The organism is Vibrio diabolicus, assembly GCF_011801455.1.
Classification (GTDB): Bacteria; Pseudomonadota; Gammaproteobacteria; order Enterobacterales; family Vibrionaceae; genus Vibrio; species Vibrio diabolicus.
In genome coordinates this window covers 1,557,123-1,614,793 of sequence record NZ_CP042451.1, presented here as the reverse complement: position 1 = coordinate 1,614,793, position 57,671 = coordinate 1,557,123, and the positions used below count along the sequence as shown (strand labels likewise).

43 protein-coding genes and 1 pseudogene (2 of these 44 cut by a window edge) are annotated in these 57,671 nt (G+C 43.7%); 19 read left to right on the top strand and 25 right to left on the bottom strand.

Features of this window, described 5'->3' with window-relative positions; translation table 11 throughout:
* On the top strand, nucleotides 1-712 hold the end of the coding sequence (locus FR741_RS07865; protein ID WP_048626397.1) for an ATP-binding protein. 1,010 nt of this gene lie to the left of the window's left edge; the window shows 712 of its 1,722 coding nt (coding positions 1,011-1,722); the start codon falls outside the window, past its left edge; it ends in the stop codon at nucleotides 710-712.
* 174 nt (nucleotides 713-886) lie between these two features.
* Here the strand turns inward: FR741_RS07865 and FR741_RS07860 are convergent.
* From FR741_RS07860 to matP, 4 genes and pseudogenes are all read right to left on the bottom strand, one after another.
* Nucleotides 887-1,048: pseudogene (locus FR741_RS07860) on the bottom strand (DUF3693 domain-containing protein); the annotation flags it as partial.
* 130 nt (nucleotides 1,049-1,178) lie between these two features.
* On the bottom strand, nucleotides 1,179-1,502 hold the full coding sequence (locus FR741_RS07855) for a hypothetical protein (RefSeq protein ID WP_104971713.1): 324 nt from the start codon (nucleotides 1,500-1,502) through the stop codon (nucleotides 1,179-1,181).
* A 114-nt stretch (nucleotides 1,503-1,616) separates the two neighbouring features.
* Nucleotides 1,617-1,928, bottom strand: a complete 312-nt coding sequence (locus FR741_RS07850; RefSeq protein WP_005396496.1) for a DUF3634 family protein — start codon at nucleotides 1,926-1,928, stop codon at nucleotides 1,617-1,619.
* Between the two features lie 15 nt (nucleotides 1,929-1,943).
* Nucleotides 1,944-2,393, bottom strand: a complete 450-nt coding sequence (matP, locus tag FR741_RS07845) for a macrodomain Ter protein MatP (RefSeq protein WP_005396497.1) — start codon at nucleotides 2,391-2,393, stop codon at nucleotides 1,944-1,946.
* A 210-nt stretch (nucleotides 2,394-2,603) separates the two neighbouring features.
* Here matP and FR741_RS07840 point away from each other — a divergent pair, with 210 nt between their 5' ends.
* Both FR741_RS07840 and fabA read left to right on the top strand, forming a co-directional pair.
* On the top strand, nucleotides 2,604-4,244 hold the full coding sequence (locus tag FR741_RS07840; protein ID WP_167426567.1) for a S16 family serine protease: 1,641 nt from the start codon (nucleotides 2,604-2,606) through the stop codon (nucleotides 4,242-4,244).
* A gap of 70 nt (nucleotides 4,245-4,314) precedes the next feature.
* Nucleotides 4,315-4,833 (top strand): bifunctional 3-hydroxydecanoyl-ACP dehydratase/trans-2-decenoyl-ACP isomerase, encoded by a 519-nt coding sequence (gene fabA, locus FR741_RS07835; protein ID WP_005396499.1) that lies wholly within the window; start codon nucleotides 4,315-4,317, stop codon nucleotides 4,831-4,833.
* A gap of 120 nt (nucleotides 4,834-4,953) precedes the next feature.
* Here fabA and rmf read toward each other — a convergent pair whose 3' ends face one another.
* The 14 genes from rmf to FR741_RS07765 all read right to left on the bottom strand — a co-directional run bounded on the left by rmf (nucleotide 4,954) and on the right by FR741_RS07765 (nucleotide 26,100).
* Entirely contained in the window at nucleotides 4,954-5,127 is a 174-nt protein-coding gene (gene rmf / locus FR741_RS07830) for a ribosome modulation factor (RefSeq protein WP_005377453.1), read from the bottom strand.
* A gap of 181 nt (nucleotides 5,128-5,308) precedes the next feature.
* Entirely contained in the window at nucleotides 5,309-7,042 is a 1,734-nt protein-coding gene (locus tag FR741_RS07825) for a DUF3466 family protein (RefSeq protein ID WP_167426566.1), read from the bottom strand.
* Nucleotides 7,043-7,049: 7 nt separating this feature from the next.
* Nucleotides 7,050-8,969, bottom strand: a complete 1,920-nt coding sequence (locus FR741_RS07820) for an ABC transporter ATP-binding protein (protein ID WP_167426565.1) — start codon at nucleotides 8,967-8,969, stop codon at nucleotides 7,050-7,052.
* A complete protein-coding gene (locus FR741_RS07815) occupies nucleotides 8,947-9,189 on the bottom strand; it encodes a glutaredoxin family protein (RefSeq protein ID WP_074190119.1) in 243 nt (80 codons plus the stop codon). Before FR741_RS07815 ends, FR741_RS07820 begins: the two co-directional genes overlap by 23 nt.
* 21 nt (nucleotides 9,190-9,210) lie before the next feature.
* Nucleotides 9,211-11,331 (bottom strand): bifunctional 23S rRNA (guanine(2069)-N(7))-methyltransferase RlmK/23S rRNA (guanine(2445)-N(2))-methyltransferase RlmL, encoded by a 2,121-nt coding sequence (gene rlmKL / locus FR741_RS07810; RefSeq protein ID WP_167426564.1) that lies wholly within the window; start codon nucleotides 11,329-11,331, stop codon nucleotides 9,211-9,213.
* 488 nt (nucleotides 11,332-11,819) lie between these two features.
* Entirely contained in the window at nucleotides 11,820-12,362 is a 543-nt protein-coding gene (locus FR741_RS07805; RefSeq protein ID WP_005396505.1) for a cell division protein ZapC, read from the bottom strand.
* A 168-nt stretch (nucleotides 12,363-12,530) separates the two neighbouring features.
* Nucleotides 12,531-13,541 carry a quinone-dependent dihydroorotate dehydrogenase gene (pyrD, locus tag FR741_RS07800; protein WP_006743218.1) on the bottom strand — a complete coding sequence of 337 codons (1,011 nt, stop codon included), beginning with the start codon at nucleotides 13,539-13,541 and terminating at the stop codon, nucleotides 12,531-12,533.
* 314 nt (nucleotides 13,542-13,855) lie between these two features.
* Nucleotides 13,856-18,697: an NAD-glutamate dehydrogenase gene (locus tag FR741_RS07795; RefSeq protein WP_114322321.1), complete on the bottom strand. Its 4,842-nt coding sequence runs from the start codon at nucleotides 18,695-18,697 to the stop codon at nucleotides 13,856-13,858.
* A 201-nt stretch (nucleotides 18,698-18,898) separates the two neighbouring features.
* The gene (locus tag FR741_RS07790; RefSeq protein ID WP_046876238.1) at nucleotides 18,899-19,117 is read right to left on the bottom strand and encodes a DUF2835 domain-containing protein; all 219 of its coding nucleotides are present in this window, start codon (nucleotides 19,115-19,117) and stop codon (nucleotides 18,899-18,901) included.
* A 64-nt stretch (nucleotides 19,118-19,181) separates the two neighbouring features.
* Nucleotides 19,182-21,788, bottom strand: coding sequence for an aminopeptidase N (gene pepN / locus FR741_RS07785; RefSeq protein ID WP_167426563.1), 2,607 nt, complete (start codon nucleotides 21,786-21,788; stop codon nucleotides 19,182-19,184).
* A gap of 228 nt (nucleotides 21,789-22,016) precedes the next feature.
* Entirely contained in the window at nucleotides 22,017-22,682 is a 666-nt protein-coding gene (locus FR741_RS07780; protein ID WP_167426562.1) for a hypothetical protein, read from the bottom strand.
* 195 nt (nucleotides 22,683-22,877) lie between these two features.
* Nucleotides 22,878-24,884 (bottom strand): carboxy terminal-processing peptidase, encoded by a 2,007-nt coding sequence (gene prc, locus FR741_RS07775; protein WP_005396554.1) that lies wholly within the window; start codon nucleotides 24,882-24,884, stop codon nucleotides 22,878-22,880.
* A 17-nt stretch (nucleotides 24,885-24,901) separates the two neighbouring features.
* Complete coding sequence (gene proQ / locus FR741_RS07770) at nucleotides 24,902-25,528, bottom strand: RNA chaperone ProQ (RefSeq protein WP_046876216.1); 627 nt, start codon at nucleotides 25,526-25,528, stop codon at nucleotides 24,902-24,904.
* A 98-nt stretch (nucleotides 25,529-25,626) separates the two neighbouring features.
* Nucleotides 25,627-26,100, bottom strand: coding sequence for a GAF domain-containing protein (locus FR741_RS07765; RefSeq protein ID WP_167426561.1), 474 nt, complete (start codon nucleotides 26,098-26,100; stop codon nucleotides 25,627-25,629).
* A 92-nt stretch (nucleotides 26,101-26,192) separates the two neighbouring features.
* Between FR741_RS07765 and FR741_RS07760 the strand changes: the two genes are divergently transcribed.
* The 4 genes from FR741_RS07760 to rsmF all read left to right on the top strand — a co-directional run bounded on the left by FR741_RS07760 (nucleotide 26,193) and on the right by rsmF (nucleotide 33,492).
* The gene (locus FR741_RS07760) at nucleotides 26,193-27,989 is read left to right on the top strand and encodes an ABC transporter ATP-binding protein (protein ID WP_053807440.1); all 1,797 of its coding nucleotides are present in this window, start codon (nucleotides 26,193-26,195) and stop codon (nucleotides 27,987-27,989) included.
* Between the two features lie 24 nt (nucleotides 27,990-28,013).
* Nucleotides 28,014-29,264: a paraquat-inducible protein A gene (locus FR741_RS07755; RefSeq protein WP_006743266.1), complete on the top strand. Its 1,251-nt coding sequence runs from the start codon at nucleotides 28,014-28,016 to the stop codon at nucleotides 29,262-29,264.
* The gene (locus tag FR741_RS07750; protein ID WP_167426560.1) at nucleotides 29,257-31,905 is read left to right on the top strand and encodes a PqiB family protein; all 2,649 of its coding nucleotides are present in this window, start codon (nucleotides 29,257-29,259) and stop codon (nucleotides 31,903-31,905) included. The genes FR741_RS07755 and FR741_RS07750 overlap by 8 nt, the downstream gene beginning before the upstream one ends.
* A gap of 150 nt (nucleotides 31,906-32,055) precedes the next feature.
* A complete protein-coding gene (gene rsmF / locus FR741_RS07745; protein ID WP_167426559.1) occupies nucleotides 32,056-33,492 on the top strand; it encodes a 16S rRNA (cytosine(1407)-C(5))-methyltransferase RsmF in 1,437 nt (478 codons plus the stop codon).
* 282 nt (nucleotides 33,493-33,774) lie between these two features.
* Here rsmF and FR741_RS07740 read toward each other — a convergent pair whose 3' ends face one another.
* Entirely contained in the window at nucleotides 33,775-34,608 is an 834-nt protein-coding gene (locus FR741_RS07740; RefSeq protein WP_005396561.1) for a CvfB family protein, read from the bottom strand.
* A gap of 192 nt (nucleotides 34,609-34,800) precedes the next feature.
* Between FR741_RS07740 and FR741_RS07735 the strand changes: the two genes are divergently transcribed.
* Nucleotides 34,801-36,153: a hypothetical protein gene (locus FR741_RS07735; RefSeq protein ID WP_006743263.1), complete on the top strand. Its 1,353-nt coding sequence runs from the start codon at nucleotides 34,801-34,803 to the stop codon at nucleotides 36,151-36,153.
* Between the two features lie 27 nt (nucleotides 36,154-36,180).
* Here the strand turns inward: FR741_RS07735 and FR741_RS07730 are convergent, their stop codons facing one another.
* Nucleotides 36,181-36,678, bottom strand: coding sequence for a DUF4442 domain-containing protein (locus tag FR741_RS07730; protein WP_065646463.1), 498 nt, complete (start codon nucleotides 36,676-36,678; stop codon nucleotides 36,181-36,183).
* Between the two features lie 374 nt (nucleotides 36,679-37,052).
* Here FR741_RS07730 and FR741_RS07725 point away from each other — a divergent pair, with 374 nt between their 5' ends.
* Nucleotides 37,053-38,111 (top strand): 3-deoxy-7-phosphoheptulonate synthase, encoded by a 1,059-nt coding sequence (locus FR741_RS07725; RefSeq protein ID WP_167426558.1) that lies wholly within the window; start codon nucleotides 37,053-37,055, stop codon nucleotides 38,109-38,111.
* A 21-nt stretch (nucleotides 38,112-38,132) separates the two neighbouring features.
* On the top strand, nucleotides 38,133-38,615 hold the full coding sequence (locus FR741_RS07720; RefSeq protein WP_005377415.1) for a YajQ family cyclic di-GMP-binding protein: 483 nt from the start codon (nucleotides 38,133-38,135) through the stop codon (nucleotides 38,613-38,615).
* A 102-nt stretch (nucleotides 38,616-38,717) separates the two neighbouring features.
* Here the strand turns inward: FR741_RS07720 and FR741_RS07715 are convergent, their stop codons facing one another.
* A complete protein-coding gene (locus FR741_RS07715; RefSeq protein ID WP_167426557.1) occupies nucleotides 38,718-39,638 on the bottom strand; it encodes a precorrin-2 dehydrogenase/sirohydrochlorin ferrochelatase family protein in 921 nt (306 codons plus the stop codon).
* A 460-nt stretch (nucleotides 39,639-40,098) separates the two neighbouring features.
* Between FR741_RS07715 and FR741_RS07710 the strand changes: the two genes are divergently transcribed.
* Nucleotides 40,099-41,127: an amino acid ABC transporter substrate-binding protein gene (locus tag FR741_RS07710; protein WP_005396567.1), complete on the top strand. Its 1,029-nt coding sequence runs from the start codon at nucleotides 40,099-40,101 to the stop codon at nucleotides 41,125-41,127.
* Nucleotides 41,128-41,133: 6 nt separating this feature from the next.
* Here the strand turns inward: FR741_RS07710 and FR741_RS07705 are convergent, their stop codons facing one another.
* Nucleotides 41,134-41,274, bottom strand: coding sequence for a hypothetical protein (locus FR741_RS07705; protein WP_005396568.1), 141 nt, complete (start codon nucleotides 41,272-41,274; stop codon nucleotides 41,134-41,136).
* A 71-nt stretch (nucleotides 41,275-41,345) separates the two neighbouring features.
* Here FR741_RS07705 and FR741_RS07700 point away from each other — a divergent pair, with 71 nt between their 5' ends.
* The 4 genes from FR741_RS07700 (at nucleotide 41,346) to FR741_RS07685 (ending at nucleotide 45,337) form a co-directional block, all read left to right on the top strand.
* Nucleotides 41,346-42,551 carry an amino acid ABC transporter permease gene (locus tag FR741_RS07700; protein WP_167426556.1) on the top strand — a complete coding sequence of 402 codons (1,206 nt, stop codon included), beginning with the start codon at nucleotides 41,346-41,348 and terminating at the stop codon, nucleotides 42,549-42,551.
* Nucleotide 42,552: 1 nt separating this feature from the next.
* Complete coding sequence (locus tag FR741_RS07695; protein ID WP_012841798.1) at nucleotides 42,553-43,650, top strand: amino acid ABC transporter permease; 1,098 nt, start codon at nucleotides 42,553-42,555, stop codon at nucleotides 43,648-43,650.
* Between the two features lie 23 nt (nucleotides 43,651-43,673).
* The gene (locus tag FR741_RS07690; RefSeq protein WP_005377400.1) at nucleotides 43,674-44,423 is read left to right on the top strand and encodes an amino acid ABC transporter ATP-binding protein; all 750 of its coding nucleotides are present in this window, start codon (nucleotides 43,674-43,676) and stop codon (nucleotides 44,421-44,423) included.
* 251 nt (nucleotides 44,424-44,674) lie between these two features.
* The gene (locus FR741_RS07685) at nucleotides 44,675-45,337 is read left to right on the top strand and encodes a Bax inhibitor-1/YccA family protein (protein ID WP_005396571.1); all 663 of its coding nucleotides are present in this window, start codon (nucleotides 44,675-44,677) and stop codon (nucleotides 45,335-45,337) included.
* Between the two features lie 77 nt (nucleotides 45,338-45,414).
* Here FR741_RS07685 and FR741_RS07680 read toward each other — a convergent pair whose 3' ends face one another.
* Nucleotides 45,415-45,789, bottom strand: coding sequence for a chromosome partitioning protein ParB (locus tag FR741_RS07680; protein WP_167426555.1), 375 nt, complete (start codon nucleotides 45,787-45,789; stop codon nucleotides 45,415-45,417).
* Between the two features lie 409 nt (nucleotides 45,790-46,198).
* Between FR741_RS07680 and FR741_RS07675 the strand changes: the two genes are divergently transcribed.
* A complete protein-coding gene (locus tag FR741_RS07675; protein WP_005377396.1) occupies nucleotides 46,199-46,528 on the top strand; it encodes a TusE/DsrC/DsvC family sulfur relay protein in 330 nt (109 codons plus the stop codon).
* A 3-nt stretch (nucleotides 46,529-46,531) separates the two neighbouring features.
* On the opposite strand, the gene yccX is transcribed toward FR741_RS07675, so the two are convergent.
* Nucleotides 46,532-46,804, bottom strand: a complete 273-nt coding sequence (gene yccX, locus FR741_RS07670; RefSeq protein ID WP_005396574.1) for an acylphosphatase — start codon at nucleotides 46,802-46,804, stop codon at nucleotides 46,532-46,534.
* Nucleotides 46,805-46,894: 90 nt separating this feature from the next.
* Between yccX and FR741_RS07665 the strand changes: the two genes are divergently transcribed.
* Nucleotides 46,895-48,298 (top strand): methyl-accepting chemotaxis protein, encoded by a 1,404-nt coding sequence (locus FR741_RS07665; protein ID WP_167426554.1) that lies wholly within the window; start codon nucleotides 46,895-46,897, stop codon nucleotides 48,296-48,298.
* Between the two features lie 162 nt (nucleotides 48,299-48,460).
* Nucleotides 48,461-49,654 carry a class I SAM-dependent methyltransferase gene (locus tag FR741_RS07660; protein ID WP_167426553.1) on the top strand — a complete coding sequence of 398 codons (1,194 nt, stop codon included), beginning with the start codon at nucleotides 48,461-48,463 and terminating at the stop codon, nucleotides 49,652-49,654.
* Nucleotides 49,655-49,729: 75 nt separating this feature from the next.
* On the opposite strand, the gene FR741_RS07655 is transcribed toward FR741_RS07660, so the two are convergent.
* Entirely contained in the window at nucleotides 49,730-56,272 is a 6,543-nt protein-coding gene (locus FR741_RS07655; protein ID WP_167426552.1) for a Calx-beta domain-containing protein, read from the bottom strand.
* A gap of 402 nt (nucleotides 56,273-56,674) precedes the next feature.
* On the opposite strand from FR741_RS07655, the gene FR741_RS07650 reads away from it, so the two are divergent.
* Nucleotides 56,675-57,671, top strand: the 5' portion of a protein-coding gene (locus FR741_RS07650) for a TolC family outer membrane protein (RefSeq protein WP_167426551.1). The gene runs 320 nt beyond the window's last position; 997 of the gene's 1,317 nt are visible here — the first part of the coding sequence; the start codon lies at nucleotides 56,675-56,677; its stop codon lies beyond the right edge, outside the window.

Here is a 57,671-nt window from a genome sequence, read left to right as displayed (position 1 = left end):
TCTTATTGGGAATGCAATAAAGTTTACTGATGAAGGAGAAGTAAAAGTTTCAGTATCTGAGCAAGACTCCGAGCTTGTAATTTCAATATCAGACACCGGAATTGGTATATCTAAAGCCAAGCAAGAACATCTATTTACGGCATTTCATCAAGGTGATCGTTCCATCACGAGACGCTTTGGTGGTACAGGACTAGGGCTAGCAATAACCAAGCATTTAGTTGAAATGATGCGCGGCAAGATTATCGTTAAAAGTGACGAGCATGTCGGCTCAACATTTACTATTAAGATTCCCGTTTTAACTCGGTGCAATCAAAATCGTCCAGTTAAAATAGAAAACAACCAACCAATAAAAGCGATGGATCTTCTCGTAGTCGAAGATACCGAGTCGAATCAGTTTGTAATAAAGCTTATTTTAAATAAGCTTGGTCATAATGTTCATATCGCAAGTCATGGAGCAGAAGCATTAACGTTCTTAGAGGAAAATGAGGATTTAATCGACCTGATTCTTATGGATGTCTCGATGCCAGTGATGGATGGGATTACTGCAACAAGGCTTCTCCGAGATAAAGGCTTCAAGACTCCAATCATCGCATTAACCGCTCATGCGCTAGAAAGTGATAGAGATAAATGCCTTGACGCAGGTATGGATGGATTCATTTCCAAACCAGTTCGAAGACAAGATATCTTTGAAGCTATACAGCCATTTCTGTAAGTAGAAAAAGCATTAATATAGATCTTAACAATCGATAGATTATTAAGATCTATATTAAGTATTTTATGGTAAATAGCCATTATGTTTAATGGTTATGATGGAGACCTTAAATTTCAAATCCACAGGGGAATAGGAGTGCTCATTGGCAACATTTGGCGTACGAGCACATTCAATTTAACATAACACATATAATGCGCACTGATATAGGGGTTCCTGTGGACTTGCAATCACTAAGGCTAATCCAGTGCAAGCCATTGAGATTCCTGACAATCCAAGCCCATTAAACTTTTTTGCAATTCCTTCCCATACTGCTTTTATCTGCAGATTATCATTTCGAGTTGATTGGTTTATCTCACCTAGCCTGCATTCCCAACCAATTACACGAGAGCCACTTCATTTTCATTTAGTTCATCGGGTCTGAAAGCTTTGCGCTCTTGCTGCCCGATGCTTCTAATCAACATTGCAATCACGAACCTGTGGCTATATGAAGCCGAATATACTTTTCTGGATATTTATAACGATAGCGTTTTCCTTTCCTCAAGTTGGATTTCACATACCGACAAACTTTTTTGTCACCACTACTGGTTACTCTTTTTATTACTGCTTTTTTACCTTTGTGTTCCATCTCTATCATGACATCACAATAACCTTGGTAGTCATCAAATTTATTGTCTGCTTTCCTTTGAATCTTAGTTTTAATCTTTTTAGCCAATGGATTCGTTTCCGAGTCGTCAGACAAAGCTGAAGCACTTACAAAGAGAAAGATCATTAAAGTTACAACGTATCGCATAGTTTAAGTCCGTTTATCTTATTGATTAATCAATGATAAATAATTTTTCTATAGATACGAAAATGGGACGCTATATTGCGTCCCATTTAACACGATTAAGTAACTGATATGTAATTAAGCTCGCTTCTTGCCTTTGCTCGCTTTGAAACCTTGATGCGGAAAAACGTTGCGAATCCGCTGTTGGATTTTTTTGGGAACGTCCTTGGAGAAGCTCAAACGCATGCCGGTTCGTTGGCTATATACCTTCATTTCACCACTAAACGGATTGTGTTCACTAATATCTTGTAAGTTATGTTTGAAAGAAGGTGGTAGATGCCCTTTTACGTTACTGATATGGCCGTTATCAAACTTTACTTTTAGCACTGGTCTATCAACTGCGATCAACCAAAAGATCACGATGGCAGCAATTAAGATTACATATAACATTTGGCACTCCCTATCCTAGCTAGATAGCAATTTACTCAAATCCTCTTTGATTGAGGTAACTTTTTGACTCGCTTTTTCACTTCTCGATGCTTCAGAAAGTAGATATTCAATTGCGTCAGATAACGTACAACCGAGCTCGTTTGCTCTGCTAGAAAGCTTTTCCCAAACTCGATAATCTAAATCAATGGACTTTTTCTTTGTATGGACTTGCTCTGCATTGAAATGACGCTTCCTTTTCGCTCGGATAGCCTGCTTGAGTTTGTTGTCCAACTCTTCTGACATGTGGTTTTCTATCCAAGCTAATACAAGCGTAGGTTCGTGTTCAAGCCGTTTTAGCTCTGCAACCGCGGCATCTGCTTCACTTGTATCAATATGTCGGGTAATCGCTTCACCATCTTTCCATTTCTTGATGAGATACTTCCATTTCCACCCACACTCTAGATTCTCAAGCTGCTGATATTTCATTTATTCCGACCCATAAACATAACCTAGTGACAGCGTAACCCAGATAATTTACTTGGGCAAATAAAACTCTTAGAAGTATCGATGTTGATCACTCATTTGTCTAAGTATTGTTCATTGAGTGTTGAATGCCTTGAGCGAACCAAATTGGTGCTAGGGTGTTATAGTCCATTTCGTTATAATGTCGGCAAGATTGAATTACGATGAATTTTAATGAACCAACTTAATTGGCAAGACGTAACACCTTCACTTGAGCAGTACGAAGCACTTTTAAAGTCTGCACCTTCGTTACCAAAGAAGTCTTTTACTGATCTTCAACCGAGGATGTCGGCAACGATATCTCGCTTTTCCAAAATGTCGGGATTGACACGCGTGCTACTCATTAACTGCGTCGATAATTCTGTCTATAGAGAGTTCATCAGTAAAGCTCTTCAGAGTCATTCTAACGCTGCGATTGTTTTGTCGGAATCACTTGATGCCAAACGTTTATTTGACCGTTACAGTGTTGATGTAAGTGGTGATATTGCCTTCCAACCTGGCTTGATTTCACAAGCTGACGACGGTTATTTGATTGTACCTGCTAATCTCATTCTGGCTAACCCGGGACTTTGGCCAAATATAAAGTCTGCAATTCAACAAAACCTTATCGAGCCACTGAACCTAAGCCCTACTCGCTTACCTACTTCAGTACCGTCATCTAAAGCTTATGATGTAAAACTGATTGTAACTGGGGAAAGAAGTCAGTTAGCAGAGCTAGAATATATCGACGAGGACTTTTGTTCAGGCTTTGCCATGTATACCGAAGTTGAAGAAGATATTCATTTGTCAGAGCAGAATTTGACAGATTACTTTGGTTTGGTGAACTGGATATGTTCTCAATATCAGCTGCCTCACTTAACGGAATGTGGCTTTAGAAGACTATTGCTAGCTGGTATGAGATTTACTGAAGATCAACATTATTTGCCGTTAGGTGTAATGTGGCATTCTCAACTTCTAACACTTGCCAGCCAGTTCAGTGATGGCCAAACATTAGATTACGAGTCATTAGATAAAGCGATTGACGACAAGTATTACCGCGAATCCTATCTTCCTCAGCGTGCCGTGTACGATATTTTAGATGGCCAAGTCATCATTGAGACAACTGGGAAGCAAGTTGGTCAAATCAATGGCCTAACCGTCATCGATATGGCTGGACACCCTGTCAGCTATGGTGAGCCTGCTAGAATATCGTGTGTAATTCACTTTGGTGATGGCGATGTTTCCGATGTTGAGCGCAAAGCTGAACTTGGCGGCAATCTACATGCGAAAGGCATGATGATTATGCAAGCTTTCTTAAGCTCTGCTCTAAAACTGGATGAACCTCTGCCTTACTCTGCCTCGATTGTATTTGAACAGTCTTATAGTGAAGTTGACGGTGACAGCGCATCTCTCGCAGAACTTTGTTGTTTGGTGAGTGCGTTATCTGAATCTCCAATTAATCAACAAATTGCGGTTACAGGAGCCGTCGATCAGTTTGGTCGAGTGCAAGCAGTCGGTGGCTTGAACGAGAAAATTGAAGGTTTTTATCAGGTTTGTAAACATCAGGGTTTTACGGGAAATCAAGGCGTTGTCATGCCGAAATCAAACCTTAAACACCTTGCATTACATAAAGATGTAATAGAAAGCATTAAAAATGGTGAGTTCCATATTTGGTCCGTCTCTACGGTAGATGAAGCTATTCCGATTGTTATGAATAAACCTTTTAGAGGCGAAGACGAGAGCATTATTGGCAAAATAGCGGAACGTATTGAAAACTTTGAAAGACATGAGCATCCAGAAGGAATTGTGCAGCGCATCAAAAACTGGTTTGTCTAGTACTGATCGGAGTTGTTTAGCGTACACGTGTTCACTAAGATGCAGCTATCAAAAATTGGAGTAATTGATAATGCAAAACAAACGTGATTCTTATAACCGTGACGATCTACTTGCTTCTAGCCAAGGGGAACTGTTTGGGCCTGGTTACCCTCAGCTTCCTGCGCCAAACATGCTAATGATGGATCGTATTACTAAAATGTCTGAGACAGAGGGCGATTTTGGTAAAGGTTTGATCTTGGCGGAATTGGATATTACTCCAGATTTGTGGTTCTTTGATTGCCACTTCCCTGGTGATCCAGTAATGCCTGGCTGCCTTGGCCTTGACGCGATGTGGCAACTTGTTGGCTTCTTCCTTGGCTGGGTTGGCGGTAAAGGTAAAGGTCGCGCTCTAGGTGTTGGTGAAGTGAAGTTTACAGGCCAAATCCTACCGACGGCGAAAAAAGTAACCTACGAAATCCATATGAAACGCGTCGTAAATCGTAAATTAGTAATGGGTTTGGCTGACGGTCGTGTATGCGTAGATGGCAAAGAAATCTACGTTGCGAAAGATTTGAAAGTTGGTTTGTTCCAAGACACTTCAAACTTCTAATCACGACTTTAATCGATTTATAAAGGCTCCTATTTAGGGGCCTTTTTGTTTGCCTAGTCTATAAATGTAGAAAAGGCTCCGTAGAGCCCTTTCGAATCCTTCTTTTTGTATGTGGAGAGTTTATTTGTAGAGACCAGATTGTCTTTCATCTCTGGCATCACGCCAACCACCTAACCAATACGACCGAGCATCAACTTGTTGATATGGGCAAGCCTCTTGAGACCTTCCATTCAACCCAGCTTTATAGCCTTGAGATTGAGCTCGTTCTAGGCGATCACGCTTTTGTCTCTTCATAGTTAATTCCTCATACAGGTCCATTTACTAACGTACAGCTGTTATTGTGAAACTTTGATGGAGTTTTTATGACTCCACTTATAAGAATCGATCAAGTTGAGTGATTTCTCAAGGCATAAAAAAAGCAGAGGCTCAAATGTGTGAGCCTCTGCTTGATTTAAAAATTACTGACGATTTTTGACTATTTTCTACGGAACCCAAACAATCCAAGCATGGTCAAAGCTAACCAACCAAGGCCTGCACCTTGACGCTCTGTTGTCGTTGAGTCAACGCTTCGAGACACAATGTCCTTCTCAGTCGCACCTGCAATAGGCACCAATTTTACTGCTACGATTTGCTCATCAGAACTACATGTCGCATTGTTTGCTGTTGTACTGTAACCGCCAGCACATTTCATCGCGGTACCAGAAATCACACCTGCATCGTTGATATCAGTTGCGTCAATGATACGGAACTGGTTGTTTTGTTCAGAGTAGTCACCGCCATTAGTCAAACTATCTAGGAACCAAGCTTTTCCATTAAATAGTGTTGAAGCACGTTCACTAGTCTCGCCACCTAGGCTATATGGGTAGATAAAACCGCGCTTACGACGTGGCTTACCATCGTCTTCACGAGTCGTTTCCGCATCAAGTTGTCCGACAATTTCATTGTAAGAGTTGATCCCGCCCATCTTACCGCCCGCACCGCTGAAGAAAATTCCGGTACTTGGGTAAAAAGCGTTAATAGAGTCCTTACGAACATCATTTACGATAAAGAGACGATTTGGAGCAGAGCCCGTTGGCATTAGATATCCGCCGGAACGTTTTGCTTCACCAATAGCAACAAAATTTGAGTTAACATCGGTTAATCGTGAGTTTGTATGAACCGTATCATCACCTTCACGCTGTCTAGCTCCTACAACAACTTTGTTTTTCCAAGTTGCGTTTTCAACGCTACCTTCTGCCTCTAGTGTTCCGACAAAAACAGTAGCATTCAGATAGTTATCATCACTGTATGTGTTGTAACCCACGCCGTAAACCGTTGTTCCATCTGTGACAAGGTCACGCATGCTTCCTTGAGCCAGTCTTTCTCCATCTTTAGATGTGCCACTTGGCCAAGCCAATTCACTGACGGTTCCACTTTGATCCCAAATAGCTGCTTTCGATGTGTGGTGAGCGCCATTGGTATTACTTGCTGTTCGAGATACACTACCAACGGTAAAAGTGCCATCGGTTTTCCAAGCGTGGCTTTGCACAACGCTTGCGTCGTTATCACCTGTAACAAAATTTGGTTCAACAGGTGCTACGACGGTATTTCTTGTTTCCAGTGTCGACTTGTTTTCACTGTTGACTTTACTTTGATTACCGACAGCGGCACCATCTTCGGTAAGCTGATTGATAACATTGTTATATTCATTTTTATAAGCAGCAGAATCGCCTTCTACAAATGCTAACGCATTAGAAGTAAAGTCTTTACTACGCTCTTTGTTCCATGGGGTCCAGTTTACAGAAGCCCAAGAGTCACAAGTAGAATAGCGAAGCTGGTTATAACAGTAACGTTCAAAATCTTTGAGTTCTTGGATGTAATAAAAGCCCGCGTCCAATCCAAATGGAATTTCCTCACGATAGCTATTTCCATCCACGGCTTGTGTTGCTGAAATAGGTGTTGTGCGAGTTTCCATCGCAAGCTTAAATTGGTCTGGTGTACAGTTTGCTGCCGCATCAAAACAGCCCAAAGCGAAAGGGGAACCTGTTGAAGGATCTGTACCCGCATCACCTTGCTGAATTGCAACACCGTAAGCCGTTTGGTAGTCACCGTTTGAACCATGATCCTGAGGTGAAACCTCAACCACTTGATACAATGCCGCCTGTGCGTTCATTGTGGTACCAACCATCATCGCAATGGCGGTCAATTTGAATTTATTACTACAATTCATTGAATTCTTAACTATCCTGTTGCATTGCTTCGAGTTCTTCCCATCTCTCGAATGCGTTTTCCAACTCCTGCTCTAGCGCAGCAAGCTGTTCCAATACCGGCTGAGTTTGCTCTACAGGTTTAGCAAAGAACTCTGGATCGTTCACTTGCTCCTGAAGGCCCTCGATATCCGACTCTAATTGTTCTAGTTTAGCTGGTAGAGCTTCTAATTCTCTTTGCAGCTTATACGATAACTTCTTCGAGTTGTTCTTAGGTTGAGTTGTTTTGGGAGTTTCTTCAACCACTTTTTCTCTTTTCGCTGGCTTTTCAACCGCTTGACGAACCGCCAATACCTGTTCACGCTGCTGTCTTGCATCGTGATAACCACCAACAAACTCTTCAATCACTCCGTTCCCTTCGAAGATCCAGCTTGTGGTAACGGTATTATCAACAAACTCTCGGTCGTGGCTAACTAAAAGCAACGTGCCCTGATAGTTGGCAAGCATTTCTTCTAAAAGTTCCAACGTTTCGATATCCAAATCGTTGGTTGGTTCATCAAGAATAAGTAAGTTGTTTGGTTTCAACAAGATACGAGCTAGCAGTAATCGGTTTTTCTCACCACCAGAGAGCGCCTTAACCGGAGTTCTTGCGCGCTTAGGTGCAAATAAGAAGTCTTGAAGATAACTCAGCGCATGACGCTGACGTCCCCCAACCATTACTTCTTGTTTCCCATCCGCTAAGTTATCGATCACTGTCTTTTCTGGATCCAAAATCTCTCGGTACTGATCAAAGTACGCGACTTCTAATTTTGTTCCGCAGTGTAAACGACCAGACTGCGATTCCAATTGCCCTAACAGCAATTTAAGTACCGTACTCTTACCGCAGCCATTTGGTCCGATAAGTGCAATACGGTCACCGCGCATAATGTTAAAGCTAAAGTTGTCGACGATTGTCTTGCCTTCGTAAGCAAAAGATATGTTTTCTGCTTCAAATACAATTTTCCCTGAACGTGAAGCATCATCGATATTAAGGTTAACTTTGCCTTGGACATCTCGGCGATCGCGACGCTCTTCACGAAGTTTCTTCAATGCGCGTACACGACCTTCATTTCGAGTTCGGCGTGCTTTAATGCCCTGCCGAATCCAAACTTCCTCTTGAGCAAGCTTTTTGTCGAATTCAGCATTCTGCATTTCTTCAACGCGGAGCATCTCTTCTTTTTCTTCTAGGTAGTTGTCGTAATCACCAGGGAAAGAAGCTAATTGCCCGCGATCTAAATCAACAATGCGTGTTGCCATTGATTTGATGAACGCACGGTCGTGAGAAATAAAGATGATCGAGCCTTTGAAGTCTTTTAAGAAGTTCTCTAACCATTCGATAGTTGTTACATCAAGATGGTTTGTTGGCTCATCAAGAAGTAATACGTCAGGGTCACAAACCAGCGCGCGAGCTAAAGCGGCTTTACGTTGCCAACCACCGGATAAATCGGTCAGCTTAGTTTCTGGGCTTAGTTTTAAAGCACCAAGTACGTTCTTAACACGGTCATCAAAGCGCCAAGCATTAGAATGGTCAAGCTGCTCTTGAACCTTGGCTAAACGGTTGATGTTTTTCTCACTCGGGTCTTGAGCAACAAGATCGAGAAGATCGTGATAGATCTTCAGTTGTTCGCCGATTTCAGCCAAACCGCCAGATACGTATTCGTAAACTGTACCCTCTTGATTACGCGGTGGATCTTGTTCAAGTCGAGAAACAACGACGTCTTGAGTGATTTGAATCTTGCCGTCGTCCAACAAAATGTCGCCGGCAAGCACTTTCATTAACGTGGACTTACCTGCTCCGTTGCGACCCACTAAACAAACGCGTTCGTTTTCTTGAAGAGCGAACTCCGCTTTGTCAAGTAATGGGTGGTCACCAAATGCAAGTTGTGCGTTATGAATGGTAAGTAATGCCATTATTATCCAACCAATGTGTGAGTTGTTCTAAGTCAAACGGCCAGTTCAACTCAGAATCTTGATACTTTAATACGGGTATTGTGACGCCGTAACGAGAAAACAGTGCATCATCGAACGCAATATCAATGATATCTGTTTGTTCGGCCAAACCAATTTGGTCTACTAGAGCAAATGCCATCTCACAAAGATGGCATCCCTCCGTGCTATACAATATCAGCACGTATTAATCCTTTTGTTTATACTACGCGTGCGTTACTAGCCAACAGTTATGAATCTGTTTATTACGCGCAAAATCTAATGGTAACGTTTGAGAAGAAATATTCTGAGCCTTCAAACCAAGTTCGGCCAGCGACTCTTCATCCATCTTGAAGTGGCGCTTGTTATTCGAGAATACGATAGTGCCTTCACTTCTTAGTAAACGTTTAAGATTCTTCATCAGTTTAATGTGGTCACGTTGTACGTCGAATGATGTTTCCATACGCTTAGAGTTAGAGAACGTAGGTGGATCAATAAAGATCAAGTCGTACTCACCTTTCGCGTTTTCTAGCCATTGCAAACAGTCTGCTTGTTCATAGCGATGCTGACGTCCTACACAGCCGTTAAGCTGCATATTGTCTTTCGCCCAGTTCAAGTAGGTATTTGACATATCAATAGTCGTTGTGGAACGAGCGCCACCAACCGCTGCGTGAACCGTCGCACTCCCAGTATATGCAAACAAGTTTAAGAAATCTTTACCTTGCGCCATTTCACCTAAGCGGCGACGAGTGATCTTATGATCCAAGAACAAGCCAGTGTCTAGATAGTCATGAAGGTTTACGATCAGCTTCACACCGTACTCGTTTACTTCAAGCGTCTCTGATACCTGACCTAATTTTTGGTATTGGCTGCGACCTTTCTGCTTTTCACGAACTTTAAGTACAACTTTGTTCGCCTCTACACCTGTTACCTGAATCGTTGCACGAATAATATCCGTTAGGCGACGTTTTGCTTTTTCTTCTGGAATGTTTTTTGGCGCAGCATACTCTTGAATTACGATTTGATCGCCGTATACGTCTATCGCCACATTGTATTCAGGAAGATCAGCGTCATAGATTCGGTAGCAATCAAGCTTCTCTTTACGAGCCCACTTGCCAATCTTGCCAATGTTTTTCTTTAAACGATTTGAAAAGTCTGGTGCGATTTGAACATTAGTATCAGCACCCTTCACTTCATCAGCACTGCGCTCTGCAATACTGTAGTTCTTTTGGTGACAAGGTAACGCACCATAATTCAATTTAAATTGTTTATCAGCACGCATACGAAGACAGCTCAGCAGCTCGTCTGAACTCGAGAAGATAGAGGCTTTGCATCCACCAAACTCAGATTTTAGCTGTCCACCAAATGCGGTGTAGAGCGCAATTAGCCCCGGCTCAGTTCCCAGACGTTCACCGTAAGGTGGGTTTGAAACGATAACACCGTGTTCGAATCCTGCAGGACGAGTAATAGTTGCAGCATCACCTTGTGCGAACTCAATCAATTCTTCAACGCCTGCTCTGCGCGCGTTTTCTTGAGCAACTTTTAATACTTTAGGGTCGTTATCGAAGCCAAAAAACTTAGCGTCAACTTTCTTGACACCTCGTCTAGCTTGAACATTAGCCTCTGATTTAATCTCTGCCCAAGTCTCTGGTTCAAAGTCTTCCAACACTTCGAAACCCCATTGCTTTCGCTTAACGCCAGGAGCCATGTTGGCAGCCATCATCGCAGCTTCAATAAGCAAAGTACCAGAACCGCACATTGGATCGAGTAATGGTTGATGCCCATCCCAGCCACAACGCATGATAATCGCAGAAGCAAGCGTTTCACGTAACGGGGCACGACCCGATTCTGGTCGGTAGCCACGTTGATGCAAACCACTGCCTACCATATCGATCCCAAGCAACGCTTTATCTTTATGCAAACGAACGTGGATACGAACATCTGGGCGTTCTTTACTGATGTTGGGACGCGGCAATCCTTTATTTTCAAAGCAATCTACGATGCCATCTTTGACTTTCATCGCACCGTACTGGCTATTTCTGATCTCACGGTTTGTGCCGTTAAAGTCCACAACAAAACGTTTAGAGCTATGAAATTGGTTAACCCAGTTAATAGCAGATGTAGATAAATACAAGTCCATGTCGTTGTTACACGTGAACTCAGATAAAACACGTACAAATCGAGACGCTAAACGGCTCCACAAACAACAGCGATAAACCTGTTCGTTTGTCGCTTTAAATTTTACGCCTGCCTGTACTGGTTTCGCATTTTCAATGCCTAGTTTAGTCAGTTCTTCAACAAGCAAATTTTCCATGCCATTTGAAGTTACCGCGAGATATTGATTCATAGTGTTCTTTCGCTGATAAAAAATGGCTTTAATTATACCTGACTTTACGATCAATGCCTCGTTTTTAAAGGAATTTCCCCACCTGTTAGTTCAAATCATCACCAACAAAATGATCTGAAACTTTCAACATCTTTAATTTGAGTGTTTTTTATTCACGAACGAAATTTTGTTCCCTTGGAAAGAAGTGAATACTTATTTACATTGATTTTGGTATATACCAGGCTGAAATTATTAATGTAAGTTACTTACATTTTTTCCTTATAGGGGAATAAATGGGGTCATTTTAAGCGCTTGGTTGCCTAGTTAAGGGAGTCATCAGATTGAAATAAGTAAAATAAAAGTGACCAGCTTCATGTTTGCATGCATAGAAAACATACAGTTTCATGGCTGATGGGGCTCTAGTATCAAAGGAATGGACAAAAAAAATCGACCTAACGAGGTCGACTAATGCAAACAAAGGAACGAAATAAAGAAAAAATTAAACAGGTTTACCCCACCATTGCCATAGGGGTTATTGCAAAGAGGTGATTTGCACAAGCCATGCGGTCATGCATTACTTTAATCGGCTGCCCAAACTGAAGCGCCTTATTGCCATCAAGCACAAACGCTTCTTGGTTAACATAAGCACATAAGCTCGACGTCTCGCCTGGTTCTAACACGATGAACATGCCATCAGAATATTGGTTTGTTAGAAAGACCATGTCCCCTTCTTCAGGCTCGTAACCTGAGGACTGTGCGTCAAAGAACCAGCTTTTAGGCTGTACAGGTTTATGAAAGCGCTTTGCCGCAACACAATACAGTGTTAACTCAGCTTGGCGGTATTCACTGATGTCGAGGCATCGAATACGTTCATTAAACGTTTGGAATGCACTGGCGTCATCAACGGTAAATTCATTGTTTGAGAAGGCACAGTTAACCAACAATTTTCGGGATAAATTGGTTTGGAAAATCATTTCCTCCCCCAGATCCAGCATTAAGCAAGCTTTTTGCTCGTCAAAATACCAATTCCATTTGTCGCTGGGTTTAAGCATTATTCCGTTCTCTCTTGACTAGTTAAATCAGTGGTAAAGAGGTAAGACGCTTAATTACCTACTCGTGATTTTTAAATTTTACAAACGAACGGATAAAAAAAAAGAGGAAACAAAGTCCTCTTTTTTATGTAATAGCTACTGATTTTTCAGTGGTTTTTGATGAGTATGTTAAAGATTCTTAACAATATCACGTACTAGGCCTGGGCCGTGGTAAATAAAACCGGTGTAGACTTGAACAAGTTTAGCGCCTGCCATCAGCTTTTCTTTGGCTGCAACATAGGAATCCACACCACCAACACCGATAATTGGAAGTTTGTCTCCTAGCTCTTCATGAAGCTTACGTACGACTTCCGTAGAGCGTGATTGCACAGGGCGACCACTTAAACCACCTGCCTCATTGGCGTGTTTCATTCCTTCTACGATCGTGCGATCCAGAGTTGTGTTAGTCGCGATCACACCATCTATATTGTTTTTCAATAAAGAATCGCAGATTTGGCAGATTTCTTCGTCACTCAAATCAGGCGCAATTTTTAATGCTAGCGGGACGTATTTGTTGTACTTCTCTGACAGTTCTGCTTGTTTCGCTTTTAATTCAGAAAGTAGTTCATCAAGCGCTTCACCATATTGAAGTGAACGAAGACCCGGAGTGTTTGGTGATGAGATATTAACCGCAATGTAGCCTGCGTACTCATACACTTTCTCCATACAAATCAGGTAGTCCTCTGCCCCTTTCTCAATTGGTGTGTCTTTGTTTTTACCAATATTAATTCCGAGAACACAGTTGAATTTTGCTTGCTTTACATTCTCGACCAAATTATCAACGCCTAGGTTGTTAAAGCCCATGCGATTGATGATACCTTCAGCTTCGACTAAGCGAAATAAGCGTGGTTTATCATTCCCTGGTTGCGGACGAGGTGTTACTGTGCCAACTTCGACAAAGCCAAAGCCCATGGCATCAAATGCTTCAATGCATTCACCGTTTTTATCTAAGCCAGCCGCAAGACCTACTGGGTTACGGAATGTTAGTCCCATACACTCAACTGGACGAGTTGGTAATTGTTGGCGGTAGAAGAGATCAAGTGGTGTGCCGTTAAAGCGTTGGAAGTTCTTGATTGCAAGATCGTGTGCCTTCTCGGCATCGAGTTGGAAAAAGCCAGTTCTGGCTAGACGGTAAAGCATTGTGCCTCCGAAAGAAAAAAGCCCCGTATAAACGGGACAATATTATTTACTGTTTTTCATCGTAATTCAATGAAAATGAATGTATTAAGTAAAAACCTATATCTTTCTAATATTTTCAAATATAAAACAAACAATTAGAGTAAGATTTCAACAATAAAATTTATAACTAACCACCCTAAAGCAATCGATTTCAGCCTATTTTAACTTCCCCACACCGTTACGCTGTAACTCACTCAGCGCTATAATAGAAACGATGAGCAACAAAAAAGCCTCGCTAAATAACGAGGCTTTTACTTACAATTTGACTAGCTCATCTACTCTTTCGACGAACAGTTGAGATTCAAGAGTACTAATTCTCGAAGTGCTACAGAAAACTTAGCAAATTCGTGGACAGAGCCAACTTTGAACTCATTCAAGATGCTTTCCCAACGGTGCAGTGATTGCTCGTTAGTTTCCATCCAATCTTCTAACGCTTTCATCACGTCTAGCTCTTCCGTTGCACAGCCGCAATTTAATACCTGAGCCGTAAGTTGACGTTGTTGCCAGTCCAGATCTTCTCGGAATGCAGCTCTTGCCAGTGCCTGCCAGTTATTATCAACGGCTTGGCTGTTAATTTGCTTCAAGAACCAGTGTAACGATAAACGGTCACCTAAGTTAAAGTAGAGCTTCGATGCTTGCTCAACCGTTTTACCTGTTTCACTCGCCACTGATGAGATATCCAGTGCAGATTGTAAGCTGGATAAACGAGCGACTTGATGTGCAAGTTTCTCTTCTACCCCTTTCTCAATCCACCCCTGAGCAAGTTCATTGTGTTCTTCTACTTCAGACTCAACCAGCATAGTGTCTAAGGTTTCAGTGATAACATTGACATCTTGCTTGTAGATAGCAATCAGCTCACCAACTGTGCATTTACCACTGCGGTTGCGAAGCAACCAACGTGCAATTCGACGTAGTGCTCGACGAACATAAAACATGATTTCGTACTGAGCTTGAGCTGTGGCGATATTATCGAGTTCACGAGTCTGCTTAAGAATTGCTTCTAGATCGAAAATTTCACGAGCCGCACTGTATGCGTTAGCAATATCGACAACACTTGCACCGGTTTCTTCTTGCAAACGAGTGACGAAGTTACAGCCCATTTCATTAACCATCTGGTTAGCCAATGCTGTAGCGATAATTTCAGCTCGCAGTGGGTGATTAACCATTTGATCTTTATAGTTACGTCGTAACGCGCTTGGGAAATATTCAACAAGCTGTTTCGCGTGAAATTCATCATTCGCGATTTCATCCGTAACAAGTTGCTGTTTAAGTACCATTTTACCGTAGGCAACCAACACCGATAGCTCAGGGCGAGTCAGACCTAGTCCCTGTTTTTCACGCTCGATTAGCGTTTCGTCATCAGGGATGTATTCGAGAGCACGATCCAAGTACCCTGCTTTTTCCATGGTATGGATGAATCGAATTTGTTCCTTAACAATGCCAACACCTTGCTGTTCAGTAACGGAGATCGACTCAGATTGACGGTAAGCATCATCTAAGACAATTTCACCCACTTCGTCTTCCATAGACTCTAGAATTTGGTTACGTTGCTTAACCGTAAGATCGCCATTTGAAACCAGTCCATTAAGGAAGATCTTGATGTTGACTTCATTATCCGAACAGTCAACGCCACCCACGTTATCAACGAAGTCTGTGTTCACTCGGCCGCCAGTCAGTGCGTATTCAATACGACCAAGCTGAGTCATACCCAAGTTACCGCCTTCGCCAACTACTTTTGCTCTTAAGTCACGGCCGTCAATGCGCAGCATGTCGTTAGCACGGTCACCAACATCCGTATGAGTTTCTGTCGATGCTTTAACGTAAGTGCCGATACCACCATTCCAAAGCAGATCGACTTTCATTTTCAAGATCATCTTAATCAGATCGTTAGGCGCTAAAGATGCTTTCTTAGTCCCTAACATTTTCTGAATTTCTGGCGTTAGTTGGATCGACTTTGATCGACGAGAGAAGATACCACCACCTTGAGAGATCAAATCTTTATTGTAATCTTCCCAGCTTGATCTTGGTAGATTAAACAAGCGGTTACGTTCTTCCCAGCTGGTGGCTGAATCTGGATTTGGATCAATAAAGATGTGCATGTGGTTAAAGGCAGCTTGCAATCGAATATGCTTCGATAACAGCATACCGTTACCGAACACGTCACCAGCCATATCACCTACACCGATTGCGGTAAAGTCAGTGGTCTGGCAGTTGATGCCCATTTCACGGAAGTGACGCTTAACTGATTCCCAACCACCTTTTGCAGTGATACCCATCGCTTTGTGGTCGTAACCATTTGAACCACCTGAAGCGAATGCGTCACCTAACCAGAAGTTGTACTCTGCAGAAACAGAGTTCGCTAGGTCTGAGAATGTTGCTGTGCCTTTATCTGCCGCCACTACTAGGTATGGGTCATCTTCGTCATGGCGCACAACGTTTTGTGGTGGCACAACTTCACCTTCAATGATGTTATCCGATACATCAAGTAGCGCACGAATAAATCGTTTGTAACAACGTTGACCTTCAGCAAAGATCTCATCACGGGTTGTGAGAGATGGCTGGCGTTTACAAACAAAGCCGCCTTTTGCACCCACAGGCACAATAACAGTGTTCTTAACTTGCTGAGCTTTTACGAGACCAAGAATCTCAGTACGGAAGTCTTCTTGACGATCTGACCAACGCAAACCACCACGAGCCACTTTTCCGCCACGAAGATGAACACCTTCAATATCTGGTGCGTACACAAAGATCTCGAACGCGGGTACAGGCTGCGGAATCTCTGGAATATCGCTCGGTTTCATTTTCAAAGATAACCAAGGCTTAGGTTGCTTACTTTCGTCTAGCTGATAGTAGTTAGTACGAAGTGTCGCCATGATCATGTCGATGTAACGACGAATAATACGATCGTCATCCAAGCTCTCTACACGATCCAACTGCTCTGTTAGCTTTTTAATCAGATCGTTTTGGCCTTTTTCACTGCCTTTGTGTTTCGGATCGAATCGCTTGGTGAACAGCTTGACTAGACCTGTTGCTAAGTCTGGGTAGTGGCTTAGCGTGTCTTCGATGTATTGTTGACTGAATGGGAAACCAACTTGGCGCATGTACCGAGCATAAGCACGAAGAATGGAAATCTCACGCCCAGATAGCGACGCACCTAGTACCAATCGGTTAAAACCATCACTTTCAAGGTTGCCTGCCCAAATTGCGGCAAATGCTTGTTGGAAACGATCACGAGCCTCACGAAGATCAACTGTTTTCTCGCTCTTATGCAGCATAGAGAAATCAAGGATCCAGAATGTCTGTCCGTTGTTTTTCTCGATCTCATATGGTGATTCACCTATCACTCGTAAGCCAAGGTTTTCAAGCATTGGCATTACGTCAGAAAGATGGATTGGCTCATCGCGATGGTATAGCTTCAAGCGAACAGCTTTTGAATCCGCCCCCTCTTCTTGAGGTCGGTAGAACAACATACCAAGTTTATTATCATCACTTAACGCTTCTAAGCGTTCAATATCTGCAACCGCAGAACCTGGCATCATGTCCTCTTTGTATGAGCGAGGGAACGCACTCATGTATTCTTTTGAAAGAGGAAGGCCTTTGCTTTCACCAAAGTTAGCAATGATGGATTCTTTTAGTCTGTCATCCCAAGAGGTAGAAACTTCCATTAGGTTTTGCTCGATCTTTTTCACGTCTACGTCAATGTTGTTATTGTCTACACGAACAATGTAATGTGTTCTCGCTAGTGGGCTTTCTGAGAAGAACGTTGTAAATTCAACCTCTTGCTCGCAACCAAAGTACTGCTTAAGAATGCGTTGAGTTTGACGACGTAACTCTGTGTTGTAACGATCTTTAGTGACATAAACCATGCAGCTAAAGAAACGACCAAATGGGTCCTTACGAACAAATAAACGCAGTAGGTCACGATCTTGCATTTGTACAACACCCATACCCACCTCAAGCAACTCTTCTTCATTTGCTTGGAGTAGTTCATCGCGTGGGTAGTTTTCTAAGATATTGTGCAATGCTTTGTATGAATACGATCCGTGACGGTATCCGCTCGCTTCAAGGATACGGTCCACTTTTTCACGGATCAGAGGGATGCTTTGTACCGCTTGGTTATACACGGCAGAGGTATATAAACCAGTAAAGCGATGCTCACCTATTACTTTACCGTTTTCATCAAACTTCTTAACACCAATGTAATCAGTATAAGCTGGTCGGTGAATACGAGATGCTTTGTTACCTTTTGTGATAATCAGAGCGTATGGCTTTTTCGCTTCTAACCGCGCAGAGTCTGAAAGCTCAGATAGCTTGACGCTACGTACACGCTTGTCATCAGCAAATAGACCAAGTCCTTTCTCTTTAGCAGGAACAAGCTCGGTATCACCATTGACTTCTTCTAAGTCATAATCTTTGTAACCCATAAAGGTAAAATTATGATCTTCTAGCCAACGAAGAAATGCGATCGTTTCGTCCATACGATCCGTTTGGATAGAAACACGATCTTTATTTTTCTCAAGTTCATCAGTCACAAGCTTAAGCTTATCAACCATTTGCTTCCAGTCATCAACGACTAAACGAGTGTCAGATAGAATTTTTAACAGCTCTTCTTTAAGCGCTTGCATCTCTTCTTTACTAGTAAGGCGGTCTACCTCGATATGGAACAGTGACTGAAGAACACCACCCTCACCGTTTACGTCGGTAACTTGGCCTTTTTTATCACGCTGTATCTGTGTTGGGTTGTTTAACATTAGGTGGCAAACAAGGTCCAAACGCGCTAAAGCCATTTTGACTGAGTCCACTAAGAATGGACTATCTGGAACAACAATTTCTACGATTGTGTGTGTGGATTGCCAGCCTTGACGACTTACGGTCGGGTTAAATACTCGTACCGAAATCTCTTCTGGTTTTTTTTCATTGATATGGTGCCAAAGGCTGACGACAGCACCATAAAGATCGGATTCGTTTCGCTGAATCAGGTCATCATCAGCAATGTTACTGAATAAGTGTTGAGCAAGTTTAGTTACAAGCGTTTGGTGAGAAAGCTCGAGTTTGTCTTGAATCAGTTGGTAAACTTTTTCAAGCAGAACCGGCACTACATTTTCACGCGCGGTCATATTCACACTCCACATTAGAATTGTTGTTTTGTAGGGGGACTTAGTAGCTAGGTTGTTACCTTAGAAACTAAGCATAGGTAATGCATGTGCCCATTGTAAAAGCATAATTACAAATGTTTAACAACTAATCGTGGTGGTAAGAGGTGAAATGTCCGATTCTGTGACTAAGATTCCTATTTAACTCTCTGCAAATACAATACATCACAGAGTTTCTAACTTAAGAAACTTATTATTTTGGTCAGTTGTTAGTCTAAACTGGCCTTTAATGCCTAATTGACTAAGAAATGGTCTGAATCGTGCGGCGGGTAACTGCAAACGTAAACCGTTATGTGTGACGACTTGAACAACACTTGCCGCGCCAGAATAATGGGATAAAAACGTTTGATATGAAATGTTGAGGTTGAAGTAGTAATAGTTCATGAAGTAAAAACTAAGTGACATAAACAATAAGGTGGCCTTAATGACCACCCTATTGTGTTGTTTACTATTCGTCTAGTGCTTTAGTCACTTTTTCGAATAAGTCTTTAGCAAGATTATCCATTGCTTTAAGCTTTTCAAGTTCTGCTTTGATCAAAGCTTGGCGACCTTCATCGTATTTACGGAACTTAAGCAAAGGATCAATCATTCTAGATGCGACTTGTGGGTTCGAATCATTAAGTTGGCGAAGGATTTCTCCTGCAAATTGGTAACCTGCACCGGATTTATCATGGAAACGCACAGGGTTAGCACTTAAGAACGAGCCAATCAAACTGCGCGTACGGTTCGGATTTTTCAAGCTAAATGCTTCGTGGTTCATGGTTGCTTTTACTTTTTCAAGAGCATCCTCTGCAGGATTGCTACCTTGAAGTGCAAACCACTTGTCCATAACCAAACCATCGTGCTTCCATTTATCGCTATAATCTGCCATAAGAACTTCACGACACTCAAGCTGAGCACTATTTGCAGCACTCATCGCTGCAATCGTATCTGTCATGTTATTTGCAGATGCGTATTGTGCTTTCACTAAATCATTACCTTTTTCCGTATGTGCTAGGTATTGCAGACAACGGTTACGTAATGCACGCTTGCCAATCGCAGCATGATCGATCGTGTACTCTGTTTGCTTCAGTGTATGATAAGTTGCACTTAGCTCATCTTCTAACTCTTGAGAAAGTGACACTGTAATACTGTTTAGCACTTTGTCTACGGCATCGATGTCAATTTGCTGGTACCAGCCAGTAATCTCATTAATTGAAGGCAAAGAGAAAACTTGAGCAATAAAAGCTGGCTCAAGCGTCTCATCCAATAGCACACCACGGAACGCATCTATCACGCCTTCAGAAAGCGATACTTCTTGTCCGGCTTGAACGTTTTTCACGTTCTGACGAATGTACTTAGCCAATAGCATTTGGCTTGCATCCCAACGAGCAAAGTCATTCGTCGCGTGTTTCATCAAGAAGACTAATTCATCATCACTGTAGTCGTATTCTAGTTTTACTGGTGCCGAAAATTCACGCAACAAAGATGGCACTGGTTGTTCTTCGACATTTTCGAATACGAACGTTTGCTTATCTTGTTTAATATCTAATACGTTATGAACAGATTCACCGTTAATCAGCAATGGGATAACTTGACCTTTCGAATCGTACAGCTCGATATCAAACGGAATGTGCAACGCTTGCTTTTCAGCCTGGTCTTGCGTTGGCTCCGTAAATTGCTCTACCGTTAGCGCGTAAGTTTTTGCATTGGCATTGTATTCGCTATTTACGCGCAGCGTCGGTGTACCAGATTGGCTGTACCATAGACGGAATTGTTTTAAATCGACACCGGTGGCATCTTCCATTGCAGAAACAAAGTCTTCGCATGTCGCAGCAGTACCATCGTGACGTTCAAAGTAAAGTTTCATCCCTTTTTGGAAGCCCTCTTCGCCAAGGAGTGTATGGTACATGCGAATAACTTCGCTGCCCTTTTCATACACTGTTAGCGTGTAGAAGTTGTTCATCTCAATGACTTTGTCAGGACGAATCGGGTGAGACATTGGGCTTGCATCTTCTGCAAACTGAGGGCCACGGATGATACGTACGTTATCGATGCGATTATCTGCGCGAGAGCCTAAATCAGAAGAGAATTCTTGGTCACGGAATACGGTTAAGCCTTCTTTTAGACTTAGTTGGAACCAGTCACGGCAAGTGACACGGTTGCCAGTCCAGTTGTGAAAATACTCATGACCGATCACAGCTTCGATACCTAAGTAGTCACGATCGGTCGCCGTTTGGTCATTCGCCAGAACATACTTTGAGTTAAAGATGTTTAGGCCTTTGTTTTCCATTGCGCCCATATTGAAGAAATCAACGGCAACGATCATGTAAATATCCAGATCGTATTCAAGGCCAAAGCGTTCTTCATCCCACTTCATCGAGTTGATCAGCGATGTCATCGCATGGCCTGCACGATCTAAGTTACCTTTATCAACAAAGATTTCTAAATCAACACTGCGACCTGACATCGTTGTGTATTTGTCACGCAGTACGTCAAAGTCCCCTGCGACAAGAGCAAACAAGTAAGCTGGCTTTGGATGCGGGTCCTGCCATTGAACCCAATGACGACCGTTCTCTGCATCGCCTTCTGCAATTCGGTTACCATTGCTCAGCAAATATGGATAAGCGGATTTATCTGCGATCACTTTTGTCGTGTATTTTGCCAGAACATCAGGACGATCTAAGTAATAAGTAATACGACGGAAGCCCTCGGCCTCACACTGAGTACAAAATGCGCCGCCTGATTTGTACAAACCTTCGAGTGCTGTATTCGCTTCAGGATCAATTTTGGTGACGATTTCAAGTTCAAACTCGAATGGAAGATCGGTCAGTACAAGCGATGATTCTTTCACTTCGTGATGAGCCCAATCCTCACCGTTTACTTTTACAGCGCGCAGCTCAAGCCCCTCGCCATCGAGTTCTAGCGTTGTTGTATCGCCTTTTTGAGCAACCTTTGATATCGCCGTAACGATGGTGTCATTGTCATAAAGATCAAACGTAAGATCGATATCGGTAATCGCGTGAGATGGCTCTTGATAATCTTTACGATATTTGGCCTGGGGAGCTTGGGACATGAGCATAAATCCTTGTATGTCGAACAACAAAAATACCAGACTGCATGATCAAAAATGCAGTTCTGGTATCACTATATAAGCTATTTGTAGGGGTTGTGGTATCAGAATACAAGTCTTTCCATCAAAAAACGGAGCTTTTAGTGCTCTAGCTCCGTTTTTTGATTAACATTTAAACAACATTGACAATTTACCGTATGCTCGCGTAATTTGTCGTAGCAAGATAAGCTATCAAGGCGTTACCCGATTAAGTACCGCGTACATATCGCCATTTGAATCTTCGATCGTTAATTCATTTTTGTTGAGCTTATAGGTGGTCCCGTGCTCGCCATTTTCATAGAGCAAGACTAAATATTCATCTTCTGTGTAGAAAACACCTTGCTTGATTGACTCATCCCCTTCTTCGTTGGATACCCGAAACATAAACACGAAGTCAGGTTGAAGTATCAGATCCATATGGTTGATGTTGTTTGCCACAAGGCCATCTCCGGATACATAAGAGCTAGACCATATGCCCGCTAGCGAGTTAGACAACCCTTTAGTAAAAATCACACCATTAAGATCAAGTGTATTGTGATTATTGCGATAGGCATAAATTTGAGGCTCATCTGTGTTTAAGCCAAGAACGATGGTGTCTTCATTGGCGTTATACAATCCTTCCCAATGATCGACAGAATAATCTTTCTTTTGAATATCAATAGAAAAGCTGTAGTCGGAACCCAGTGACAGTTTTATCGCACGAAAATTTTCAGCCGACTCTTCGGGGTTTGGGTTCATTAAATACCAGTCTCCGATGAGAAACGGCGTGTCAAAGTGACTTAATTCATCTTCTCTGGTGTTTTCTCCGCTAAACACACTAAAGCAGCAAAAGCTAAGTAAAATAAAGAACCATTTCATATCGGCATCCTTATCGTTTTCTTTTAGCTTAGGCAGTAGTCCTCACTTTCGCGAAATTTTAGATGTAGATCACGTAAATTATTGGGAAAAAATAAGCGAATATCTTACTTGATACTCAATACAAACAAAGATGAAAAGACATAAAAAAAGAGTGAGCCTGAAAGACTCACTCTTTTTACTTTGAATTGCCAGTTATTATGACTGATTTTTCTGCTTGAGTAGATCAACCATAATCGCGACAGACTCATCTAAATAAACATCAGGCGCTTCATAATCTTTAGGTATATCATCCAATGTTTTGAATGCTTCCTTACCTAAAGCAGCTTGACGCTCATTGATGCGTTGCAATCGAAGGGCTTCCGCTTTATCCGATTCAGCCTTACGAACTTTCTCGTTCAAAGACAACATATTATCGTCTTTTTCTTTACGATACTTCTCTATGTCTTCATTGATGAAACGGAATTCCATCTCATCAGAAATACGCTTGTTATGAAGAGCGGTGAGTTTTTCAACTAATGCTTCGTTGCTTGGGAAGGTTTGATATTTTGCTTTATCAATCTGATCCCAAGGTAGTGCATTGTCTTCTACACTTTCACCCGTTTCAGAAGCTTCAATTGGTGTTGGGTACGAAATATCGGGTGCAACACCACGATTTTGCGTACTTCCACCGTCAATACGGTAGAACTTCTGAATCGTGTACTGAACGTAGCCTAGCTCTTTATCGAAAAGATCGTAGATATGATTCAGTGAACGATGCTGTTGAACCGTACCTTTACCGAAAGAATTTTCACCTAAAATAATGGCACGATTATAATCTTGCATTGCTGCTGCAAAAATTTCAGACGCTGAAGCACTGTAGCGGTTAATCAACACCGTCAGCGGACCATCGTAGCTCACTTTTCCGTCAGTATCGGCGTTCACCTTAATACGACCATAGCTGTCACGAACTTGAACAACAGGACCTTCTTTAATGAATAACCCTGTTAATGCTGTCGCTTCCGTTAATGCACCACCACCGTTGTTACGTAGATCAACGATTACGCCGTCAACGTTTTTGGTTTTTAACTCAGCAAGCAGTTTATCGGTATCTTTCGACAAACCGACGTAGAAACTTGGCACTTCTAAAATACCAATCTTCTTACCATCTTTTTCGATGATCTCCGACTTCACTGCGCGATCTTCTAGACGAACTTTGTCACGAACAATTGTGACAATGTAACTCTTCGCATCGTTACCTTCTGGCAAGATCTGTAGATTAACCTTTGTGCCTTTTGGGCCTTTGATTAATTGAACTACATCATCCAGACGCCAACCGATCACGTCGACAATCTCTTCACCATCTTGTCCAACACCGATGATTCGATCCCCTTCGCCAAGTTGCTTGCTCTTCGACGCTGGGCCACCAACAACAAGTGAACGAATTACTGTGTAATCGTCAGTCATTTGCAGAACGGCACCAATGCCTTCCAGAGAAAGGTTCATTTCCGATTGGAATTGCTCAGCATTACGTGGAGAAAGGTAGCTAGTATGAGGGTCGACTTGTCGGGCGAAGGCATTCATATATAACTGGAATGCATCTTCGTTATTAGTCTGTGTGATCCGCTTCATCGCGTTGTTATAACGCTTCTCTAAAACCTCTTTAATCTCTGGCCATTCTTTGCCAGTCAGTTTCAGATTTAACGCGTCATATTTCACGCGCTTACGCCATAACTCGTTGAGCTCCGCTTCGTCTTTTGGCCATGCAGCTTCAGAACGGTCTAACTCTATCTCGTCATCAGTATCAAACTTGATCTCTTCGTCGAGTAGCGTTAACGCATAAGCAAAGCGCTCGAAACGCTTTTGCATTGAGAGGTTATAAACATCAAAAGCAATTTGGTTGTTACCAGCCTTTAGCTGATCATCAAGCTCAATTGACCAGTCTTTAAAAGAGTCGATGTCCGCTTGAGTAAAAATATTTCTATTATAATCAAGCAATTCTACATAGCGTTCAAAGATCGCTTTGGAGAAATCATCATTGAGGCTGAAATGCTTATAATGAGAGCGGGTAAATCGAGAGGTGACTCGTTTGCTAGCTGTTTCGTGCTGAACTTCAGGAGCGAGAACCGGCAAGTCATCTTTATGTAGTTTGGCTTCGAGAGCCTGAGCTGATGCTGCTAGCCATAAGCTAGCAGCAATCAGTGTCACTTTTGAACGGCAATTCATGCGTAGGAGTATCTCCTTTATGCGCGCAAGTGCTCCGCTTTCACAACCATTTGTAGGCCGTTAGCAAGTTGAACACGTACATCATCCTTATTGATCTCAACAATGGTCGCTGCCATGTTTCCTTTGCCCATGTTCACGTTAACTGCGTTACCTACTGTGATTTCGTCAGCATTTAGAGCGCGCGTTTCTACAGGCTTAGTTGTTTTTTGTACTTTTGGTTTGTTAGTACGACGAGGCTGTTGAGGCTTTTTAGCCGCTGGTTTCGCTTTCGCCTTACCCTCTTCACGAGCTTTTTGTGCTTGTTCTTTACGACGAGCTTGAACTTTTGCCTTGCTTTCTGCAAGTGTCGCTTTCGCGTGTTCAACGTGCTCTTCTTCTAGCTCACCACAAGGGTTGCCGTCTAGGTCTACACGTACTGCACCTGGTTTTACACCATGTAGGTAACGCCATGATGAAGTGTACTGTCTTAACGCTGCACGAAGCTGTGTTTTGCTTACTTTTTCGTCTTCACTTAGACGTTCCGCAAGATCTTGAAAAATACCAATTTTCAGAGGTTTTGCTTCACCTTCTAAAGTAAAGCACTTAGGGAAACATTCAGCAATATATGCAATAACTTCTTTGCTGTTTTTTAACTTTTCAGTCATGAGGGTTCCTGATTTGAGCGGATTTCCGCGAAGCATTAAGAAAAAATATTCTCGTATTATAGTGACATGCCAAGGAAAAACCACACTCGAGGGCTAATTTATGCGTCGTTCGCGTGTGAATTAAGCAGCTTTTCTACTTCAGCCATGAAATGAGTGAGACCTTCTTCGTCTGTTTCATTGAATCGACCAATGCTTGGGCTGTCAATATCAAGGACACCAACCACCTCTCCATTGATAGAAAACGGAATCACAATTTCCGAATTACTCGCTGCATCGCACGCTATATGTCCCTCAAATTCATGAACGTCGTATACTCTTTGTATAGTGTTAGTTTTTGCAGCAGTACCACAGACACCGCGCCCCATAGGAATGCGGACACAAGCTGGTTTTCCTTGGAACGGACCAAGAACGAGCTCTTCACCTTTTGCTAGGTAAAAGCCAGCCCAGTTAAGATCGTCCAATTCCATGAAAAGCAGTGAGCTCAAGTTTGCTAGGTTAGCAATAAAGTCTGTCTCAGACTCAATTAGAGCAACGGCTTGTTTGGTTAGTCTATGGTATTGTTCTATGTTCATATTAACTTCCTACTTACTATAAAAGCTTCCATTCTCACTGTATGGCGCTAAAATGCAGCCCTACTTTATAATAGGACTTATTCTCAATTACAATGCTTCTGAAAAATGACACTATTAGCCGTTCTTGGTTGATAACACAAGTAAAAAAGCACAAGTCCAAGCTGATCATAGCGAACTTGATAGCGGTGCTTGCAACCTTGATTAGTGTTCCAATCCCCCTTCTCATGCCGTTGATGGTTGATGAGGTTTTATTGGACCAACCAGCAAAAGGCTTAGCTGCTATGAATGCCATTCTCCCTGAAGCGTGGCACACTCCGACGGGTTATATATTTTTCACCCTTTTCTTGGTCGTCCTGATGCGAGCTGCAAGTCAGGGGTTAAATATCCTTCAAAGCCGACAATTTACACTTGTTTCTAAAACGATCACGTTTGAGATGCGCAGTAAAATGATCGACAAGCTTGGTCGTATCAGCATCCGTCAATACGAAACCAAAGGCAGCGGAGGCATCAACGCTCACCTTATCACTGACATTGAGACCATCGATAAATTTATTGGTTCTACGTTAGCAAAATTCGTTATCAGTTTTTTAACGGTCATTGGTACTGCCATCGTTCTGCTTTGGCTCGACTGGCGACTTGGTCTATTTATTTTGCTAGTTAACCCTATTGTCATTTACTTCTCACGTAAACTCGGAAGTATGGTTAAACATCTGAAACGGAAGGAAAATCATTCTTTTGAAATTTTCCAAAATCGTTTAGTTGAAACATTAGATGGCATTTACCAGCTGCGCGCAGCCAATAAAGAGCGAGAATTTCTCCAACAACTCAAAGACAGTGCGAACCAAGTTCGTGTGGATGCAGACAAGTATGCGTGGCAATCAGAAGCGGCAGGTCGCGTCTCTTTCCTACTCTTCTTAATCGGTTTTGAGTTATTCAGAGCCGTCGCCATGCTGATGGTCATGTTTAGTGACCTCACTATTGGTCAAATCTTTGCTGTTTTTGGTTACCTATGGTTTATGTTGTCTCCTGTTCAAGAGCTGCTCGGCATTCAGTTTTCTTGGTACAGCGCGAAAGCTGCGTTAAAACGCATCAACGACTTATTAGTATTAGAAGAAGAACAAAGACCGGTACCTAAGGTAAATCCTTTCAAAGAAGACAGAGAAGTCGATGTTAAAGTAGAAAACGTAGACTTCTCTTATAATAATGAAAACAAAGTCCTAGATAACCTTTCTTTACATATACCGGCAGGAAAGAAAGTGGCGTTAGTTGGTGCGAGCGGAGGCGGTAAGTCGACCTTAATACAACTACTTATTGGGGTTTATCGTCAAAACTCCGGTAGCATTCGCTTTAATGATGAATTAACAGAAGATATTGGTTTTGAAGTAATTCGCGACAAAATTGCCGTGGTATTACAGCAACCTATACTATTTAACGACACCTTGAGGCATAATCTAACACTCGGTGGGAATTTTGACGAAATGTCACTTTGGCGAGCTCTTGAAGTAGCTCAGCTGCAAGATGTTATTTCTCAACTGAATCACGGTTTGGATACTCAAGTCGGCCGTAACGGCATTCGTTTGTCAGGTGGTCAACGACAACGCCTTGCCATCGCAAGAATGGTGCTGAGTGATCCTCAATTTGTTATTTTAGATGAAGCCACGTCTGCGCTTGATACCGCTACTGAAGCGGCATTGCACAAAGCATTGACTGAATTCTTACGTGGTAGAACAACATTAATCGTTGCGCACCGTCTATCAGCCGTAAAACAAGCCGATTTGATCTACGTGCTTGAAGATGGAAAAGTAACGCAAACAGGTACTCATGGTGAGTTAGTTGAGCAAGAAGGCTTATATCAAACCTTATATGGGGGCATACAGTCCCACGCTTAAATCGTTCAAGTTAGAGAGGTCGTTATGACCTCTCTGTCTAAGCACGCCATGCAGCCAAATAATGTGCGCTTGTGCCAAGGTTGCGAATTGCCTGTCGATATCGTCGACTTACCCAATGGAAAAAATGCACACTGTCCTCGTTGTGGCACACAGTTGTATCGAGGCGGTAGCCCTAGCCTCTCAGGTAATTTAGCCGTCGCGATAACCTGTATCCTGCTATTTATTCCATCACACTTTTTTAACTTTATTAGTATCCGACTCTTTGGTGTGATGATTCCGGCAACCCTACCTTCAGGGATGATCACATTGATGGAAGAAGGCTTTGTTCTTCTTTCACTGCTTATTCTATTTTGTAGCTCTCTAGCGCCGCTGACGGTTTGTGTTTCAGTGGTTACGGCACATATCTCGCTGCATCAACGGTGGTTTCGAGGGCTTCGTGTTTCACTGTGGCTAATTCAACATTTGAAACATTGGGTAATGCTGGATGTGTTCTTAGTTAGCATCGCCATTTCCTGCTTCAAACTCCAAGATTATTCCGACATTTTTGTAGGCCCAGGGTTAATTGGTCTGGTTCTTTTGCAGATATTTACCGTTTTGTTAGTTTCTCGAATCAGTGTGCGTCGTTACTGGGAAGCCTGGAAGCCAGAACGTCTTTATTCCTTTGAACACAAAGACGTGCATTGCCATGAGTGCCACCTGTCTCAACCTGAAGGTGACCATTGTCGGCGTTGTCACCACGAGTTATATCATCGCAAGCCCAACTCCATTCAGAAGACATGGGCTTACCTCATTGCGGCAACGATAGCGATTTTCCCAGCCAACTTGATTCCTATTTCCATCTTGCTGACCAATGGCAAACGTTTGGAAGATACTATTTTCTCAGGCGTAGCTGGGTTGGTAAAAAGCGGTATGTATGGCATCGCAGTGATCATTTTTGTGGCCAGTATTGTTGTGCCAGTTGTAAAAATACTTGGCCTTGCCTACATCATGCTTTGCATTCAATTCAAACGTTCGGTGTTTAAGAGACAACGAATGATGGTTTACTTTGTTGTTAAATGGATCGGCAAATGGTCTGTGATGGACTTGTTTGTTATTTCTATCATGATGACCTTAGTCGATCGTGGTCAGATACTTGATTTCACACCAGGATATGGCGCCGTGGCCTTTGGTGTTGTCGTGGTATTGACCATGCTTGCAGCGGAAAGTATTGATCCAAGGCTAATCTGGGACCAAACAGGCCCAACACAATCAGAAAAAGAGTCAATGAATGAGTGATCAGAACAGTTCTCAAACGTCATACGTACCAGATGTAAAGCGGAGCAAAGGCATATCTCCTCTTTGGCTTTTGCCAATTTTGACCATGGTCTTAGCTGGCTGGCTTGTGGTGAAGTCGATACACGATGCAGGACAACGGGTGCAAATCTATTTTTCTGACGCTGCTGGCTTGGTTGCCGGGCGAACCACTATCCGTTACCAAGGGCTAGAAGTCGGTATGGTGAGAGACATTAACCTCACTGAAGATCTCGGCAGTATTTATGTTGATGCCGATATCTACCCTGAAGCGGCAAAATTGCTGAACGATAAAACTCGCTTTTGGCTGGTAAAACCAACAGCAAGCCTAACAGGAGTTTCTGGGCTCGATGCGCTCGTGTCGGGTAATTACATTTCGATTCAACCTGGAGATGGTCAAGAGTTTGAAACAACGTTCCATGCGTTAGACTCTGCACCAACAGATTTGCGCGTTTCACAAGGTTTGAACATTAAACTCAAAAGCCGCGATTTAGGTGGTGTGTCGATTGGATCTCAAATTGTTTATAAGAAAATTCCAATCGGTGAAGTCTACAGCTACCAGCTGGATGAAGACGCAAAATCTATAACGATTCAAGCCAACATCCAGGATCAATACCGACATATAATTAACAACCGCAGTCGGTTCTGGAACGTAAGTGGAATCGGTGCCAGCATAGGTTTTGAAGGCGTCGATGTAAGGCTAGAAAGCATGAGTGCTCTACTCGGAGGCGCGATCGCCGTCGATTCTCCGGATGACGGTGAGCCTGTAGAAGAGAATACTGAATTCCGTCTGTATAAAGATTTGAAAACTGCAGGTCGAGGTATCGCTGTTAAAATCGTCCTCCCTGATGACAGTAAAATCAGTGGCGAAGGCGCACCCATTATGTATCGCGGAATCGAGATTGGCCAAGTTACAGACTTAAACCTATCCGAAGGGCGAGAAGTGATATTAGCGTCAGCGGCAATTCAACCAGCTTTCAGTGACATGCTGACGACAGGTACCCGATTCGTCTTAGAAGAAGCAAAAGTGTCCCTCTCTGGTGTTGAAAACATTGCCAATCTCGTGAGAGGAAACTTCTTAACCATTGTGCCAGGTGCCGGTGATCGCTCTCGCCGCTTTACTGCCATTCGTAAAAACGTTTTTAACCAACAGCAAGAAAAGTCCATCGCTATTCGTTTAGTGTCTGACAACTCGTTTGGCCTAGATAGCGGTGCCAACGTGCTTTACAAAGGCATCGTTGTCGGTTCAATTATCAACGTAGGCTTAGTTGAAGAAGGTAAAAAATCGCAACATGCAGTATTTATGGACGTATTGATTGATCATGAATACAAACACCTGATCAAATCAAACAACCGTTTTTATGTAACCGGAAGTGCCTCTGCAGAGTTAACGGAATCGGGCCTCAGCGTTACCGTTCCTCCGGCAAAACAGTTGTTAACTGGGTCCATTAGCTTTGTAAGCGAAGGCAAGCAAGATATTCAAAAAGAGTATCAACTATTCCAAAACGAATCATTGGCAGAACTAGCACAGTACAACCAAAGTGGCTCTAGAGCACTCACACTGTTTGCTTCTGAATTGCCGCCGATTTCCAAAGGCAGCCCTCTGCTCTATCGTAATCTTCCTGTTGGTAACGTCTCCGATTTCCAATTGGTTGATGGCGGTGTGTTAATTAAAGCAACCATCGAAAACCGCTTTGCTTACCTCGTAACACCGCAAACCGTCTTTTGGAACCGTTCAGGGATCGAGATAGATGCATCGTTAGCTGGCGTGAGTGTGAAAGCTCACCCTTTAAAATCATTAATCGAAGGTGGCATCGCTTTTGACTCTGTTCCTGGCGTTGAAAACAAAATTGGAGACAACTGGAAGTTATATACAGATCAAAAAACCGCTCGCAAGTTTGGACGCGTCATTGCTTTAGAAACCGACGGTTCGCAAGAGATTGCTAAAGGAATGCCGATTGAGTATCAAGGCGTCAAAGTTGGTGAAGTCACACTGGTTGTACCGAATTTTCGTCGCAATATGGTTGAAATTACCGCAAGAGTTCTACCTGAATACGTAGAAAATATTGCGGTGGAAGGCTCACATTTTTGGCTAACTGAGCCAGAGATTGGCTTAGGGGGCGTGAAAAACCTTGGCGCATTGGTGTCGAAATCCATCAGTGTTGAGCCAGGTAAAGGTAAAGCTAAATTTGATTTTCAGTTGGAAAACGGTTCAGAACGTGTTCAGGGCATGATGTTTACTTTACAAAGTGAACAACGAGGCTCAGTACAAGTCGGAACGCCTATTCTTTACCGCCAGATGGAAGTCGGCCAAGTAACCGACGTGAGCCTAGGAGAATTTGCCGATCGCGTCGTCACGACCATCAAGATACAGCCTGAATATGCTTACCTCGTTCGTCAAAACAGTGTATTTTGGAATGTTTCAGGAGTAGATGTCTCCATCGGAATTACTGGTGCGAACATCAAAGCGGGCACATTTGATAGTTTAGTTCGCGGAGGAATTGCGTTTTCAACGCCAGAGCAATCGACTATTCCACCAGCAGCAAAAAGTGGGCAATCTTTCTTTTTGTATCCACAAGCTGAAGAAGGTTGGACTCAATGGCGTACTGCGATTCCTAAGCCGTAGAATAAAGCTCAATTCACATACAATTGAAGTTTGAGTACCTTAAAAGAGCAGCAATCGCTGCTCTTTTTTATTGCTCGGCCCTTGTCACTATTCGTTTCTGCTTCGCTTTCGTATATTATTTGCCACAAATTCTGCAAACGAGATCCCACATTGCATCCTAATGTTTACATCCCAGACGCGTTTCTGGAAAAAATCCAAACTATCCTTCCTGCTCACCTCAACATGGAAGACTTTATCGCATCGTGCCAAAAGCCACTGCGCAAAAGTATTCGTGTTAATACGTTGAAGATCAGTGTTGAAGCGTTTCTAGAACGTGCAGACGCAAAAGGCTGGAAGCTTTCTCCTGTGCCTTGGTGTGACACAGGGTTTTGGATTGAAGCGGACGAGTCAGTTGTACCATTAGGCAACACTGCAGAGCACATGTCAGGCTTACTCTACATTCAAGAAGCCAGTTCAATGATGCCAGTATCTGCGCTGTTTATGAATGACGAATCTTACGATGCCGTGTTAGATACAGCAGCTGCACCAGGATCAAAGACCACTCAAATCGCGGCTTTAATGAACAATGAAGGCGTTCTCGTGGCCAATGAATACGCCGCAAGTCGTGTAAAAGTGCTGCATGCCAACGTGGAACGTTGTGGTGTACGTAACGCCGCACTAAGTAACTTCGATGGGCGCGTTTTTGGCGGTTGGCTACCAGAACAATTTGATGCGGTTCTGCTCGACGCGCCCTGCTCCGGCGAAGGCACCGTTCGCAAAGACGAAGATGCAATGAAAAACTGGACGCAAGCTTCCGTGCTCGACATAGCTGACACACAGAAAGATCTTATTGAAAGTGCCTTCCATGCACTAAAGCCCGGTGGTGTGATAGTTTACTCAACGTGCACACTCAGTACCGAAGAAAACCAACAAGTTTGTCATCACTTGAAAGAAACCTTTGGTGATGCCGTTGAGTTTGAAAGCCTTGAGACCTTGTTTGAAAACGCAAATGCTGCTCTAACTGAAGAAGGTTTTTTGCATATATTTCCACAGGTCTACGACTGCGAAGGATTCTTTGTCGCAAGAATTCGTAAACTGGCAGCTGTTGAACCACCAAAGGTCAAAAAGCGCATGGGCAAGTTCCCGTTTACCAAAGCATCGAAAAAAGAATCGGTTGAAATTGCCCAACAGCTGCAAAGTGCGTTAGGTATTGAACTTCCGAATGACAGTTCTGTATGGCTTCGCGATAAAGATGTCTGGTTGTTCCCTAATGCTTTAGAGCCAATGATCGGCGAATTACGCTTCTCCCGGATGGGTATAAAGATCGCGGAAGCCCATAAAAATGGCTACCGTTGGCAGCATCAGGTGGCAACGGCATTAGCGACGGGCTCTGAGGCAAACGCCATCGAGCTAACCATTGAAGAAGCGCGCGAATGGTACATGGGGCGTGATGTTCGCCCACAAACGATTCCTGAGGGAATGAAAACAGGTAAAGGCGAAGTACTTGTCACCTATCAAGGCGCAGTCATTGGCCTTGGAAAGTGGGTAAGCAACAGAATAAAGAATGGTCTTCCTCGCGAATTAGTACGAGATAAGAACTTATTTTAAAGAAGTAACGAATCATAAATAAATGAAAAGCCATCGTATTTGCGATGGCTTTTTAATTCGTAAGTATGAAAGCAACTGGGCTCGCTAGCGATCCGGATACGCTGTACTAAACTAGTTGTATCAAAGTAATGCTTTGATATGGCATTTCTCTCTATGTTCACCAACAAAATTATTGTTGGAAAAGTTTAGCGCAGGCTCTGCGGAGCCGTTTCCCCTAGGCCCAAAAAAAGGAAAAGTTTGGGCCGTTTTTTTGGCTGCAGATCCGCTATACGTGAGCTTGGGCTACGCCAGACGAATGCCGTCTTTCTCGATAACAATCTTGCCCTGCTTGTACAATCCACCAATGGTCTTTTTGTAAGTACCTTTACTTGTACGGAAAGCGTCAAAAATCGCTTCAGGAGAAGACTTATCGTTCAAAGGTAAAAAGCCTCCTTTCTTCTCTAACAAATCAAGAATCTTGCTAGAAAGATCGTCCATTTTTGCCACGCCGACTTTTTGTAGCGCGAGATCGATTTTACCATCTTCACGAATTTGCTTAATAAAGCCTTTCAGTTTCTTACCGATGTAAAGCTTACCAAACACATCTGATGGGAAAATCATGCCCCAATGCTTACCGTTAACGATAGCTTTATAACCAAGTTGACTACGCTCTGCGATGATCAAATCAACTTGTTCGTTAACTTCATAATTCGCAGGAGTTTTGTCTAACCATTTGTTGAACTTAGTCGTACCAACAATGCGGCCTGACGCTTTGTCAGTGTAAACATAGACAAGAATAGTTTGTCCCGCAGAGAAGCGAGTGCGTTGCTCACTAAAAGGAATAAGTAGATCCTTTTCTTTGATGCCCCAATTTACAAAAGCACCTGTCGCGTTGACGCCCTCAATCTTCATTAAGCCCCATTCACCCACTTGGGCAATAGGTCTTTCAATGGTCGCAGCAAGCTGGCTTTCTGAATCGAAGTACAAAAATACGTCTACATGATCACCAATTTCAGTACCCTCTGGTACATACTTATTAGGCAGTAGAACAGAACCGTAATCATCACCATCCAGAAATACGCCAAAATCAGCCTTTTTAATGACTTCTAAGCTGTTAATTTGACCAATTTTAATCATTGATTTTGTCTCTTTTTAAATTTACGTGGAATTATACCTAAACTAACAAGAAAATCAGAGAGAAAAGCATAGTGCTCTGTTATGCTGTTGTCGTTCAGCTATATGCCCCAGTCACTCTTTTAGCACTTTTATGCTTACCTGCTCAACAGTACGCATAAGTTAAGAATGCTTTAACAAAGTCAGGAGCTTTCTTTGGTCACCGTCGATAAACAAGACTCAATAACATTAAAAATCAGTCATGCACTCGCAAAGAGCAAAAGTGTCGACCTAGATATTTACTTTTTTATACCTGGTGAGCTTGGTTTAAACGCCGATATCATCAGTGAATCCGAATTTTATTACACTTCAATCACACAGCAACGCTCTTATTACAGTACTGAAATCCTTCTACCGCTAGTACACAGTCGACTTGCCAAACGTGGACGCCTGTCGAATCAACAATACCGAGTAAGTTTGAGTTTGTTCGCGTACCAATACGTTATCGCGCTAGACAAAGCGGTAGCAAGTTTAAACAAGCATCAGAACAACTCCGTAACGGAAGATGAAGTAGACGAAGTTATCGAGCTCACGCTTGAGATCTTAAAGCGCTTGCGACGTTCTATTCCTTATGAAGAGAACTTAAAACGGTACTACGTTAACATCGATAACTACCTGTCTTGGTATACCGAGCAGAAGTTTTTATCTCTAGTGGCTCATCTCCCGCGTGAAGGCGATTATGGCACGATTAAGAAACGCTTGATCACGCTCTGTGAAAAAGAGCAAGCCCATCGAAAACTCAACAAGTACAACTCTCCAAGAGTCGTTGAAGACGTTACTCGCCTATCTAACAAAATGCGCTTGCTAAGACGCTTGATTGAACACCCTATCGTGCTTCGTGAAGAAACCATATCAATGGGTAACAACATCAAGCGTGCTATCAAAGGTATTGCTACTGGCTTGGTGATGGTTGTCGTGACCTCAACCGTGATTCTCGCTCGCGATTACCTTGGGGAAATTTCCGCGTCCTTCATTATCGCGATGTCATTTATTTATGCTCTACGAGAAATCTTTAAAGATGATTTGCGCGATGCGATGTGGCGATGGATCCGTAAAGGCAAGCCAAAGTGGCGTAAGAAGTATGTTGATCCAACAACGAAAAAAGTGGTCGGCAGAAAATTAGAGTGGCTCGATTATCGTACGTTAAGTAGCTTGCCAGATAAGATTCAAAGAATACGTAAGAAGCGCGTCGTGCAGCGCGAAGAGCAGATACTTCATTATCACGAGAAAACCGAAATGGCGACCTCTCTATTCTTGAGTGGTTATGAGCAAACAAGAGAAACACTGAACATCAGTTTGCGCCCTATCATCCGCTTGATGGATAAAAGCTCAAACCGAGTTTACCGTTTAAATGAAGGGCAAGTGACCAAAGAGTCGGTAGAGAAACGTCATTTGCTCAATGTGATTGTCAAAGAGGACAACCACACCGATGAGCCTGTTTATTACCGCTGGAAAGTGGTCTTAAACCGCTCCAAAATCGTCTCGATTGAGCAGATTGAACTCAATTAAAGCGATATTCTTTAAAACAGCAAACCACTAAGCAGCCTCTTTTCCTTGTTGGGCTGCTTTTTTTATCGAAAGAGTCAACGAGAATTCAGCCATAGGTTCGTCACCATGTAAGCTAGGACACAATGCGACGATTTTTACATCGCGATTCACTCGTTCACCCGTTGCCAACGTATGATCGAGCATCTCATCAATAACATCACCATCGTTACACACAAAGTGTACATCCGCTTCCGGACGTTTTAAAAACTCGGCTTTGACGCCTTTAAATGCTAAAGAGATCGCTTCTCCTTTTTCTTGCGCCTTGCTCATAGCAAGAAAACCACCAGCTACATCCGCCCCAACAGCTAAAGCGCCGAAATACATGCTATTCAAATGGTTCTTTGTTCTTCTTCGCAAAGGGATTCGAACCTCAACGTGCTCGCTATCTATCGCAATGATCTTAGGGTGACAAAGCCAAATCAGAGGCACTTTAGAAAAGCCGAATAGATTTAGGTACAAATTTGCACGACGTACAGCTGATAACATTTTGGTCTCCTTACCAATCTAGTCAGACCAGTTAATCAACGAAAGAAATAGATGTCAAAGAAATGTTAACAAAAGCTCGATCTCACGAGTTATTTAGCCACCATTTTAGTGACATTGTCACACAGATAAACATGAGGTTTGCCGCAGTTATCTTGATTGCCTAACGGTGAGATAGATGAAATGGTTATAAATTCAAATGTATATATATTGATTTAATGATCAAGTTTTGTCATTTATACATAAGTCATTTAAATGAATACCTACACCTTTGTATACAATTCGGTATTTCCTGGCGAAGATTCCCGTGAAACGGTTTATTCCTGCCTGTAATTCCGTTATCTTTACCCCTTCGCAATAGAGAATAAAGCTATAACATGCCTATAAAAACAGATGAATTGAGAACCCAACCTTTGGGTCCAATGCCTACCCCAGCAGAGCTAGGTAGTGTACATCCTATTACGGATGACGTTGCAGACCGTATCGCTCAATCTCGTCGTCAGATTGAAAACATTTTATCGGGTGAAGACGATCGCCTTCTTGCGATTGTAGGTCCGTGTTCTGTTCACGACACTGAAGCTGCCATTGATTACGCCACTCGCCTGAGTGAAATCCAAGACAAGTACAAAGACGAACTGTTTATCGTGATGCGTACTTACTTTGAAAAGCCTCGTACAGTAGTTGGTTGGAAAGGTTTAATTACCGACCCTAACCTAGATGGCTCTTACGCGCTTGAAGCTGGTCTCCATAAAGCACGTAAACTACTACTGGATATCAACAAGCTTGGTCTTGCGACTGCTACTGAGTTTCTTGATATGATTACTGGTCAATACATCGCGGATTTGATCACGTGGGGCGCGATCGGTGCTCGTACAACAGAATCGCAAATTCACCGTGAAATGGCATCGGCGCTGTCTTGCCCAGTTGGTTTCAAAAATGGCACAAATGGCAACGTAAAAATTGCAATTGATGCAATTCGCGCATCGAAAGCCTCGCATTACTTCTACTCTCCAGATAAGAATGGCCGCATGACGGTTTACCGTACAAGTGGTAACCCATATGGTCATATTATTTTACGCGGCGGAGAGAAAGGCCCTAACTTTGATGAAGCGTCAGTAAAACAAGCGTGTGATGCTCTAGCCGAGTTTGGCTTGCCACAACGTTTGGTTGTGGATTTCAGCCACGCAAACTGTCAGAAGCAGCACAGAAAACAAATCGACGTTGCTCAAGACATTTGTAACCAAATTAAGTCAGGCAGTACTCGTATTGCGGGTATCATGGCTGAAAGCTTTATTCTTGAAGGCAATCAGCCAATGACTGACATCAACAACCTAACGTATGGTCAATCTATTACAGACCCATGCCTAGGCTGGGAAGATACTGCTACAATGCTAGATATGCTGGCAAACGCCATTAAATCCCGAAAGTCCCTATAACAAAATAATCAAGGAATCTTCATGCCATCGTTTGATATTGTTTCTGAAATCGATACGGTTGAACTACGTAACGCCGTTGATAACGCTAACCGTGAATTGTCTACTCGTTTCGATTTCCGCAACGTTAATGCGAGCTTTGAGCTAGTAGAAGAAAACGTAAAAATGTCTGCGGAAGGTGACTTCCAACTTAAGCAAATGCGCGATATTTTACGTGGCCACTTGGCAAAGCGTAATATTGATGCAAACGCAATGGATGCACAGGATCCAGATGTAACTGGTAAGAACTGGCACCAAACTCTGCTTTTCCGCCAAGGTATCGATACACCAACAGCCAAAAAAGTAGTGAAACTTATCAAAGACGCAAAGTTAAAAGTACAAGCCTCTATTCAAGGCGACAAGGTACGTGTTACTGGTAAGAAACGTGATGACCTGCAAGCGACAATGGCAGCGATTCGTGAAGCAGAGATGGGCATACCATTCCAGTTTAACAACTTCCGTGATTAATCTGTCTGAGAAGTAACTTAGTTTAAAAACGCCAGCGCATAGTTCGCTGGCGTTTTTATTGGCCTTTTAATCGAGAAGCCAAGTGCCCACTTTTTAACGTGGTTATATCACCAAGTCCTGCCCTTGCAGCAATAAGAACTCGCTCGTCCCTTTAGGGATAAACACGCAAACTCGAAGCTTTTCAGATTTAGCCTTGGTCAACATATCAGAGAGTTCAGCTGCGCTGGAGAAAGCTTCTCGCTCTGCATCTCTTCGTATTAGCTCTAGCAAGTTCGCTTCGCATCGAGTTGAGTAAAGTGCTAGCTCGGCTTGTTGCATGTAGCGCACGGCCTTAATTGGCAACATCTCAACGTCTTTCCCTACCTGTATCCAAGTACAACTTCCCTTTTCATCCAAAGGTGTTGCCATGGTCGCTTGGTAAATCGTTTCTAACTCTCTATTATCTCGCGCGTTTTCAACCTCAGGATTCGAGAAGAATTGCTCCCAAAACTTACGACGTAAATCGACGCTAGGTAGTGCTTCTTTAATCGAATTACGCTTTGAGTTAGCAAAGTCCGCCATCAACCCCATGTTTTGTGGCAGTATCGATTCAAGCTTTTCACGGATGTTTCGAATTAAAACTGGTGAGGCGCCGCCACTAGAAATAGCAATTTGTATGCGGCCACGATTGATCATAGAGGGCGTAATGAAGTCACAATAAGGCTTATCATCAACAACGTTCACTAGGATGCCTAATTCTTTCGCATCTTTATACACTTGGTGATTTAGCTCAGGATTATCTGTCGTGGCCCACACTTGAACAAAGCTTTTAGTGACAATGTCACTCGAATAGAAACGTTGTATCCAACGCACTTGATGCTCTGCAGCAAGCTTAGACAGAAAATCGACCAACGTTGGAGAAACGATAGTGACATCCGCCCCTGCCTTTAGCAACGCTTCCACCTTTCTGCTTGCCACTTCACCGCCGCCCACGACAAGAACGGGTTTATTGATTAAATCTAAGAACAGAGGAAAATATCGCATTTCAATCCATGATTACTCTAATTAGCTGTTGCGGACCATGCTACCAAAAATGGGGCAAGCTCATCACCCTGTTTCGGTATCACAAATAATTTTTGTTCGAATTTTTACTGAACTTCACCAAGCTCAGCTAATGACAGTTTTAATAACAACTTTTTATTCTCTTGTATTGTTCACTCTTCTATTGATTGTTCTGATGCACCAAATTGTCCATGATTTGCACTATTTACAAACAATTAACATTTCGTCATTCTAAATCTCAAGGCGCTTTGTAAGTTCTCTCAAAACTTCATTTAAATTATATATTTGAGAATTAACAGATCCTTTCCTACGCTTATAACTGGTTGATCTATCGAATACCGTTTCTTCGAAAATCAATCACGTAGGACGATAACTCTAACGAATTGGACACGTTGTTTCAGGTCACTCCTGATTAAACATGGATCATACAGGAAGGATACAAATGGCAAATAAACTCACAGTTCTTGCTTCCGTCGTAGCGGCTTCTACTGCGATGATGGCAACATCAGCTCAAGCAGCAGACACTACTCTGGACAAAGTCACAAAACAAGGTTTTCTTACTTGTGGCGTAAGTACCGGTCTACCTGGTTTCTCTAACCCTAACTCAAAAGGTGAATGGGAAGGTATCGACGTAGAATATTGCCAAGCACTGGCTGCAGCCGTTCTTGGGGATAAAACGAAAGTTAAATATGTACCCCTAACCGCGAAAGAACGTTTCACTGCGCTTCAATCAGGTGAGATTGATGTGCTTTCTCGTAACACCACCTGGACACTGCATCGTGATACTGCACTTGGCCTCAACTTCGTAGGGGTAAACTACTACGATGGACAAGGCTTCATGGTGAAGAAAGACCTTGGCATCTCAAGCGCAAAAGAGCTTGATGGTGCATCAGTTTGCGTACAGTCCGGTACAACAACTGAGCTGAACCTTGCTGACTACTTCCGTAACAGCGGTATGTCATACAAGCCGGTCGTATTCGATACGGCAGCCCAAACGTCAAAAGGTTTCGATGCAGGACGTTGTGATGTGTTAACGACTGACCAATCTGGTCTTTATGCATTGCGCCTGAACCTGAAAGATCCCTCTTCTGCAGCCGTTCTTCCGGAAATCATTTCTAAAGAACCACTAGGTCCCGTCGTTCGTCAAGGTGATGACCAATGGTTCAACATTGCGAAGTGGACATTATCAGCAATGATTAACGCCGAAGAGTATGGTATTAGTTCGAAAAATGCGGATGAAATGCTGAAATCGAAAGATCCAAACATCAAACGTATTCTTGGTGTTGACGGTCCGAAAGGCAAAGGTTTGGGTATTCGTGATGACTGGGGCTACCAAGTTATCAAGCAAGTCGGTAACTATGGTGAAAGCTTCGAACGCACAGTCGGTACTGGTTCGCCGTTAGAAATTTCTCGTGGCGTTAATGCGCTATGGAATGCAGGCGGCTTTATGTACGCGCCACCAATCCGATAGAACGAGTTAATCAGGGCGGTTCATGCCGCCCTTTTTCTTGATTTTATCCATCTGTATGAGTAAGGACCGCTCATTGAATGGCAAGAAGTATTCGCTTAGATAGGCTATTTCAACTCGAATATCGCCGTTTAGCTCTGGTGAAAACATGCTTCGACCAGCAAGGACGTGACTATTTATACAGGCAGATATCTATAACTAAGGTTTGAGGTTATCGCTGTATGAAACCGACAAAAGATGCATCGCCAAGTACGATGTCCAAACCGAGCGGAAGCAAGAGCTTGATTTATAATCCCGCCTTTCGTTCTGCTATTTTCCAGATCATTGCCATAGCTGCACTGGTATTTTTCTTTTACACGATTATAAATAACGCACTGAACAACTTAGATGCTCGTGGGATCGCTACGGGTTTCGGTTTTTTAAATCAAGAAGCCGGGTTTGGTATCGGGCTGACGCTAATTGAATACGATGAAACGTACTCTTACGGCAGAACGTTTATTATTGGCCTTCTTAATACAGCGCTGGTCTCCGTATTAGGTATTATTCTGGCTACCGTGATTGGTTTTACCATGGGGGTCGCTCGCCTTTCTTCTAACTGGTTAGTGAGTCGCTTGGCTGCTGTTTATATCGAAACGTTCCGAAATATCCCACTTCTTCTACAAATATTTTTCTGGTATTTCGCTGTTCTTCAAGCATTACCCTCACCTCGTCAAAGTTTGAGCCTCAGCGAAGCCATCTTCTTGAATGTTCGTGGTTTATATTTTCCAGCACCAGAAATGGAGGCAGGCAGTGGCTTTGTTATTGCTGCATTAATCTTCGGGGTGATCGCCAGCTTGTTAATTAATGTATGGGCGAATAACAAGCAACGCCTAACTGGGCAACAAACGCCAATGGGAAGAATAGCTTTAGGCTTAGTCGTTGGCCTTCCGCTGATTGTCTACTTCCTTGCTGGTATGCCAATTTCACTAAATTATCCTGAACTGAAAGGGTTTAACTTCCAAGGTGGTATTAGCATTATTCCTGAACTTGCCGCACTACTTTTGGCATTGAGCGTTTATACCGCCTCCTTCATTGCCGAAATTGTACGTTCTGGTATTAATGCGGTTAGCCATGGTCAAACGGAAGCGGCGATGTCGCTGGGCTTACCACGCGCGAAAACTTTAAAGCTTGTTGTCATTCCGCAAGCGTTACGAATTATTATTCCACCTTTAACCAGTCAATATCTCAACCTCACCAAAAACTCATCGTTAGCGATGGCGATTGGTTACCCAGATCTTGTCTCTGTCTTTGCTGGTACTACCCTGAACCAAACGGGGCAAGCGATTGAGATCATTGCGATGACGATGGGCGTGTACTTAACCTTAAGTCTGATTACGTCTGCATTAATGAACTTGTATAACCGTAAAGTCGCACTGGTGGAGAGATAATATGAGTACTCATCAATTTCAACCGGATCTCCCACCACCAGCCAATACCGTCGGCTTTGTTGGTTGGATGCGGAAAAACCTATTTAATGGACCTGTCAATTCCATTGTTACCGTAATTCTTGCTTATCTTGTCTTTAGTGCAATTTGGCATATCGTTGATTGGGCGTTTATCAACGCGGACTGGATTGGTTCGACGCGTGACGATTGCAGCCGAGAAGGTGCTTGCTGGGTATTTATCAGCGTGCGCTGGGAGCAGTTCATGTACGGTTTCTATCCTGAGTCTGAACTGTGGCGCCCTCGCCTTTTCTACATCACATTGGCTATATTTACTGTGTTGCTAGCGTATGAAAAGACACCGAAACGGATTTGGATTTGGCTTTTCTTCGTAAACATCTACCCATTCATTATCGCTGGGCTGTTATACGGTGGGATATTTGGGCTAGAAGTGGTCGATACACACAAATGGGGCGGATTACTCGTTACGCTCATCATTGCGTTAGTCGGTATTGTCGTTTCATTACCGATTGGTGTGGTACTCGCGCTCGGTAGACGTTCAGAGATGCCCATCATTCGCAGTATTTGTACCGTCTATATTGAAGTTTGGCGTGGTGTGCCACTGATTACCGTTCTGTTCATGGCTTCCGTTATGCTGCCTTTGTTTATGTCCGAAGGATCAGAGACAGACAAACTTATTCGCGCTCTTATTGGTGTGGTGATGTTTGCCTCGGCGTACATGGCCGAAGTGGTACGGGGCGGCTTACAAGCGATTCCAAAAGGCCAATATGAGGCTGCCGACGCACTTGGGTTAAGTTACTGGAAAAAAACAGGGCTTATTATCTTGCCGCAAGCGCTGAAGATTACGATCCCTTCTATCGTGAACACGTTTATCGGATTGTTTAAAGACACCAGTTTGGTTCTTATCATTGGTATGTTTGACGTACTAGGTATAGGACAAGCAGCAAACACCGACCCTGACTGGCTAGGCTTTGCTACTGAAAGTTATGTATTTGTCGCGTTGGTGTTTTGGGTATTTTGTTTTGGCATGTCGCGTTATTCGATATGGCTTGAAAACAAACTTCATACCGGTCACAAACGATAACTCATCAAGCTCAAGGACGTATTATGACGCAACAACAAGACTATATGATCCAATTGAAGGACATGAATAAATGGTATGGTGAGTTTCACGTACTAAAAAATATTAACCTCGATGTTAAGCGCGGGGAAAAAATCGTAATCTGTGGCCCATCAGGGTCAGGAAAATCAACGATGATTCGCTGTATTAACCGCCTCGAAGAGCACCAAGCTGGCAGTATTTATGTTTCCGGTACGGAATTAACTGAAGATTTGAAAAATATTGAAGCTGTGCGCCGTGAAGTGGGCATGTGCTTTCAGCACTTTAATCTCTTCCCTCATTTAACCGTACTGGAAAACTGTACGCTCGCGCCTATTTGGGTGAAGAAGATGCCTAAAGATGAGGCAGAAGCGGTCGCGATGAAATATCTGGAACGCGTTAAAATTCCGGACCAAGCAGAGAAATATCCTGGCCAGTTGTCTGGTGGTCAGCAACAACGCGTGGCGATTGCTCGCTCTTTGTGTATGAACCCTAAAGTCATGCTTTTTGATGAACCAACATCAGCACTTGATCCAGAGATGGTTCGCGAAGTGTTGGATGTAATGGTCGAGCTCGCCGAGGAAGGCATGACCATGCTCTGTGTGACACATGAAATGGGCTTTGCGAAAGAGGTTGCCGATCGCGTGATATTTATGGACGCAGGAGAGATCATCGAAGAGAACAACCCTGTTGATTTCTTTGAAAACCCTCAATCAGATCGAACTCAAAATTTCCTAGCGCAAATCTTACATCACTAAGATCTTTTGCAACTGGTATAATAAAAGCACTGATTTCAATGAAGTCAGTGCTTTTTGTTACTAAATTCAAAAATTCTGTGTGACAATTGCTATGACTTTGCTCTGCAGTAATATTGTGTTACAAGTTGTCAAATACATAACATCTTATTTCTATTATTATTTTATCTAAGTTACGCATGGTTAGGGCTTGATTTTTTGAACTTTCAATCCCATAAATGTACTTAAAAGAAAGTCTCTTATCGAGGAAGATTATGAACAGTCCAATGTTTACCCGCACTTCAACACAAGAAAGTGCTCTACAAACAAACAAAGTATTGCGTAACACTTACGCACTACTTTCAATGACGCTTTTATGGTCGGCAGTCGTTGCTGGCGTAGCAATGGCATTTAACCTGCCACATCCAGGAATCATCCTAATGTTGGTTGGTTTCTACGGCCTGTTATTCTTAACAGAGAAAAACCGTAACAACAGCCTTGGCCTTGTGTTTACGTTCTTATTCACTGGTTTCTTAGGCTACACGATTGGTCCAATCTTAAACATGTACATCGGTGCTGGGATGGGCGATATCGTATTAACCGCTCTAGGTGGTACGGCGCTATCTTTCATGGCGGCATCAGCTTATGCACTAACAACAAAACGTGACCTATCTATGATGGGCGGCTTGATGCTATCGCTGTTTGTTGTGCTTGTTGTGGGTATGATTGCAAGTTTCTTTATTCAATCAACCATTTTACACTTGGCGTTGAGCAGCTTGTTTATCATTTTCTCTACGATGGCGATCCTGATGACAACACAAAGCATTATTCGTGGCGGTGAAACAAACTACATCTCTGCGACAGTGACTTTGTATGTATCAATCTACAACATCTTCATCAGCCTACTAAGCATTCTAGGTATTATGAACGACGATTAATCGTTCAACACAAGATGAATTTAAAAAGCCCGAAGGTATTTTCCTTCGGGCTTTTTCTTTGTCAGTGATTAAGTACATTACGCCTGTTCGACTGCTAACTCGATAACTTCATCAGCTTCAGGGTTTTCTCTAAAACGTCTCACTTTAATCGTATCTTCACCCAACATGATTTGCTTAGCAATTCGGTGCATACCATCAAAAACACGGTAATCATTGGTTAAAATTACGGGATACGACAAATCGGCATTGTTGATGCGTTGGCAATGTTTTGCAATTTCACGGCAGGTTGGCTGTGGCCCTTCATGACTAAACCAAGTCACTTCATTTGGGCCTTTGATATCATCAATCGAAATTTCTTCTACAGGTAAGGATTCTGCAAGTTGCCAAATACGCTCGATGGACCAAGTGGATTTTACATTGTCATTAATCTCAATGTAACGTTGTTTCGACATGACTAACTCCTTGTCATCATTGTTGTTTCTAACCTTAATACAGGCTTTTCATCAATCAAAGAGAATATCGGTCTATGAAAACAAACACAACGTTGTCAGCTATTCATTCACCCATAAAATCCCATAATCAGACAAGTAGCCAAGAAAAAACCAAAACAAAAATGAATAAGTCTGGATATCCATGCAATTTTATTGGTACTCACCCCGAAAATTTTCTAACAAACTGAATAGTTTCCTATTTATTTGAATAAAAGAGCATTTATATCAAAGCACCTGGCTCAGTCAAAAAGCACTCACCATTTTGTACGCTTTTGCTTCGCTCGGCACTACTTCGAGATTCTTTTGTTGAGAACATCCTCACCTGTCGCTAATCTATAAACATCCATGTTCACTTAACGGATAAAACGTTATGTTCGTTTACAACGGCAAAGAAATTGAAACTGATGCTCAAGGCTACTTACTGGATCATACTCAATGGGAAGAAGGTATGATTGAGCTTTTAGCAAAAGAAGAAGACATCGAGCTTACGGATGCTCATTTGGAAGTTGTGCACTTTGTGCGAGATTTTTATGAAGAGTTTAATACTTCCCCTGCTGTGCGTATGCTTGTCAAAGCAATGGAAAAAGCGCACGGTCCAGAAAAAGGTAACAGTAAGTATCTATTCAAGCTGTTTAAAAAGGGGCCAGCCAAACAAGCGACTAAATTAGCCGGCCTACCAAAGCCAGCTAAATGCTTGTAGAATTTACAAAATCTTAAAACCGCGCAACGGCTTATATGACGCAGACTCCTGTATCACACTCTCTACTGTTGCCGTTCGCGGGCCTTCTTTCAACCACTCGGAAAACGCAGCTATTTGTGCGTCTGTTCCACACGCCATCACTTCAACATCACCATCGTTTAGGTTCTTCGCGTAACCCGTCAAACCCAGTTTCAATCCTTGATGGGAAGTATGGTAACGAAAGCCGACGCCTTGAACGTGACCTTTTACTATAAATCTCTCACACTTTACGTTCATCTTTGTACCGCTTCTTTTTACTGAGTGATATATTCTTTTCGTCTATTCACCCCACTAAGGATAGTGGGTTTTTGCACGGTTATTATAATTATGAAAGAAATTCCATTCCGCTGGATTGATAAGTATCTCATTCACTTAAAGATTCAAGAAAAGTTCTATTTGCTCTTCGTTCTCCCTCTTCTTGCTTTAGTCATTCTCACTCTCGTCCTTAATAGCGCGGCTAATACGTTGATCTCAAGTATGTACCAAGAAGAGCTCATGCTTATGAAAGGTCTGATAGAGGCAGGCAACCTTTCTCAATCGCAAGTAGCAAACCTCATAGCTGGTTCAGAAGCCGTTTCTCTTGGCTCTGGTCCGCAATCCGTGTCTGTTCTAAATGGTGCGTACAGCTTGGTTGCAAACCATGAACTTTCTTTATGGACTGCCCTATCAACGACTCAAGTGAGCATCATCTGTGTGAGCTTGTTTATTCTCGCTCTTGGCGTTTACTACATCATGACGTTTATTGGCGGCGCGATGTTCACGATGAACAAAGCATTAAACACCCTTGCGGGTGGCGACTTAACCGCAAGAATGAACTTCTTCCCAGTTCGCGACGAGTTTAGTGAAATTGCTATTACGATAGACAAAGTTGCAGAACGAGAGCAACAAATGGTGCTGTCGATTCAAGAGTCTGTGGCGTTAATGCAACAAATTAGCTCAGACCTGAATCAATCAATTCATCACAGTTCAGATATTTCTGCGACGCAACAAGAGCACCTCAACTCTCTTGCGAGTGCAACGGAACAGATGGCATCAACGATTCGAGAAGTTGCGACATTAGCTCACGATTCAAGCGCGCAAACCGATGATGCGCGCAGCGTGGCTCAGTCTGGACAAGTAAAAGTAGAGAATACGCTTCACTCGATTTCGAACCTCTCTAATGAGATTCAATCTGCGTCTCAAGCAGTAGCGGAGTTAGATGCCAATGCCGCACAAATTGATGAAGTCGTGACAACCATTAATGGGATTTCCGAGCAAACTAACCTACTTGCATTGAACGCAGCCATTGAAGCAGCACGTGCTGGTGAGCAAGGTCGTGGATTTGCGGTCGTTGCGGATGAGGTTCGCGCTCTTGCGGGACGTACTCAACAAGCAACTGTTGAAATCCAAACGATGATCGAATCATTACAGCGTAACAGTCAATCACTTACTAAACTGATGGAAGTGACTGTCAACAATGCAAATGAGGGACAAAACCTCATGACGGAAGTGAATCACGAAATCGGCTCTTTGGCAGATAAAAATCAAACTATCTCCGACAGTAGCATTCAAATTGCAACAGCGGCTGAAGAACAAGGTGTAGTCGCGGACAATATCGCCTCAAGCGTTGAAGAGATTCGAGTTCAAGCAGATAACGTGTGCAATATGATCAGCACGACTTCACAAAACGTGGATCAACTGCGTACGCAAAGCGACACCATGGAATCGCTCCTTACTGGACTTAAAGCGTAGCAACGTAATCTGTTACGACCAGTTCAAATAAAAGGGTTACTTTGGTGACCCTTTTTTGTATTTAAAAGCCACTACAATGTACTGGATTGCCGAGGGATATTGCTTTTACCATTCACATCCCGGACAATACGCCCCTTTCAAAATTCAACAAGAGCTAATGAAATGACAGCTGCTATCTATTTGGTAAAAGGTCGTGAGAAATCGGTCAAGCGCAAGCACCCTTGGATCTTCTCTCGAGGCATCAACAAAGTTGAGGGCGAACCGGCTCTTGGCGAAACGGTTGATGTATTCACTCACGACGGTAAATGGCTAGCTAAAGCGGCATATTCGCCAGCTTCACAAATTCGTGCTCGTATTTGGAGTTTTGATAAAGAAGAAATCGACACCGCGTTTTTCGTAAAACGATTAAAATACGCACAACTTCTTCGTGAAGACATTATCGAACGTGATGGCCTTACGGGTTACCGCCTTATCGCGGCAGAGTCTGATGGTATGCCAGGCGTTACGATTGACCGTTACCAAAACTTCTTTGTGTGTCAACTTCTCAGTGCTGGCGCAGAACACAATAAACAGGCCATTGTTGATGCTCTAGTTGAGTGCTTCCCTGATTGTAATGTGTACGAGCGTTCTGACGTCGCGGTACGTAAGAAAGAGGGTTTGAAAGAAACCACGGGCGTCTTGCACGGCGAAGAGCCACCTAAATCGGTCGTCATCGAAGAAAATGGCGTAAAGATTAGTGTAGATATCGTTGGCGGTCATAAAACAGGTTTCTACCTAGATCAACGTGATAGTCGCCAGCAAGCGATGAAATATGTGAAAGGCAAAGAAGTTCTTAACTGCTTCTCTTACACAGGTGGTTTCGGACTTTACGCTCTGAAAGGTGATGCAAAGCGTGTGATAAACGCTGACGTATCACAACCTGCTCTAGACACTGCGAAGTTCAACGCAGAACTGAATGAATTTGATATCTCGAAGAAGCGTGCCGTGTTCCTAAACGCAGACGTGTTTAAACTACTTCGTGAGTATCGTGACCAAGGAACTCAGTTCGATGTGGTTATCATGGATCCACCTAAGTTTGCAGACAGTAAAGCCCAACTAAACGGCGCATGTCGTGGTTACAAAGACATCAACATGCTAGCAATGCAAATCCTAAAACCTGGCGGTACGCTACTGACCTATTCGTGCTCTGGCTTAATGGATCAAGTTTTGTTCCAGAAAATCATTGCTGACGCAGCCTTAGATGCTAACCGCCAAGTAAAGTTTGTGGAGCGCTTTGAACAAGCTGCTGACCACCCAACCGATACAGCATACCCGGAAGGTTTCTACCTGAAAGGTTTTGCATGTAAAGTTCTGTAATCACAGTGTTAGTTTACCGTATTATTAAATAAAAAAACGGAGCGAAAAAACGCTCCGTTTTTTATCTTTGGCCATCTATTCTCGTAATTGATCGAGATTAGAAATCAGACTATTGGCAATATCGGCTGCAGAGGCACCATCAAAGTTAACCTCTAGCTGTTGTCCATCTTTGTTGATGGTCAACGTCGAGTTACCTCCACTTTCAGTCACTTCAACGGAAATGTCATCCACACTGCCGCGATAGTCACCCGAACCAAGATCATCAAGCAAGGCGGAGATATCCGTACCACTCATATCGTCAAATACATCGGTAAAATCAAGCTGATCCCCGTCACTGAAATCTGTCACGGTATCAGTTGCGGATTGCATTTCTGTCCATTTGAATACGTCATCACCTTCACCGCCAGTCAAGATATCATTACCTAAACCACCGATGATCAGGTCATTGCCTTCAGTACCAACCAGAATATCATCGCCATCTGTCCCCATAACCAGATTCAGATCCGAATTTAAGGCCATGGTTTGATAACCAAGCGCCGTGACAGCGTCTACCGTGACGTTCTCGAAATCAACCGCTACCGTAGCTTCGTTACTTACCGCACCATCAGTGTCAATAGCTTGGTAGGTAAAGTCATCGTTCACGTCAGTAAAACTGGTGATTTCAGTTCCCACCAAGGTAAAGCCCGCTTTATCACTCGCGCTATCGGTTTCTGGAGTAAGTCGAATTTCATCAAAGCTGCCATTTGCTAACGCAACGGTAATAGAACCTTCGTGGTTGCTGGTATAAGTAATATCCGTTGAGTAAAACTGCTGAACATCAACAAGTGCACCATTTAGGAAGATGTATGCCGTTAACCATGCACCACCACTGTTGAAGCGGTCATTCAGACTGGCTAAGTTCAGTTTCGCTTCGTTAGCTGATAAATCCTCATCCAGTTCTAACGTAATATATTCACCAGTACTGATTTCATCACCCTGACCCGTTTCATTTGGCGAAACGACAACCAACCCGACCTGTTGATTCGCAAAATCGACTGAAATCTGAGCGTCGGAATCAAAGATGATGCTGTTGCCAATGGTGATGATCTGGCCTCCAGTGAACGTTAAGTTCGAGTTAGGAGGAGTGTAGGATCCCACCAAGATATCTTTCCCTTGTTCTTCAAGAAGGTCGGCTGAGTCAAAGCTCTGCTCCTCAAAGAAATCTTCAGTCAGACGATACTTAACCTCTGTGTTTTCAGGGAACTGTGTGGTTTCGTCTATAATGACTTCCTGTCCATTTCCATCCACATAATACAGTTCACCGTGTTCAGGAAGGCTAACGACCTGAATTAAAATATCATCATCATTTGCAGTAACTGCGTCATCTTCGAGATCTTCAACACGCTGTTCCCCAGACGTCGTTAATCCATCAAACTCAACATCCTGAACCGGGAAAATACCATTTTGAACATCGAGCGAAATGATGAAATCACGGGCTGTAGGTGGTGAGTTATCCACGATGGTCGCCAGACCAGTATCGCTGCCTTGCACTGCTCCCAAGCCAGTTACTGTAACGCTGAAATCTTCAGGGCCTTCATACACACCGTCATCAATTGATTCGATGCGTAGATCAAATTCCGTCATACCTGCCGGCACCGTCACAATGCCACTTACAGGTACACTTACCCAACCTGAACCGGTGTTGTACTCTAGAGTGCCAAGGTCACCTACTTCTGTTTCATCCAGATTCAGCGTTAATTGAACCTCGACCGCTGCTTCTGAGGCATTACTCAATGACACGGTAAATGTAGCGAAACTACCTTCATCAATGGTACCCGCATCCGAGATAGACACAGTTGGTCGATCGTCGTCCGTTTTAGTGCCATCATCCACAATGGTCGCCAAACCAGTATCGGTGCCCTGAACTGCGCCCAAACCAGTCACGGTCACGCTGAAGTCTTCCGGACCTTCATAAACTTCATCATCAATGGTCGCAATGCGCACATCAAATTCGGTAAGCATTGCTGGCACTGTTACGATGCCATCGACAGGCACAGCAACCCAACCTGCTCCGGTGTTATATTCTAGCGAGCCAAGATCATCCACTTCTGTTTCGTCTGGGTTTAAGGTCAACTGCACCTGAACTGTACCTTCCGAAGCATTACTCAATGACACGGTAAACGTCGCGATATCACCCTCATCTACGATACCCGCATCTGAGATAGATACGGTCGGGCGATCATCATCCGGGTCAGGACCAGGGCCGTTACCGCCGTCGTAAATAATACCCAACGCAGTGTCAGTACCAAGTACTCCAGTTGCACCTTGCACTGCAACCGTGAAGGTTTCATCTCCTTCATACACATCGTCGTCCGTGGTTGGGACAAACAGTTTGAGATCGGTTTCACCTGCTGGGATAGTATACGTGCCATCACTGTTGGCGGTCACCACAGTTACTCCATCAGATAATGTCAGCTTAATAGCACCAATGTCGCCAGGCTCTGCCGTATTAGTTCCTCCTGTTGATGTGCTCAACCTTACCGTCACGTCAATATCGGCAGCCTCCGACAACCGGACGGTATACACAGCCTCAGTACCTTCATTCACGCCCACGCTATCTTCGACAATATAGACACTTGGACGGTCATCGTCTGGATCGGGACCAGGGCCGTTACCACCGTCGTAAATAATGCCCAGCGCACTGTCACTACCTAGGACGCCCGTGTCACCTTGTACCGCCACAGTGAAGGTTTCATCCCCTTCGTAGACGCCATCATCTGTGGTTGGCACAGTGACTTTCAGCTCGTTCTCACCGGCGGGAATGGTGTACGTACCGTCACTGTTGGCATTCACCACTGTCACACCATCAGCAAGGGTCACCACAAAGCTACCTATATCGTCCGCTTCCACCGTGTTGCTGCCGTCGGTTGAGGTGTTCAACCTGACGGTCACATCGATATCGGCCGCCGCCGACAATCTAACGGTATACACAGCATCGGTACCTTCGTTAACACCCACGCTACCTTCAACGATGTAGACACTCGGGCGGTCATCGTCTGGATCGGGTCCTGGGCCAGTGCCGTCATCCACAATCGTCGCCGTACCTGTATCGCTGCCTTGCACCGCCCCAATGCCAGTCACCGTCACACTGAAATCTTCAGGGCCTTCATAAACGGTGTCATCAATGGAAGCGATGCGCACATCAAATTCGGTTTGCCCGGCTGGCACGGTCAACACGCCATCGTTTGGCACTGCAACCCAACCACTTCCCGTGTTGTATTCTAAGGTACCTAAGTCACCGGCTTCAGTGTCACCCGAATTGAGGCCTAGCTCGACTTGAACAGTGGACTCGGAGGCATTCGATAGCGTCACTTTGAAGTTCGCCGTATCACCTTCATTAATAATGCCAGCATCGGTAATAGTCACGCTTGGGCGGTCATCATCGGGATCAGGTCCAGGGCCACTGCCATCATCCACAATCGTTGCTGTACCCGTATCGCTGCCTTGTACCGCCCCAATGCCAGTTACTGTCACACTGAAATCTTCAGGGCCTTCATAAACGGTGTCATCAATAGAAGCAATACGCACATCAAACTCAGTTTGCCCCGCTAGCACCGCTACCACGCCATCGTTTGGTACTGCAACCCAACCGCTTCCCGTGTTGTATTCTAAGGTACCTAAGTCACCGGCTTCGGTATCGCCGAGATTAAGACCCAACTCCACTTGCGTTTCGGCTTCAGACGCATTCGATAACGTAACTTTGAAGTTAGCTGTTTCACCTTCATTAATAATGCCAGCATCGGTAATAGTCACACTTGGGCGGTCATCATCGGGATCAGGTCCAGGGCCACTGCCGTCATCCACAATCGTTGCTGTACCCGTATCGCTGCCTTGCACCGCACCAATGCCCGTTACCGTAACACTGAAATCTTCAGGACCTTCATAAACGGCGTCATCAATGGAAGCAATGCGCACATCAAACTGAGTCTGCCCGGCAGGCACCGTCACCACACCGTCGTTTGGCACCGTAACCCAACCGGAGCCCGTGTTGTATTCTAAGGTGCCTAAGTCACCGACTTCGGTATCACTCAAGTTGAGGCCTAGCTCGACTTGAACAGTGGACTCGGAGGCATTCGACAGCGTCACTTTGAAGTTCGCCGTATCACCTTCATTAATAATGCCAGCATCGGTAATAGTCACACTTGGGCGGTCATCATCGGGATCAGCTCCAGGGCCACTGCCGTCATCCACAATCGTTGCTGTACCCGTATCGCTGCCTTGCACCGCACCAATGCCGGTTACCGTGACACTGAAATCTTCAGGGCCCTCATAAACGGCGTCATCAACAGAAGCAATGCGCACATCAAATTCGGTCTGTCCGGCAGGCACCGTCACCACACCGTCGTTTGGCACCGTAACCCAACCGGAGCCCGTGTTGTATTCTAAGGTGCCTAAGTCACCCGCTTCGGTATCGCCTAAGTTGAGGCCAAGTTCAACTTGAACACTCGATTCGGAGGCATTCGATAAGGTGACTTTGAAGTTCGCAGTCTCACCCTCATTAATGGTGCCAGCGTCGGTAATAGCCACGCTTGGACGGTCATCGTCTGGATCGGGACCTGGGCCACTGCTGTCATCCACAATCGTTGCCGTGCCCGTATCGCTGCCTTGCACCGCACCAATGCCCGTTACCGTAACACTGAAATCTTCTGGACCTTCGAACACCGCGTCATCAATAGAAGCAATGCGTACATCAAACTCAGTCTGCCCGCCAGGCACCGTCACCACACCATCGTTTGGCACCGTAACCCAACCGGAGCCCGTGTTGTATTCTAAGGTGCCTAAGTCACCCGCTTCGGTATCGCCTAAGTTGAGGCCAAATTCAACTTGAACACTCGATTCGGAGGCATTCGATAACGTAACTTTGAAGTTCGCCGTATCACCCTCGTTAATAGTGCCAGCATCCGTAATAGCCACACTAGGACGGTCATCGTCTGGATCGGGACCTGGGCCACTGCTGTCATCCACAATCGTTGCCGTGCCCGTATCACTGCCTTGTACCGCACCAACGCCCGTTACCGTTACACTGAAATCTTCTGGACCTTCGTACACCGCATCGTCAATAGAAGCAATGCGCACATCAAACTCGGTCTGTCCGGCTGGCACCGTTACCACACCATCGTTTGGTACCGCTACCCAACCTGAGCCAGTGTTGTATTCAAAGGTTCCGAGATCACCGACTTCGGTATCACCAAGATTAAGGCCAAGTTCTACCTGAACATCGTCTTCGGAAGCATTAGTTAACGAAACAACAAAGTTAGCGGTGTCACCTTCGTTGATGGTGCCAGCATCACTGATAGATACCGTTGGACGATCATCGTCTGGATCGGGGCCCGGGCCACTGCCGTCATCCACAATCGTCGCCGTGCCCGTATCGCTGCCTTGCACCGCGCCAATGCCAGTTACTGTCACACTGAAATCTTCAGGGCCTTCATAAACGGCGTCATCAATAGAAGCAATGCGTACATCAAATTCGGTCTGTCCGGCAGGCACCGTCACTACGCCATCGTTTGGCACTGTGACCCAACCACTTCCCGTGTTGTATTCCAAGGTGTCTAAGTCGCTGGCTTCTGTATCACCTAGGTTGAGACTTAGTTCGACCTCAACATCTGTAGCTGATGGATTCGATAAAGACACTTTAAAGCTGGCTAACTCACCTTCATTAATCGTCCCTGCATCGCTCATCGTTACCGTTGGACGATCATCATCAGGACTTAAACCAGGCCCACTACCATCATCAACAATGGTTGCAATCCCAGTTGCAGGTGTACTTTGTTCTTCTGTGTTGCCAGAAAGCGTAAATGTTTCTGGACCTTCGAATATAGAGTCATTTATAGAATCGAGAGAAACCGTAAAACCATTTTCACCTAACGGGACCGACACAGTAAAAATACCGTTGTCATCGACTGAGACTTCTTCTGTTGTGCCATCGGAAAATGTTATGAGAACCCTCTCGTTGACGTAGTCACTTCCGCTCTCGTCAGTAGATCCACCAGTCGCAGTCTGATCGAACAGCGAAAAAGTGATATTGATATTGTCTTCTGTTGGTTGGTTAAGTGTGACGTCGAAGGAAACCAGATCGCCCTCATTGACAGTTGGGCTAGAAATCTCTTGAACAATTACTGTTGCAGGAACTGATATTGCTGTTGGTTCTGGTGGTTGTATTTGGAAAATATCGAGTAGCGTCTCTACCTGAGTACTTGAAAATCCTGTTCCGTCAGTTCCCACTGTCTCAAAATTGGTACTGGCGAGTAATTCAGCACCTGTGCGATCTATAGCCCCCGTATTTTGTGGGCTAGACCCGTTTCCTTCACCTGCAGCAGGATCAAACTCTTCACCCAGCTCAGTCGGGTCTTCCCCACTAGCAATTGCTTCAATTAACGCTGTTATATCATCAGTTACGTTTATCGAACTTCCTTGTGGTGTCACCTGCTCGATCACAAGCTCAGAAGTATCTGATACCTCATCAATTATTAACTCTCCTGGTTGAGGTAGTTGTCCCTCTTCTAGGGTCCTAATTTCCCCATCCAGCCCGATAACCACGATGTTGCCCATCAATGAGCTCAAAGTTACTCGATCCATATCTACCTCGCCCCACTTCAAACCAAGTCAAAAGTTTGTCACCCCTACATTTACGTCTATAGTTTAGTCAAAATCATCATTTTTTCGTTGTATACGTAGCTCGTGGGATGCTTGGTAACTCAAGGGGCGGAGTTATTCAAAAAGTACAGAGTTACGCTAGCTGCGAAACGCTATGATATTAAGAATTCACGCTTTTCTCTGGCCTAAACATGCTGTGTTGCTGAGCAACATTTGCCATATGTGCTAAGGTTTAAAAAGGCGAAATTCTGGAATTTTTAAACAAAAGCCTAGTTTTAACAGTAGGTTGATAAATCCCTTACTCAAGCACTGTTATTTATGACGTTTCGTCTCAGTTATGAGATGAAATAGCAAAAAGCAACACGAATTTTTAGGAGAAATAGCGTGAAATGGAACCGACTAAATATTGCTTGCTGCTGTAGTTTAATAGTGTCTGTACCCGTTTTCGGTCAAACTTTAGAGCAAGCCGTGGCATTGACGTTAAAAAACAATCCTGACATTAAGAGCGCATTTAACGAGTTCACCAGTCGAAAATACGTAAATGAAGCCTCTTCGGGCGCCTACTTACCTTCTATTGATTTAGATGCGGGCATTGGTTACGAGGGATTAGACCCTTCTGACGAGGTGGGACGTGGGGATACAGATTACACTAGAAAGGAAGCTTCGGTAACACTAACTCAGCTCATATGGGATGGCAGTGCAACCTTAAATGATATCGATCGTACCGCAGCCGATGCAGAGTCAGTTAGATTTCAACTTTTGGCCGATGCATCAGATAAAGCGCTTGAAGTCACCAAAGTGTATTTAGACGCAGTAAAAGCTTACGAAATACTCAAGCTTTCTGAAAATAACTTGGCGGTTCACAAAGATATTTACGAAGACATTAAAAAACGAGTCAACTCAGGTATAGGCTCTACCGCTGACTTAACACAGGTAGAAGCACGTTTGGCAAAAGCACACGGTAATTTGGCAGCTGCTCAAAATAATTTGTACGACTCTCACACTATGTTCACTCGTTTAGTGGGTCAAACCCCGCAAGGGTTGATCTTTCCAAGAGCGGATCAGAATTTCATTCCATACACCATTGATGAAGCGGTAGGTTTGGCATTTGAACTACACCCTGTCATTCAAGTCGCGCTCGCAGACGTAGACTCTGCTAAGTTTCAATACAAACAATCTAAAGGTGTTAATTACCCAACCATTTCCATTGAAGCTTCACAAACATGGCGTGACGACGCTGATGGCTTAAAAGGCCGCAGTGATGAGACACTTGCCATGCTACGTCTACGCTACAACCTATTTAATGGCGGCAGTGACGCTGCAAACTCAGAAAACTTTGCCTATCAGTTAAATAAAGCGAAAGACTTACGTGAAGGTGCTT

Coding starts and splice junctions, on each gene's coding strand:
- FR741_RS07720 (WP_005377415.1), top strand. CDS start 38,133: ATGCCATCGTTTGATATTGTTTCTGAAATCGATACGGTTGAACTACGT.
- FR741_RS07840 (WP_167426567.1), top strand. CDS start 2,604: ATGAACCAACTTAATTGGCAAGACGTAACACCTTCACTTGAGCAGTAC.
- FR741_RS07715 (WP_167426557.1), bottom strand. CDS start 39,638: ATGCGATATTTTCCTCTGTTCTTAGATTTAATCAATAAACCCGTTCTT.
- FR741_RS07705 (WP_005396568.1), bottom strand. CDS start 41,274: ATGTTTTCACCAGAGCTAAACGGCGATATTCGAGTTGAAATAGCCTAT.
- FR741_RS07725 (WP_167426558.1), top strand. CDS start 37,053: ATGCCTATAAAAACAGATGAATTGAGAACCCAACCTTTGGGTCCAATG.
- FR741_RS07780 (WP_167426562.1), bottom strand. CDS start 22,682: ATGAAATGGTTCTTTATTTTACTTAGCTTTTGCTGCTTTAGTGTGTTT.
- FR741_RS07690 (WP_005377400.1), top strand. CDS start 43,674: ATGACGCAACAACAAGACTATATGATCCAATTGAAGGACATGAATAAA.
- FR741_RS07695 (WP_012841798.1), top strand. CDS start 42,553: ATGAGTACTCATCAATTTCAACCGGATCTCCCACCACCAGCCAATACC.
- FR741_RS07850 (WP_005396496.1), bottom strand. CDS start 1,928: ATGTTATATGTAATCTTAATTGCTGCCATCGTGATCTTTTGGTTGATC.
- matP (WP_005396497.1), bottom strand. CDS start 2,393: ATGAAATATCAGCAGCTTGAGAATCTAGAGTGTGGGTGGAAATGGAAG.
- FR741_RS07750 (WP_167426560.1), top strand. CDS start 29,257: ATGAGTGATCAGAACAGTTCTCAAACGTCATACGTACCAGATGTAAAG.
- yccX (WP_005396574.1), bottom strand. CDS start 46,804: ATGAACGTAAAGTGTGAGAGATTTATAGTAAAAGGTCACGTTCAAGGC.
- prc (WP_005396554.1), bottom strand. CDS start 24,884: ATGAATTGCCGTTCAAAAGTGACACTGATTGCTGCTAGCTTATGGCTA.
- FR741_RS07825 (WP_167426566.1), bottom strand. CDS start 7,042: ATGAATTGTAGTAATAAATTCAAATTGACCGCCATTGCGATGATGGTT.
- FR741_RS07665 (WP_167426554.1), top strand. CDS start 46,895: ATGAAAGAAATTCCATTCCGCTGGATTGATAAGTATCTCATTCACTTA.
- FR741_RS07680 (WP_167426555.1), bottom strand. CDS start 45,789: ATGTCGAAACAACGTTACATTGAGATTAATGACAATGTAAAATCCACT.
- FR741_RS07740 (WP_005396561.1), bottom strand. CDS start 34,608: ATGATTAAAATTGGTCAAATTAACAGCTTAGAAGTCATTAAAAAGGCT.
- FR741_RS07805 (WP_005396505.1), bottom strand. CDS start 12,362: ATGCTTAAACCCAGCGACAAATGGAATTGGTATTTTGACGAGCAAAAA.
- rlmKL (WP_167426564.1), bottom strand. CDS start 11,331: ATGAATCAATATCTCGCGGTAACTTCAAATGGCATGGAAAATTTGCTT.
- FR741_RS07855 (WP_104971713.1), bottom strand. CDS start 1,502: ATGCGATACGTTGTAACTTTAATGATCTTTCTCTTTGTAAGTGCTTCA.
- pyrD (WP_006743218.1), bottom strand. CDS start 13,541: ATGCTTTACCGTCTAGCCAGAACTGGCTTTTTCCAACTCGATGCCGAG.
- FR741_RS07795 (WP_114322321.1), bottom strand. CDS start 18,697: ATGACCGCGCGTGAAAATGTAGTGCCGGTTCTGCTTGAAAAAGTTTAC.
- FR741_RS07760 (WP_053807440.1), top strand. CDS start 26,193: ATGCTTCTGAAAAATGACACTATTAGCCGTTCTTGGTTGATAACACAA.
- proQ (WP_046876216.1), bottom strand. CDS start 25,528: ATGACTGAAAAGTTAAAAAACAGCAAAGAAGTTATTGCATATATTGCT.
- FR741_RS07755 (WP_006743266.1), top strand. CDS start 28,014: ATGACCTCTCTGTCTAAGCACGCCATGCAGCCAAATAATGTGCGCTTG.
- FR741_RS07710 (WP_005396567.1), top strand. CDS start 40,099: ATGGCAAATAAACTCACAGTTCTTGCTTCCGTCGTAGCGGCTTCTACT.
- FR741_RS07765 (WP_167426561.1), bottom strand. CDS start 26,100: ATGAACATAGAACAATACCATAGACTAACCAAACAAGCCGTTGCTCTA.
- FR741_RS07730 (WP_065646463.1), bottom strand. CDS start 36,678: ATGTTATCAGCTGTACGTCGTGCAAATTTGTACCTAAATCTATTCGGC.
- pepN (WP_167426563.1), bottom strand. CDS start 21,788: ATGTCCCAAGCTCCCCAGGCCAAATATCGTAAAGATTATCAAGAGCCA.
- FR741_RS07685 (WP_005396571.1), top strand. CDS start 44,675: ATGAACAGTCCAATGTTTACCCGCACTTCAACACAAGAAAGTGCTCTA.
- FR741_RS07655 (WP_167426552.1), bottom strand. CDS start 56,272: ATGGATCGAGTAACTTTGAGCTCATTGATGGGCAACATCGTGGTTATC.
- FR741_RS07660 (WP_167426553.1), top strand. CDS start 48,461: ATGACAGCTGCTATCTATTTGGTAAAAGGTCGTGAGAAATCGGTCAAG.
- fabA (WP_005396499.1), top strand. CDS start 4,315: ATGCAAAACAAACGTGATTCTTATAACCGTGACGATCTACTTGCTTCT.
- FR741_RS07790 (WP_046876238.1), bottom strand. CDS start 19,117: ATGAACTATTACTACTTCAACCTCAACATTTCATATCAAACGTTTTTA.
- FR741_RS07675 (WP_005377396.1), top strand. CDS start 46,199: ATGTTCGTTTACAACGGCAAAGAAATTGAAACTGATGCTCAAGGCTAC.
- rmf (WP_005377453.1), bottom strand. CDS start 5,127: ATGAAGAGACAAAAGCGTGATCGCCTAGAACGAGCTCAATCTCAAGGC.
- FR741_RS07700 (WP_167426556.1), top strand. CDS start 41,346: ATGAAACCGACAAAAGATGCATCGCCAAGTACGATGTCCAAACCGAGC.
- FR741_RS07820 (WP_167426565.1), bottom strand. CDS start 8,969: ATGGCATTACTTACCATTCATAACGCACAACTTGCATTTGGTGACCAC.